The organism is Nonomuraea marmarensis, from assembly GCF_043197025.1.
Classification (GTDB): Bacteria; Actinomycetota; Actinomycetes; order Streptosporangiales; family Streptosporangiaceae; genus Nonomuraea; species Nonomuraea marmarensis.
The window spans coordinates 112252-167468 of the sequence record NZ_JBICRM010000017.1 but is presented as its reverse complement, the minus strand read 5'-3'; the positions used below and the strand labels follow the sequence as shown (position 1 = coordinate 167468).

At 70.8% G+C, this 55217-nt stretch carries 57 protein-coding genes and 1 riboswitch (2 of these 58 only partly in view); of the genes, 39 read left to right on the top strand and 18 right to left on the bottom strand.

Features of this window, described 5'->3' with window-relative positions; all coding sequences use genetic code 11:
* The 6 genes from ACFLIM_RS27045 to ACFLIM_RS27020 all read left to right on the top strand — a co-directional run.
* Nucleotides 1-324, top strand: the end of a protein-coding gene (locus tag ACFLIM_RS27045) for a uracil-xanthine permease family protein (RefSeq protein ID WP_393170075.1). Its footprint begins 1113 nt before the window's first position; only the last 324 of its 1437 coding nucleotides appear in the window; the start codon falls outside the window, past its left edge; it ends in the stop codon at nucleotides 322-324.
* Nucleotides 321-1181: an FAD binding domain-containing protein gene (locus ACFLIM_RS27040; protein ID WP_393170073.1), complete on the top strand. Its 861-nt coding sequence runs from the start codon at nucleotides 321-323 to the stop codon at nucleotides 1179-1181. The genes ACFLIM_RS27045 and ACFLIM_RS27040 overlap by 4 nt, the downstream gene beginning before the upstream one ends.
* Complete coding sequence (locus ACFLIM_RS27035; RefSeq protein WP_393170071.1) at nucleotides 1171-1647, top strand: (2Fe-2S)-binding protein; 477 nt, start codon at nucleotides 1171-1173, stop codon at nucleotides 1645-1647. The genes ACFLIM_RS27040 and ACFLIM_RS27035 overlap by 11 nt, the downstream gene beginning before the upstream one ends.
* Nucleotides 1644-4001 (top strand): aerobic carbon-monoxide dehydrogenase large subunit, encoded by a 2358-nt coding sequence (gene cutA, locus ACFLIM_RS27030; protein WP_393170069.1) that lies wholly within the window; start codon nucleotides 1644-1646, stop codon nucleotides 3999-4001. Before ACFLIM_RS27035 ends, cutA begins: the two co-directional genes overlap by 4 nt.
* A 112-nt stretch (nucleotides 4002-4113) precedes the next feature.
* A complete protein-coding gene (locus ACFLIM_RS27025) occupies nucleotides 4114-4527 on the top strand; it encodes a hypothetical protein (protein WP_393170067.1) in 414 nt (137 codons plus the stop codon).
* 46 nt (nucleotides 4528-4573) lie between these two features.
* Nucleotides 4574-4990: a hypothetical protein gene (locus tag ACFLIM_RS27020; RefSeq protein ID WP_393170066.1), complete on the top strand. Its 417-nt coding sequence runs from the start codon at nucleotides 4574-4576 to the stop codon at nucleotides 4988-4990.
* On the opposite strand, the gene ACFLIM_RS27015 is transcribed toward ACFLIM_RS27020, so the two are convergent.
* A complete protein-coding gene (locus tag ACFLIM_RS27015; RefSeq protein WP_393170065.1) occupies nucleotides 4987-7272 on the bottom strand; it encodes a PQQ-dependent sugar dehydrogenase in 2286 nt (761 codons plus the stop codon). The genes ACFLIM_RS27020 and ACFLIM_RS27015 overlap by 4 nt on opposite strands.
* Nucleotides 7273-7366: 94 nt before the next feature.
* Nucleotides 7367-8398: a LacI family DNA-binding transcriptional regulator gene (locus tag ACFLIM_RS27010; RefSeq protein ID WP_393170063.1), complete on the bottom strand. Its 1032-nt coding sequence runs from the start codon at nucleotides 8396-8398 to the stop codon at nucleotides 7367-7369.
* 102 nt (nucleotides 8399-8500) lie between these two features.
* On the opposite strand from ACFLIM_RS27010, the gene ACFLIM_RS27005 reads away from it, so the two are divergent.
* The 5 genes from ACFLIM_RS27005 to ACFLIM_RS26985 are packed head-to-tail and all read left to right on the top strand — an operon-like array spanning nucleotide 8501 to nucleotide 13030.
* The gene (locus ACFLIM_RS27005; protein ID WP_393170061.1) at nucleotides 8501-9730 is read left to right on the top strand and encodes an amino acid ABC transporter substrate-binding protein; all 1230 of its coding nucleotides are present in this window, start codon (nucleotides 8501-8503) and stop codon (nucleotides 9728-9730) included.
* The gene (locus ACFLIM_RS27000; protein WP_393170059.1) at nucleotides 9724-10605 is read left to right on the top strand and encodes a branched-chain amino acid ABC transporter permease; all 882 of its coding nucleotides are present in this window, start codon (nucleotides 9724-9726) and stop codon (nucleotides 10603-10605) included. The genes ACFLIM_RS27005 and ACFLIM_RS27000 overlap by 7 nt, the downstream gene beginning before the upstream one ends.
* Nucleotides 10589-11578 carry a branched-chain amino acid ABC transporter permease gene (locus tag ACFLIM_RS26995; RefSeq protein WP_393170057.1) on the top strand — a complete coding sequence of 330 codons (990 nt, stop codon included), beginning with the start codon at nucleotides 10589-10591 and terminating at the stop codon, nucleotides 11576-11578. The genes ACFLIM_RS27000 and ACFLIM_RS26995 overlap by 17 nt, the downstream gene beginning before the upstream one ends.
* Nucleotides 11575-12306: an ABC transporter ATP-binding protein gene (locus ACFLIM_RS26990; RefSeq protein WP_393170055.1), complete on the top strand. Its 732-nt coding sequence runs from the start codon at nucleotides 11575-11577 to the stop codon at nucleotides 12304-12306. The genes ACFLIM_RS26995 and ACFLIM_RS26990 overlap by 4 nt, the downstream gene beginning before the upstream one ends.
* Nucleotides 12299-13030, top strand: a complete 732-nt coding sequence (locus ACFLIM_RS26985; RefSeq protein WP_393170053.1) for an ABC transporter ATP-binding protein — start codon at nucleotides 12299-12301, stop codon at nucleotides 13028-13030. Before ACFLIM_RS26990 ends, ACFLIM_RS26985 begins: the two co-directional genes overlap by 8 nt.
* A gap of 27 nt (nucleotides 13031-13057) precedes the next feature.
* Here ACFLIM_RS26985 and cydB read toward each other — a convergent pair whose 3' ends face one another.
* Both cydB and ACFLIM_RS26975 read right to left on the bottom strand, forming a co-directional pair.
* Nucleotides 13058-13963 carry a cytochrome d ubiquinol oxidase subunit II gene (gene cydB / locus ACFLIM_RS26980; protein WP_393170051.1) on the bottom strand — a complete coding sequence of 302 codons (906 nt, stop codon included), beginning with the start codon at nucleotides 13961-13963 and terminating at the stop codon, nucleotides 13058-13060.
* Nucleotides 13964-13975: 12 nt separating this feature from the next.
* Nucleotides 13976-15322 (bottom strand): cytochrome ubiquinol oxidase subunit I, encoded by a 1347-nt coding sequence (locus ACFLIM_RS26975; protein WP_393170049.1) that lies wholly within the window; start codon nucleotides 15320-15322, stop codon nucleotides 13976-13978.
* Between the two features lie 277 nt (nucleotides 15323-15599).
* Here ACFLIM_RS26975 and ACFLIM_RS26970 point away from each other — a divergent pair, with 277 nt between their 5' ends.
* The 4 genes from ACFLIM_RS26970 (at nucleotide 15600) to ACFLIM_RS26955 (ending at nucleotide 18411) form a co-directional block, all read left to right on the top strand.
* Nucleotides 15600-16289, top strand: a complete 690-nt coding sequence (locus ACFLIM_RS26970) for an SRPBCC family protein (protein ID WP_393170048.1) — start codon at nucleotides 15600-15602, stop codon at nucleotides 16287-16289.
* Nucleotides 16290-16367: 78 nt separating this feature from the next.
* Entirely contained in the window at nucleotides 16368-17264 is an 897-nt protein-coding gene (locus ACFLIM_RS26965) for a hypothetical protein (protein WP_393170046.1), read from the top strand.
* Between the two features lie 49 nt (nucleotides 17265-17313).
* Nucleotides 17314-17985, top strand: coding sequence for a DsbA family oxidoreductase (locus ACFLIM_RS26960; RefSeq protein WP_393170044.1), 672 nt, complete (start codon nucleotides 17314-17316; stop codon nucleotides 17983-17985).
* Nucleotides 17986-18006: 21 nt separating this feature from the next.
* Entirely contained in the window at nucleotides 18007-18411 is a 405-nt protein-coding gene (locus ACFLIM_RS26955) for a MarR family winged helix-turn-helix transcriptional regulator (RefSeq protein WP_393170042.1), read from the top strand.
* On the opposite strand, the gene ACFLIM_RS26950 is transcribed toward ACFLIM_RS26955, so the two are convergent.
* Nucleotides 18394-19086, bottom strand: coding sequence for a thymidine kinase (locus tag ACFLIM_RS26950; RefSeq protein ID WP_393170124.1), 693 nt, complete (start codon nucleotides 19084-19086; stop codon nucleotides 18394-18396). The two genes, ACFLIM_RS26955 and ACFLIM_RS26950, sit on opposite strands and share 18 nt — an antisense overlap.
* A 43-nt stretch (nucleotides 19087-19129) precedes the next feature.
* Between ACFLIM_RS26950 and ACFLIM_RS26945 the strand changes: the two genes are divergently transcribed.
* From ACFLIM_RS26945 to ACFLIM_RS26935, 3 genes are read left to right on the top strand one after another with little or no spacing between them, the layout of a single operon-like run.
* The gene (locus ACFLIM_RS26945) at nucleotides 19130-19510 is read left to right on the top strand and encodes a hypothetical protein (protein WP_393170040.1); all 381 of its coding nucleotides are present in this window, start codon (nucleotides 19130-19132) and stop codon (nucleotides 19508-19510) included.
* A 6-nt stretch (nucleotides 19511-19516) separates the two neighbouring features.
* Entirely contained in the window at nucleotides 19517-21517 is a 2001-nt protein-coding gene (locus ACFLIM_RS26940) for a hydantoinase/oxoprolinase family protein (protein ID WP_393170038.1), read from the top strand.
* On the top strand, nucleotides 21510-23318 hold the full coding sequence (locus ACFLIM_RS26935; RefSeq protein WP_393170036.1) for a hydantoinase B/oxoprolinase family protein: 1809 nt from the start codon (nucleotides 21510-21512) through the stop codon (nucleotides 23316-23318). The genes ACFLIM_RS26940 and ACFLIM_RS26935 overlap by 8 nt, the downstream gene beginning before the upstream one ends.
* Before the next feature lie 8 nt (nucleotides 23319-23326).
* Here the strand turns inward: ACFLIM_RS26935 and ACFLIM_RS26930 are convergent, their stop codons facing one another.
* Entirely contained in the window at nucleotides 23327-24196 is an 870-nt protein-coding gene (locus tag ACFLIM_RS26930; RefSeq protein WP_393170034.1) for an NAD(P)-dependent oxidoreductase, read from the bottom strand.
* 119 nt (nucleotides 24197-24315) lie between these two features.
* Nucleotides 24316-24419, top strand: a riboswitch (guanidine-I (ykkC/yxkD leader).
* 51 nt (nucleotides 24420-24470) lie between these two features.
* Between ACFLIM_RS26930 and ACFLIM_RS26925 the strand changes: the two genes are divergently transcribed.
* Genes ACFLIM_RS26925 through ACFLIM_RS26905 form a run of 5 tightly spaced genes read left to right on the top strand, consistent with a single transcriptional unit; the run spans nucleotide 24471 to nucleotide 28983 of the window.
* Nucleotides 24471-25610 carry an agmatinase family protein gene (locus ACFLIM_RS26925; RefSeq protein ID WP_393170032.1) on the top strand — a complete coding sequence of 380 codons (1140 nt, stop codon included), beginning with the start codon at nucleotides 24471-24473 and terminating at the stop codon, nucleotides 25608-25610.
* Entirely contained in the window at nucleotides 25607-26587 is a 981-nt protein-coding gene (locus ACFLIM_RS26920) for an ABC transporter substrate-binding protein (protein ID WP_393170030.1), read from the top strand. The genes ACFLIM_RS26925 and ACFLIM_RS26920 overlap by 4 nt, the downstream gene beginning before the upstream one ends.
* Nucleotides 26584-27540: an ABC transporter permease gene (locus tag ACFLIM_RS26915; protein WP_393170028.1), complete on the top strand. Its 957-nt coding sequence runs from the start codon at nucleotides 26584-26586 to the stop codon at nucleotides 27538-27540. The genes ACFLIM_RS26920 and ACFLIM_RS26915 overlap by 4 nt, the downstream gene beginning before the upstream one ends.
* Complete coding sequence (locus ACFLIM_RS26910) at nucleotides 27537-28292, top strand: ABC transporter ATP-binding protein (RefSeq protein WP_393170026.1); 756 nt, start codon at nucleotides 27537-27539, stop codon at nucleotides 28290-28292. The genes ACFLIM_RS26915 and ACFLIM_RS26910 overlap by 4 nt, the downstream gene beginning before the upstream one ends.
* A 10-nt stretch (nucleotides 28293-28302) precedes the next feature.
* A complete protein-coding gene (locus ACFLIM_RS26905; RefSeq protein ID WP_393170024.1) occupies nucleotides 28303-28983 on the top strand; it encodes a histidine phosphatase family protein in 681 nt (226 codons plus the stop codon).
* On the opposite strand, the gene ACFLIM_RS26900 is transcribed toward ACFLIM_RS26905, so the two are convergent.
* On the bottom strand, nucleotides 28952-29500 hold the full coding sequence (locus ACFLIM_RS26900; protein WP_393170023.1) for a uridine kinase family protein: 549 nt from the start codon (nucleotides 29498-29500) through the stop codon (nucleotides 28952-28954). The two genes, ACFLIM_RS26905 and ACFLIM_RS26900, sit on opposite strands and share 32 nt — an antisense overlap.
* Nucleotides 29501-29558: 58 nt before the next feature.
* On the opposite strand from ACFLIM_RS26900, the gene ACFLIM_RS26895 reads away from it, so the two are divergent.
* Together ACFLIM_RS26895 and ACFLIM_RS26890 are read left to right on the top strand one after the other, a co-directional pair.
* Nucleotides 29559-30737 carry a CaiB/BaiF CoA transferase family protein gene (locus tag ACFLIM_RS26895; RefSeq protein WP_393170021.1) on the top strand — a complete coding sequence of 393 codons (1179 nt, stop codon included), beginning with the start codon at nucleotides 29559-29561 and terminating at the stop codon, nucleotides 30735-30737.
* A 74-nt stretch (nucleotides 30738-30811) separates the two neighbouring features.
* On the top strand, nucleotides 30812-32299 hold the full coding sequence (locus ACFLIM_RS26890; protein WP_393170019.1) for a carboxyl transferase domain-containing protein: 1488 nt from the start codon (nucleotides 30812-30814) through the stop codon (nucleotides 32297-32299).
* An 11-nt stretch (nucleotides 32300-32310) separates the two neighbouring features.
* On the opposite strand, the gene ACFLIM_RS26885 is transcribed toward ACFLIM_RS26890, so the two are convergent.
* The 5 genes from ACFLIM_RS26885 to ACFLIM_RS26865 are packed head-to-tail and all read right to left on the bottom strand — an operon-like array spanning nucleotide 32311 to nucleotide 36532.
* A complete protein-coding gene (locus ACFLIM_RS26885; RefSeq protein ID WP_393170018.1) occupies nucleotides 32311-32706 on the bottom strand; it encodes a hypothetical protein in 396 nt (131 codons plus the stop codon).
* Nucleotides 32703-33149, bottom strand: a complete 447-nt coding sequence (locus tag ACFLIM_RS26880) for a hypothetical protein (RefSeq protein WP_393170016.1) — start codon at nucleotides 33147-33149, stop codon at nucleotides 32703-32705. The genes ACFLIM_RS26885 and ACFLIM_RS26880 overlap by 4 nt, the downstream gene beginning before the upstream one ends.
* A 26-nt stretch (nucleotides 33150-33175) precedes the next feature.
* Nucleotides 33176-33952 (bottom strand): carbon-nitrogen hydrolase family protein, encoded by a 777-nt coding sequence (locus tag ACFLIM_RS26875; protein WP_393170014.1) that lies wholly within the window; start codon nucleotides 33950-33952, stop codon nucleotides 33176-33178.
* On the bottom strand, nucleotides 33912-34838 hold the full coding sequence (locus ACFLIM_RS26870; protein WP_393170012.1) for a DUF418 domain-containing protein: 927 nt from the start codon (nucleotides 34836-34838) through the stop codon (nucleotides 33912-33914). Before ACFLIM_RS26870 ends, ACFLIM_RS26875 begins: the two co-directional genes overlap by 41 nt.
* The gene (locus ACFLIM_RS26865; protein ID WP_393170010.1) at nucleotides 34835-36532 is read right to left on the bottom strand and encodes an alpha/beta hydrolase; all 1698 of its coding nucleotides are present in this window, start codon (nucleotides 36530-36532) and stop codon (nucleotides 34835-34837) included. Before ACFLIM_RS26865 ends, ACFLIM_RS26870 begins: the two co-directional genes overlap by 4 nt.
* A gap of 25 nt (nucleotides 36533-36557) precedes the next feature.
* On the opposite strand from ACFLIM_RS26865, the gene ACFLIM_RS26860 reads away from it, so the two are divergent.
* Entirely contained in the window at nucleotides 36558-37724 is a 1167-nt protein-coding gene (locus ACFLIM_RS26860) for a pyridoxal phosphate-dependent aminotransferase (RefSeq protein WP_393170008.1), read from the top strand.
* An 85-nt stretch (nucleotides 37725-37809) separates the two neighbouring features.
* On the opposite strand, the gene ACFLIM_RS26855 is transcribed toward ACFLIM_RS26860, so the two are convergent.
* Entirely contained in the window at nucleotides 37810-38361 is a 552-nt protein-coding gene (locus ACFLIM_RS26855) for a TetR/AcrR family transcriptional regulator (protein ID WP_393170006.1), read from the bottom strand.
* Nucleotides 38362-38447: 86 nt separating this feature from the next.
* Between ACFLIM_RS26855 and ACFLIM_RS26850 the strand changes: the two genes are divergently transcribed.
* From ACFLIM_RS26850 to ACFLIM_RS26840, 3 genes are all read left to right on the top strand, one after another.
* Nucleotides 38448-39464: an aldo/keto reductase gene (locus tag ACFLIM_RS26850; protein WP_393170004.1), complete on the top strand. Its 1017-nt coding sequence runs from the start codon at nucleotides 38448-38450 to the stop codon at nucleotides 39462-39464.
* A 107-nt stretch (nucleotides 39465-39571) separates the two neighbouring features.
* Nucleotides 39572-39775, top strand: a complete 204-nt coding sequence (locus ACFLIM_RS26845; RefSeq protein WP_393170002.1) for a CopG family transcriptional regulator — start codon at nucleotides 39572-39574, stop codon at nucleotides 39773-39775.
* Nucleotides 39772-40155, top strand: a complete 384-nt coding sequence (locus ACFLIM_RS26840; protein WP_393170000.1) for a type II toxin-antitoxin system death-on-curing family toxin — start codon at nucleotides 39772-39774, stop codon at nucleotides 40153-40155. Before ACFLIM_RS26845 ends, ACFLIM_RS26840 begins: the two co-directional genes overlap by 4 nt.
* A gap of 7 nt (nucleotides 40156-40162) precedes the next feature.
* Here the strand turns inward: ACFLIM_RS26840 and ACFLIM_RS26835 are convergent, their stop codons facing one another.
* The 3 genes from ACFLIM_RS26835 to ACFLIM_RS26825 form a co-directional block, all read right to left on the bottom strand.
* Nucleotides 40163-41260: an FUSC family protein gene (locus ACFLIM_RS26835; RefSeq protein WP_393169998.1), complete on the bottom strand. Its 1098-nt coding sequence runs from the start codon at nucleotides 41258-41260 to the stop codon at nucleotides 40163-40165.
* Between the two features lie 20 nt (nucleotides 41261-41280).
* Nucleotides 41281-42438, bottom strand: a complete 1158-nt coding sequence (locus ACFLIM_RS26830) for an FUSC family protein (protein ID WP_393169996.1) — start codon at nucleotides 42436-42438, stop codon at nucleotides 41281-41283.
* A gap of 116 nt (nucleotides 42439-42554) precedes the next feature.
* Entirely contained in the window at nucleotides 42555-43223 is a 669-nt protein-coding gene (locus ACFLIM_RS26825; RefSeq protein ID WP_393169995.1) for an alpha/beta fold hydrolase, read from the bottom strand.
* Nucleotides 43224-43355: 132 nt separating this feature from the next.
* Here ACFLIM_RS26825 and ACFLIM_RS26820 point away from each other — a divergent pair, with 132 nt between their 5' ends.
* The 8 genes from ACFLIM_RS26820 to ACFLIM_RS26785 are packed head-to-tail and all read left to right on the top strand — an operon-like array spanning nucleotide 43356 to nucleotide 49697.
* Nucleotides 43356-44462, top strand: coding sequence for a barbiturase (locus ACFLIM_RS26820; protein WP_393169994.1), 1107 nt, complete (start codon nucleotides 43356-43358; stop codon nucleotides 44460-44462).
* A gap of 11 nt (nucleotides 44463-44473) precedes the next feature.
* Nucleotides 44474-45007: an SseB family protein gene (locus ACFLIM_RS26815; RefSeq protein WP_393169992.1), complete on the top strand. Its 534-nt coding sequence runs from the start codon at nucleotides 44474-44476 to the stop codon at nucleotides 45005-45007.
* A 43-nt stretch (nucleotides 45008-45050) separates the two neighbouring features.
* On the top strand, nucleotides 45051-45680 hold the full coding sequence (locus ACFLIM_RS26810; RefSeq protein ID WP_393169990.1) for a prepilin peptidase: 630 nt from the start codon (nucleotides 45051-45053) through the stop codon (nucleotides 45678-45680).
* Between the two features lie 43 nt (nucleotides 45681-45723).
* Nucleotides 45724-46905 (top strand): chorismate synthase, encoded by a 1182-nt coding sequence (gene aroC / locus ACFLIM_RS26805; RefSeq protein ID WP_393169989.1) that lies wholly within the window; start codon nucleotides 45724-45726, stop codon nucleotides 46903-46905.
* A gap of 41 nt (nucleotides 46906-46946) precedes the next feature.
* The gene (locus ACFLIM_RS26800) at nucleotides 46947-47447 is read left to right on the top strand and encodes a shikimate kinase (RefSeq protein WP_393169988.1); all 501 of its coding nucleotides are present in this window, start codon (nucleotides 46947-46949) and stop codon (nucleotides 47445-47447) included.
* Complete coding sequence (gene aroB / locus ACFLIM_RS26795) at nucleotides 47444-48514, top strand: 3-dehydroquinate synthase (protein ID WP_393169986.1); 1071 nt, start codon at nucleotides 47444-47446, stop codon at nucleotides 48512-48514. Before ACFLIM_RS26800 ends, aroB begins: the two co-directional genes overlap by 4 nt.
* Complete coding sequence (aroQ, locus tag ACFLIM_RS26790; protein ID WP_393169984.1) at nucleotides 48511-48945, top strand: type II 3-dehydroquinate dehydratase; 435 nt, start codon at nucleotides 48511-48513, stop codon at nucleotides 48943-48945. Before aroB ends, aroQ begins: the two co-directional genes overlap by 4 nt.
* Entirely contained in the window at nucleotides 48942-49697 is a 756-nt protein-coding gene (locus ACFLIM_RS26785) for an SGNH/GDSL hydrolase family protein (protein ID WP_393169982.1), read from the top strand. The genes aroQ and ACFLIM_RS26785 overlap by 4 nt, the downstream gene beginning before the upstream one ends.
* Nucleotides 49698-49879: 182 nt before the next feature.
* On the opposite strand, the gene ACFLIM_RS26780 is transcribed toward ACFLIM_RS26785, so the two are convergent.
* Nucleotides 49880-51874, bottom strand: a complete 1995-nt coding sequence (locus ACFLIM_RS26780; RefSeq protein ID WP_393169980.1) for an ATP-dependent DNA helicase — start codon at nucleotides 51872-51874, stop codon at nucleotides 49880-49882.
* A 299-nt stretch (nucleotides 51875-52173) separates the two neighbouring features.
* On the opposite strand from ACFLIM_RS26780, the gene ACFLIM_RS26775 reads away from it, so the two are divergent.
* Both ACFLIM_RS26775 and ACFLIM_RS26770 read left to right on the top strand, forming a co-directional pair.
* Nucleotides 52174-53310, top strand: coding sequence for a hypothetical protein (locus ACFLIM_RS26775; RefSeq protein ID WP_393169978.1), 1137 nt, complete (start codon nucleotides 52174-52176; stop codon nucleotides 53308-53310).
* Nucleotides 53311-53380: 70 nt separating this feature from the next.
* A complete protein-coding gene (locus ACFLIM_RS26770; protein ID WP_393169977.1) occupies nucleotides 53381-54988 on the top strand; it encodes a cation:proton antiporter in 1608 nt (535 codons plus the stop codon).
* Here the strand turns inward: ACFLIM_RS26770 and ACFLIM_RS26765 are convergent, their stop codons facing one another.
* Nucleotides 54989-55217 carry the 3' portion of a UBP-type zinc finger domain-containing protein gene (locus tag ACFLIM_RS26765; RefSeq protein WP_393169975.1) on the bottom strand. 29 nt of this gene lie beyond the right edge of the window, so 229 of the gene's 258 nt are visible here — the last part of the coding sequence; its start codon lies beyond the right edge, outside the window — the gene reads right to left on this strand; it ends in the stop codon at nucleotides 54989-54991.

Genomic DNA, 55217 nt, shown 5'->3' with positions numbered 1-55217 from the left:
CTGGTCGCCGCCACGCCGGGTGGCGTGCTCGGGGGTGTCACCGTGATCCTGTACGGCATGATCGGACTGCTGGGCGCCAAGATCTGGATCGAGAACCGGGTGAACTTCGCCGACCCGGTCAACATGGTTCCGATCGGCGCGGGCATCATTCTGGCCATCGGACCAGTGCGGCACTTCATCGGCGGTGACTTCACCCTCGAAGGCATCGCGCTCGGCACCATCGTGGTGCTGGGCGGATACCACCTGCTGCGGGCCATCGCCGGGCGCACCCCCGAGCCCGCCCCCGAGGCGGCCCCCGAGGCGGCCAGGAGCGACGCCGGGTGAAGCCGCCGCCGTTCGAGTACCACGCGCCCCGCGACCTCGGCGAGGCGCTGCGAACCCTCGCGGAGGTGGGAGCGCACGGGAAGGTGCTGGCCGGTGGGCAGAGCCTGATCCCGATGCTGAACATGCGGCTGGTGGCGCCCGCGCATCTCGTCGACATCAACCGGGTCCGGTCCCTGGGCGAGATGGAGGTGACCGAGGCGGGCGTCAGGGTAGGGGCGCTGGTCAGGCACTCGAAGGCGGAGCGGGCCGGGGTTCATCCGCTGCTCACTCGGGCGCTGCGGCTGGTCGCCCATCCGGTGATCCGCAATCGGGGCACGGTGGTGGGGAGCCTCGTGCACGCCGATCCGGCCGCCGAGCTGCCTGCCGTGCTGGCCGTGCTCGACGGTTCCGTACGGGTCGCTCGCTTGGACGGGGAGCGGGACGTGGGAGCGAGGGAGTTCTTCGTGGGGCCCATGGAGTCGGCGGTTCAGCCGGGGGAGATGGCCGTGTCGGCATATTTCCCGGCATTGGGGGCGCGGACCGGGGCCGCGTTCGAGGAGGTGGCCCGGCGGCACGGCGACTACGCGCTGGCCGGGGTCTGCGCCGTGGTCACGGTGGATGAGGATGGGCTTATATCGGCGGCCAAAGTGGCCTGCGTCGGTGTCGGCCCGGTGCCGGTGGTCGTGGACCTGAGCGAGGCCTGCGGCGGCCGGGCGCCCGACGATGTCGCCGGGGTGGCGCGGGGCGTACAGGACGAGATCGACCCCGAAAGCGACATCCACGCGTCGGCCGCCTACCGGCGGCACCTGGTGGGCGTGCTGGCCGAGCGGGCGCTGCGGAACGCGGCGCGGGAGGGGGCGGCGGCCCGTGGAGCATGAGATCACGCTCGTCGTGAACGGGACGGCCAGGCGGGTGACCGTGCCCGCGCGGCGGCTGCTGTCGGACTGCCTGCGCCACGATCTGGGCCTGACCGGCACCCACGTGGGCTGCGAGCACGGCGTCTGCGGGTGCTGCACGGTGCTGCTCGACGGGGAGCCGGTGCGGTCGTGCCTGACGTTCGCGGTGACCGTGGACGGAAGCGAGATCACCACCGTCGAGGGGCTCGCTCCCGAGGGCGGGCTGTCGCCGGTGCAGCGGGCGTTCGCGGAGTGCCACGGGTTGCAGTGCGGATTCTGTACGCCGGGATTCCTGTGCACGGTGACCGCGATGCTGAAGGAGAATCCGGCGCCGACGGAGGAGGAGGTGCTCGAAGGCATCTCGGGCAACCTGTGCCGGTGCACCGGCTACCAGAACATCGTCAAGGCCGTCCACCGGGCCGCCGAGCTGCTGGCGGAGGAAGCATGACGACGAGGTTGTTCGGGGAGCCCGTACAGCGGCGGGAGGACCCGAGGCTGCTCACCGGCCAGGGGCGTTACCTCGACGACCTGGGACAGGAGGCGCTCGCGGCTGCTTTCGTGCGGTCGCCGCACGCCCACGCCAGGATCCGGGACATCGACGTCACCGGGGCGCTCGACGTCGAAGGGCTGATCGCCATCTACACCTGGGAGGACCTCCCGGAGCGGGTGGGGCGGGCGCTGCCGCTGCTGATCCCGCACCCTGCGCTCACGCACGGGCGCACGGCCTATCCGCTGGCCAGGGAGATCGTCAGGCACGTCGGCGAGCCGGTGGTGATGGTGGTGGCCGCCGACAGGTACGCGGCCGAGGACGCCTGCGGGCTCATCGAGGTCGACTACGAGCCGCTCAAGCCGGTCGTCGGCCTGGAGGAGGCCGTCCAGGGGGCCCAGCTCGTGCACGAGGACGTGCCGGGGAACGTCGGGGCGCACCTCGTACAGGAAGTGCGGACGGCCGACGGGCGCGGCGCCAGGGAAGCGATCGAGACCTCGCCGCACACGCTCGCCTTCCGGCTCGACATCGAGCGCAGCGCCAGCACGCCGCTGGAGGGGCGCGGCGTGTACGCCCGATGGGACGGCAGGGACCTGCGCGTCTACTCCAGCACCCAGACCTCCACCAGCGTGCGCATGGCCGTTGCCGCGGCGCTCGAACTGCCGCTGACGCAGGTCGAGGTGATCGCGCCCGACGTGGGCGGCGGGTTCGGCGTGAAGATCGTGCACCCGTGGCCCGAGGAGGTGCTGGTGCCGTGGGCGGCCATGGTGCTGGGGCGCGAGATCAAGTGGACCGAGGACCGCCGGGAGCACTTCGTGTCGTCGTCGCACGAGCGGGGGCAGGTGCAGTATGTCCGGGTGGGGTTCGACGACGACGGCCGGGTCCTGGGGCTGGATGTCACGATATTGCATGACCACGGGGCTTATACGCCCTACGGCATCATCGTCCCCATCGTCACCTCCACCCAGCTCCTCGGCCCGTACAAGATCGGGTCGTACCGGGTCGACTTCTCCGCCGTGTACACGAACACCGTGCAGGTCACGCCCTATCGGGGGGCCGGGAGGCCGCAGGGGGTGTTCTGCATGGAGCGGACCATGGACAAGATCGCGCGCTACCTGGGCAAGGACCGGACCCAGGTGCGTGAGGTCAACTTCATCGGGCCGGACGAGTTCCCGTACGACCAGCAGATGACGTTTCAGGACGGGCGGCCGCTGATCTACGACAGCGGGAACTACCCGGAGCTGCTCCGCATGATCAAGGAGCTGATCGGCTGGGATTCCTTCGAAAGGCGGCCGGGCAGAGGCATCGGCATCGGCTGCTACGTCGAGGGCACCGGGGTCGGGCCCTACGAGGGCGGGCACGTGCAGATCACCTCCGATGGGCGGGTGCACGTCTCCACCGGGCTCACCTCGCAGGGGCAGGGGCACCAGACGGTGTTCGCCCAGATCGCGGCCACCGAGCTGGGCGTGCCCATCGAGCGCGTCAGCGTGGTCACCGGCGACACCCGCAGATTCGGGTACGCGGTGGGCACGTTCGCCTCCAGGGCGGCCGTCATGAGCGGCAACGCCATCGCGCTGGCCTGCCGGAAAGTACGCGAGAAGGCGCTGCGCATCGCGGCCGACGCGCTGGAGGCCGACCCGGCGGACCTGGACATCGCCGACGGGATGGTGCACGTGGCCGGCACGCCGAGCGCCTCCATCCCGCTGTCCACGGTGGCGGTGCTGGCCAACCCCCTCCGGTACGCCTTCGACGAGGAGACGGCCAAGGCGACCCAGTTCTCCGGCGCCGCCGACCTCGACCGGCCGCCCGTCGCCGAGGGCCAGGAGCCGGGGCTGGAGGGGCGGGACTACTACTCGCCGATCAGGTCCACGTTCGCGTCGGGGATGCACGCGGCGATCGTCGAGACCGACCCGGACACCGCCGAGATCAAGGTGGTTCGTTATGCCGTCGTGCACGACTGCGGGCGGCTGATAAACCCCATGATCGTCGAGGGGCAGATCCACGGGGGAGTGGCGCAGGGCATCGGCGGGGCGCTCTACGAGCGGATGGTGTACGACTCGCACGGCCAGCTCGTGAACGCCTCCTTCATGGACTTCCTCATGCCGTACGCCACCGAGATCCCGCCGATCGAGACCGCCCACCTGGAGACGCCCTCGCCGCTCAACCCGCTCGGCATCAAGGGCGCGGGCGAGGCCGGCGTGATCCCCGTCTCGGCGGTCATCGCCTCGGCCATCGAGGACGCCGAGGGGATCGAGATCGACCGCATGCCCATCTCCCCGTCCGAGCTCTTCGACCTGCGCGCCGCCAGGGGATGATCGGTGCCGGTCTGACCTCCTTCCCCGTACGGGAACGCCCTCAAGACGTTGCCCGGCCCGGCTGCGTCGCCCGGCGCTGAACCGGGGTGATCTGGGCTGCGTACCTCCGCACATGACGACATTTCCACGTCTGGCCGCTTTCGCGCTGCTGGCCGGGCTGGTCGCCGGATGCTCCTCAGGGGGCTGGGGCGACTACGTCGCAGCAGGCGAGAACCAGCAGCCCGCGAAACCGCTGACTGTCGAGCAGCTCTCCGCCAAGGTCGGCTGCAAGCCGAAGATGCAGGTCGAGGCCACCGAGCTGCGCACCGGGTACTGCAAGACCGAGGACGGCGAGTTCTTCGTCAACACGTTCGCCAACGAGAAGCTCAAGGACGAGTGGATGGACCGGGCACCCGAGTACAACCCGCACCTGGTCGGCCCTCGTTGGACCGTTCTGGGGCCGCTCAAGGTGCTGGAGGCGGTGAAGGAGCGGCTCAACGGCGACCTGCACCTGATGGACCACCGGGTCTCGCCGACTCCTAAGTAGTTGGTATGGCCTGAACCGCGGCCGGTGGGCCTGCGTACCTCCGCACATGACGACATTTCCACGTCTGGCCGCTCTCGCGCTGCTGGCCGGGCTGGTCGCCGCCTGCTCCTCAGGGAGCGGGGGCGACTATGTCGCAGCAGCCGGACAGGTCAACGCCGCCCCCCTCACCGTCGAACAGCTCTCCGCCAAGGTCGGCTGCGAGCCGCGCATGCAGGTCGACGCCGCCGACATCCGCACCGGGTACTGCAAGACCCCGGACGGCGAGTTCTTCGTCAGCACGTTCACCACACAGTCCGGCAAGGACGCCTGGATGGACGCCGCCCCCGAGTACAACCCACACCTGGTCGGCAAGCTGTGGACGGTCCTGTCCAGCAGGAAGGTGCTCGACCTGCTCAAGGAGCGGCTCGGCGGCGACCTCCACCTGACGGACCACCGTACGAAGAAGATGCAGACGGTCGGTTAGCGCACCAGCTCGTACTGGGCTCTGATCTCGCCCGGGGCCGCGACCCGGTCCAGGAACATCAGGCCGTCCATGCGGCAGTCGCACGGATTCTGCTCCCTGGTGTTCTGCGGGTAGCTGCCGCCGATCTTGATGCCTCTCGGGTCGGTCTCCGTGGTGACGTCGGGCTCGGGGTCGCCTTCGACGCCCCACGGGTCGCCGGAGACCGTGTACGAGCCGTCGAGCGGCCTGCCGTCCTTGTACAGGCGCATCGTGGCGGTGTCGAAGTCGTACGTCGCGGCGAGGAACACCCACTGGTTCCGCGGCAGGATCCGCTGCCAGGGCAGGGTGGCGGCGAAGGTCTGGGAGCTGCCGCCGTCCACCCGCCTGGCCAGCGCCACCACGCGCAGCTCGCCGTTCACCGTGATGAGCTCGAGCAGCGCCCTGACGTCGTGGCCCTGGGAGTCGCCGCTGAGCACCCCGGCCAGGCCGATCGCGTTGTAGAGGTCGGCCGGGTCGGCGGTGTTGGAGTTGGGTGCGGGGCCCTGGCCGAGCAGCTTGAACCAGCCCATGATGGTGACGCCCTGGACGCCGTTGAACGCCCGCAGGGTCGGCACGCCTTCCTGTCCGTACGTCCCGGCCTTCCAGTCGTCGTTGCCCGCCGTGCCGGGATCGACCTGGCGGGTCTGGAGCGCGTACGTGCTGCCCCGGTACGCCCGGTCGGCCACGCGCATCCCGGCGCCGCCGTTGACGAGCGTGATGTTCGTGCCCGACAGGCCCTGGTCCCGCTCCTGAGCCGGGTCGCCGGGCAGCGGGTGCTCGAAGTCGTACGCGGCGACCAGGCCGGCACGCAGGCTCGGCAGCACGTCCGGCAACGTCCAGTCGGCCTTCGTGACCTTCCAGATCCTGCCGTTGGCCTTGGACAGCAGGTAGAGCTCGCCCGCGCCGTCCCGGCCGAAGCGCAGGTCCACGCGGCTGCTCCCGGCGAGGTCCGGCATGGTGACCTGCTTGCCTGCCTTGTCCACGAGTTTCGGCTGGTAGATCGTGGCCCGGCGGCCGGTCCGCTCGTTCATGTGGGCGGCGACGGTGAAGAACACCTGGCCGTCCACGATGTCGCCGAACAGGTATTTGCCGTGCAGCAGCGGCAGCCTGGTCCCGCGGTAGACGAAGCCGCCGACGATGGCGTGGCCGCTGTCGGCGTTGCACGGGTGCCCCGGCGGCGGGTCGTGGTCGTAGGCGGCCACCGGGTAGGTGTAGCCCGCGTCGTCGTCCGGGAGCGTGTAGAGGTGGCAGCGGTCGGCCTTGTCGAACAGGAACGGGCCTTCGCGCTCGCTCCACCCCAGGTTGTCCCCGGCGCCGACGTCGTAGACGGCCTCGATGGCGTGCTCGCCGATGTGGCCCAGGAACAGCCGGTCGCCGTCCCAGCTGAAGCGGTGCGGGTCGCGCATGCCGTACGAGTAGATCTCGCCGAGCTTGCCCGGCTCCCCTGCGAACGGGTTGGCGGCGGGGACGCCGTACCTGCCGTTGGCGCTGTTCGTGCCGGAGGGGTCGATGCGCAGGATCTTGCCGTGCGGGATCGCCAGGTTCTGCGGGTCGTCGGTGGAGGCGCCGCGGCCGCCGTCGCCGGCGGCGATGTAGAGCAGGCCGTAGTCCTGGTCGCCGCGGCGGGCGCTCGGGCGGAAGTCGATCTGCTGGATGCCGTGGATCTGGCCGTTGAAGCCGAGCCTGAGGATCTCCTTGCGGGTGCCGGAGAAGACGTCGGCCCTGGGGTCGGTGGCCGTCCACTCGGTGATCACGCCGTGGAACCGGGTGTCCGGCTGCGGCGTCAGGTCAGGGGTCTTCGTGGTGAGCGCCGCGCCCCACTCGGTGTGTACGGTGTAGAGCTTGCCGTTCCTGGCGAAACCGGGGTGGAAGGCGGCGAAGCCGAACCCGCTGCCGAGGCCGCGCCCCGAGACGAAGTCGGGCGCGAAGGCGGCGCCGACGTCCAGATACTCCTTCGGCCGGCCCTGGTCGAGCAGGTAGAGCTTGCCGTTGAGGTCGTTGGCGAACAGGCGGCCGTCGGGCATCGCGCCCAGGTAGTTGATCCTGGCCCAGCGGACCAGGCGCGAATCGGTCGGCTCCGGGATCGTCTCGGTCTTCGGGAACGAGGCGAACTCCTCCAGCGTCAGGGTGAGTCCCGACGGTGTGGGCTTCTCGGGGATCGGGTCGTCGACGGGGGCCGGCTCCGCGCGGGCGACCGCCGGCGGCGCGTACAGGCCGGTCAGAACGAGGACGGCTGCGACGGTGAAGCTGCGAAAGGCTGACATCGGGGAACCCCTCTCGCCCGGCTCGAAAGCGCTTGCGAAAGCGCTTTCGCTCCAGCGGATCGTAACCCGGGGGAGAGCTCTGTCAAGAGCGCTGTCAGGAGGACGGCGGGGCCGTGGAGGCCCGGACCACCAGTTCGTGCGGGGTGCGGCGGCGGCGCGGGCGGGAGGCGGGCGGCTTGAGCGCGAGCTCGAGTGCCTGCTTGCCCATGCCGACCATGGGCAGCCTGATCGTGGTCAGCTCGGGATAGACGTCGCGCGCCACCGGCACGTCGTCGAACCCGGCCACCGAGATCTCCTCGGGCACCCTGCGCCCGTTGTTCAGCAGCCAGGACAGCGCCCCCACCGCCATCGGGTCGTTCAGCGCGACCACCGCCGTCAGCCCCGGATGCGCGCGCATCAGCCGGGCGGTCGCCGCCGCGCCGCCCTCCCTGGTGAAATCCCCGTGTACGACCGGGACCGAGCGCCAGTCCAGCCCCGCCGCGCCGAACGCCGTGCGCAGCCCGGCCAGCCGATCCTCCACCGTGGTCAGGTTGGCGGGCCCGCCGAGCACGCCCAGGCGGCGGTGGCCCAGGCCGAGCAGGTGCCGCATGAGCGTGACGCCACCGCCGGCGTTGTCGGGCAGCACCGCGTCCACCGGCAGGTGGTGCCGGCCGATCACGGCCACCCGCCCGCCCGCCGCGGTGAACGAGCGCACCTCGGTGGCGATGTCGGCCTCCGTGCTCGCCTCGATGTAGCCGGAGCCCGCCAGCACGATGCGGTTGACCCGGTGGGCGCGCAACGCCCGGATCCTGGCCAGCTCGGCGCTCGGGTCGCGCGAGGTCTGGCTGATCAGCGCCAGGTAGCCGCGGCTCTCCGTCTCGCGCAGCACGCCCCTGGCGATCTCGCCGAAGTAGGGGTCGCCGACGTCGTGCACGATCAGCCCGACCATGGACGCCTGCCCGCCGGCCAGCGCCCGCGCGTGGCTGTTGGGCACGTAGCCGACCTGGGAGGCGATCGCCTGCACGTGGGCCGCGACCTCGGCGCTCACCCCCGTGCTGCCCGTGATGGCCCGGGAGGCCGTCGCCAGCGAGACCCCGGCGGCCTTGGCCACGTCGACCAGGCGCGGCGGCGACGATCGCTCTGCCATGCGAGGCGAACCCCCTTGTCCGGGGCTGGATCCCGTGTAATCGTAACCGAAAGCGCTTACGAAAGCGCTTTCGCTCCGCCTCTTCTGACGGGGGTCCCCTCGATGGCAAGAGTTCGCAAGAGCCTGGCGGTCATCTCGATCTGCGGTTTGGCGATGACCGCCTGCGCGAAGACCGACGAACCCGGCGCCGCGCAGTCGCCGGGACAGCAGCAGGGGCCGGTGCGGATCGGCATCTCGCTCCCGCTCACGGGCGACTTCTCGGAGCCCGGCAAGGGCATCCAGGAGGGCTACCAGGTCTGGGCCGACCGGGTGAACGCCAAGGGCGGCCTGCTCGGCAGGAAGGTCGAGCTGATCTTCCGCGACGACGCCTCCGACCCCAACCGGGTCAGCTCCGACTACGAGTCGCTGATCACGCAGGACAAGGTCAACCTGGTCTTCGGCCCGTTCTCTTCGCGGCTGGTGATCCCCGCGGCGAAGGTGGCCGAGTCGTACGGGATGTTGTTCGTGGAGCCGGCCGGGGCCGCCAAGGAGGTCTTCGAGCAGGGCTTCCGGCGGTTGTTCTACGCCGCCCCCGCGATCGCCGACGACCACTACAACTACCTGGCCGACTACCTCGTCAAGCTGCCCGCCGACCGGCGGCCGAAGACGGCGGCGTACGCGAGCCTGGACGACCCGTTCGCGCAGGGCACCGCGTACGGGCTGCGCGACAAGCTGGCCGCGGCCGGGATCAAGACCGTCGTGGACGAGGTGTACCCGCCGGAGACCACCGACTTCGCGCCCATCGCCGCCAAGATCGCCGCGGCCAAGCCGGACCTGGTCGTGGGCGGCACCCAGTTCGAGGACTCGGTCGGCCTGGTGCGCGCGCTGCAGGAGCTGAAGGTGCAACCCAAGCTGGCGGCGTTCTCGACGGGGCCGACGTTGTCGGAGTTCCCCGCCGCGGTGAAGGGGGCCGCCGAGCACATCGTCTCGCCGGTCGGCTGGTCGGCCACCTCGGCGTTCACCGGCAACGAGGAGCTGGTCAAACGGTACGAGGAGATGTTCGACGGCGAGGCCAACGAGGACGCGGCCAACGGCTACACCGTCGGCCAGGTCGTCGAGGCGGCCGTGACCGCGGCCAAGTGCGTCGACCCGGCCAAGGAGTGCCAGGACAAGCTGGCCGAGCACATCAGGCAGGGGACGTTCCAGACGGTCGTGGGGCCGCTGTCCTTCGACGACCAGGGGCGCCCCGAGCAGGCGCACATGATCCAGCAGTACGTCAACGGCAAGATCGAGATCGTGCTGCCCGAGCAGGCCAAGACGGCCGGCATCGTCTACCCGAAGCAGGAATGGTGAGCCTGCTCCTGCAGGGGGTGGCCCTGGGCGTGCTGACCGGCGGGCTCTACGCGCTGCTGGCCTCGGGGTTGTCGTTGTACTTCGGGGTGATGCGGGTGGTCATGGTGGCGCATCCGGCGTTCCTGTTCCTGGCCGCGTACCTGACGTACACGGTGCACACGACGCTCGGGGTGGACCCGTTCCTGGCGTTGCCGGTGACCGTGCCGCTGTTCTTCGTGCTGGGGGTGGCGGTGCAGCGGCTGCTCGTCGCGCGGCTGGCGCCGGAGAGCCTGGCGATGATGTCGGTGCTGTTGACGTTCGGGATCGCGCTGACGATCGAGGGCTTGCTGGGGACGTTCTACACGGGGTCCTACAAGTCGGTCAGCATGGAGTACGCGACCAGGTCCCTGACGATCGGCGGCGTGCATCTCCCGTACGACAAGATCATCGCCTTTGGGGTGGCCGCGGTCACGCTCGCGATCTTGTTCGCGGTGCTGGTCAAGAGCCGGTTCGGGCAGTCGTTGCGGGCCACGATCCAGCACCGGGAGGCGGCCAGGCTGGTCGGGATCCAGACCGAGCGCGTCGCCGGGTACGGCTTCGGCGTGGGCCTGGCCACGGCGGCCGTGGGCGGGGCGGTGCTGGCGCTGATCACGCCGTTCTTCCCCGCCTCGCACTGGGTGTGGATCGGCAAGCTGATGGCGATCATCGTGGTCGGCGGCCTGGGCAGCGTGGTCGGCGCGGCGCTGGCGGCGGTCCTGCTCGGCCTGGTCGAGGGCGTCGTGCTGGTCACCGTGGACGCCACCTGGGCGACGATGATGTTCTACGTCTTCCTCTTCCTGACCCTGCTCGCGCGTCCCCAGGGGTTGTTCGGAGGCCGGCTTGCGCATCGCTTCTAGAGGGCTCCCGCCGCTGGTCGCCTGCCTGGCGATCGCCTATCCATGGCTGGTCCCGAACTACTACCTGGTGTATGCGGCCACGCTCACCGTCATGTACGCCGCCATGGCCACCTCGTGGAACCTCCTGGGCGGTTTCACCGGCTACGTCTCCCTCGGCCACTCCGCCTTCTTCGGCCTCGGCGCGTACGGGACCGGGCTGCTGGTCGTGCGCCTGGGCGTGCCGTGGGTCGTGGCGCTGCTGGTGTCGGCGCTGCTGGTCACGGTGTTCGCCGTGGGCGTCGGCATCGCGGCGGTCAGGGTGCGCGGCGCGTCCTTCGTGATCGTGTCGATCGCGCTCGTGTCGATGATGAACCTCATCGTCCAGGGCTGGCGCTCGCTGACCGGCGGCTCCACCGGCCTCCAGGTGCCTTCCCCCTTCCCGGACCTGCACCGGGGGCAGACGCACATCGTGTTCTTCTACCTGTTCCTGGCGCTGCTCGGGCTCGCGCTGCTGTCCTGGTGGTACGTCTCCCGCTCCCGCTTCGGCGCGGGCCTGCGGGCCATCAGGGAGGACGAGGACAAGGCCGAGTCGCTGGGCGTGCCCACCAGCGCGTACAAGGTGACCGCCTTCGCCCTGTCCGCCCTGTTCGTGGCGCTGGCGGGCGGCCTCTACGCCCTCTGGTTCGGCAGTCTCGACCCGATCTTCGTCTTCTCCATCCTGATCAGCTCGTACATGGTGCTGATGAGCCTGCTCGGCGGGGTCAGGCACTTGTACGGCCCGCTGCTCGGCGCGCTCATCGTGGCCCCGGCGGGCGAGTACTTCCTGATCGTGCTAGGGGAGACGCAGATCCACCTGACCGCGACGGGTGTGTTGCTGGTGCTGGTCGTGTTGTTCATGCCGGACGGCATCATCGCCAGGCTCACCAGGAAACGCGCCGGGCCGTCCATCCCGGACGAGACGGCCGAGCAGCGGCTGCAGGGGGTCTCTCCATGAGCTCGTTGCGCACCGAGGGGTTGACCAGGTCGTTCGGCGGCGTGCTCGCCGTGGACGGCGCCACTGTCGAGCTGCGGGACGGGAAGATCAACGGCCTGATCGGGCCGAACGGGTCCGGCAAGACCACGTTCTTCAACCTCGTCACCGGCCTGATCAAGCCGGACTCCGGCCGGGTGCTCTACCGCGACCGCGACCTCACCCGCCTGTCGCCGCACCGGATCGCGCACGCGGGCCTCGGCCGTACCTTCCAGCTCTGCCGGGTCTTCCAGCGCCTGACCGTGCTGGAGAACCTGCTGGTGGCCGTCCGCCGGACGCGGCTGCGTGAGCTGCTGGCCGGGCTGCACGACAAGGGCGAGGTCGAGCGGGCCCGGCACTGGTTGCGCCGGATGGGCATCGAGCACCTGGAGGCCGCTGAGGCCCGCCACCTGTCCTACGGCCAGCAGAAACTGCTCGAACTGGCCGCCGTGCTCATGGCCGAGCCCGAGCTGGTGCTGCTCGACGAGCCCGCGGGGGGCGTCAACCCGGCGCTGATCGACCGGATCGTCGCTCTCGTCCGCGACCTCAACGCCGAGGGCCGCACGTTCCTCGTCGTCGAGCACAACATGGACATGGTGATGGGCATGTGCGACCACGTGATCGTCTTCGACCGGGGGGCGCCCATCGCGGAGGGGCCGCCGGCTGCGATCCGGGACGATCCGCGCGTTCTGGAGGCGTATCTCGGTGTCTGATCCCCTGCTGTCGCTGGAGGAGGTCGAGGCCGGTTATGGCAGGACCGCGCCGGTGCTGCGCGGCCTGACCATCACCGTGCGCGCCGGCGAGGTCGTCTGCCTCGTCGGCCCGAACGGCGCCGGCAAGTCCACCGCGCTCAAGGTCGCCAGCGGCCTGCTCGTGCCCAGGTCGGGACGCGTGCTGCTGGCCGGGCGGGACGTGACGGGCCTGACGCCGCAGCGGTTGCTCGGTCTGGGGCTCGCCCACGTGCTGCAGGGGCACAGCGTGTTCCGCGAGATGACGGTGGCCGAGAACGTGCGGCTCGGCGGGTTCACCGTCCGCGACCAGGCCAAGCTGAATGCGCGGATCGAGGCGGTCAAGGAGCTCTTCCCCGTCGTGGCCGAGCGGTGGGGGAGCCTGGCGGGGCTGTTGTCGGGCGGGCAGCAGAAGCAGGTCGAGTTCGCCCGGGCGCTCATGCTGGAGCCCGCCGTCGTGCTGCTCGACGAGCCGTCGATGGGGCTCGACCCGCGTAACACCCAGATCGTGTTCGACCGGATCGACCTGATGCGCAGGACCGGCGTCGCGGTGCTGCTGGTGGAGCAGAACGCGCGCAGGGCGCTGGAGATGGCCGACGTCGGCTGCGTGCTCGACCTCGGCCGGGTGCACCTCTCGGGGCCCGCGCGCGAACTGGCCGCGGACCCCCGGCTCGGCCGCCTGTACCTGGGCGGCGCCCCCGCTACGTAGCCGGGGCTGTGCTCGATGGCACGCCCGCTACGCGGACGCGGCCGCTTGCACGTCAGATGGGGCCACCCGGACCCGCTTCCTGAACACCCAGTACGTCCACCCCTGGTAGACCAGCACGAACGGCAGCGTGATCAGCCCGATCCAGCTCAACATCGTCAGCGTGTAGGCGCCGGAGGCGGCCTCGGCCAGCGTGAGCCCCGGCAGCGGCTGCTGCCGCAGCTCCATGAACACCGCCAGCGCCGCCAGCACGATGGCCCCCGCCGTGGCCGCGAACGCCCAGCCCTCCCTGCGCCGCCAGATCAGCGCCGTGGCCGCGGCCAGCGCCGCCATGGCGGCCAGCGCGGGGAACGTGCCCAGGTTGGACAGGGCGAACACGGCCACCGGGATGGCCACACCGCTCGCGGCCATGGCGGCGACGCGGGCGCGGCGGCGTACCGGGCCGGTGGTCTTGAGCGCCAGGAAGACGGCGCCGTGCAGCGCGCAGACCGCCAGCGTGAACGCGCCGCCGAGCAGGGCCGCGGGCGCGCTGTCGTAGACCAGGTCGGCGAAGACCGCGCCCCACAGGAACGCCGGGAGCCCGCTGCCCACCATGATGCCCAGGTCGCACCAGCGCGGGTCGGCGACCTTGCCGCGCCACTCCAGGCCGACGCCGCGCACGATCAATCCCACCAGGACGAGCGTGACGGGCAGGTAGAACGCGCTGAACACGCCCGCGTACCAGGCCGGAAAGGCGGCGAACATGGCGCCGACCGCGGTGATCAGCCACACCTCGTTGCCGTCCCACACCGGGCCGATGGTCTCCAGGCTCTGCCGCTGCTCCGCGGGGCTCCTGCTGACGACCGGGGCCAGCATGCCGACGCCGAAGTCGAAGCCCTCGAGGACGAAGTAGCCGGTCCAGAGAAAGGCGATGATGACGAACCACAGATCGATCATGGTCTGCTCCTCTCAGTACATCAGCGACGGTTCGAGCTGCTCGGTCGCGGGGACGGCCGGGTCCCGCTCCTCGACGCCCTTGCGGACGTGCCTGGACAGCAGCACGGCCTCGGCCACCGCGAGCCCGCCGTACAGGAGCGTGAAGATCGTCAGTGAGGTGGCCACCTCGGCCAGGCTCACGCCGGGCGACACGCTGGAGGCGGTCAGCAGCTCGCCCGCGACCGTCCACGGCTGGCGGCCGATCTCGCTCAGCAGCCAGCCCGCGATCACCGCGAGCAGTGGCAGCGGCAGAGCCAGCAGCAGCGCCCGCGACAGCAGCGTCGGGAACACCCGCCGGCGTCTGGTCAGCCAGAGGCCGAGGACCGACAGGCCCACCGTGGCCAGCCCGAACCCGATCATCAGCCGGAACGACCAGAACACCACCGTCTGGTCCGGCCGGTAGTCGCCGGGGCCGAACTGCTGCTCGAAGCGCCGTTGCAGGTCCTCGGTGCCCTGGACGGTGGCGTTGAGGTCGTTGGTGGCCAGGAAGCTGAGGACGCCCGGGATCTCGATGCCGGGGGCCAGCGTGAGCGGGGCGCCCGCGGTGTCGCGTTCCAGGCCCTCGGCGGAGGCCAGCTTCATGGGCTGCTGCTCGTACATCAGCTTGGCGGACATGTCGCCGGTGCCCGCGACGACGGCCCCCGCGATCGCCGTCATGACCAGCGCGGCGCGCGCGGCACTGCGCCACATCCCGGCGCGCGTCCTGAGCATCCAGTAGCCGCACACCGCCAGCACGAAGCCGCCCGCCACGATGAACGCGGCCCCGATCACGTGCGGAACCTGGGCGATCGCCGTCGAGTTGGTCAGCACCGCCCACAGATCGGTCATCCTGGCCTTGCCGTCCACGACCTCGTAGCCCACCGGGTGCTTCATCCAGGCGTTGGCCGCGAGGATGAAATAGGCCGACAGGTTGGACCCGATCGCGGCCGCCCAGATGCACGCCAGGTGCACCTTCTTCGGCAGCCGGTCCCAGCCGAAGATCCACAACCCCAGGAACGTGGACTCCATGAAGAAGGCCAGCAACGCCTCCATGGCCAGCGGAGCGCCGAAGACGTCGCCGACGAAGATGGAGTATTCGCTCCAGTTCATCCCGAACTGGAACTCCTGCACGATGCCGGTGACCACGCCCATGGCGAAGTTGATCAGGAACAGCTTCCCGAAGAACTTCGTGAGCTTCAGGTAGTGCTCTTTCCCGGTGCGGTGCCAGGCCGTCTGGAGGCCCGCCACGAAGATGCCCAGACCGATGGTCAAGGGCACGAACAGAAAGTGGTAGACGGTGGTCACCCCGAACTGCCACCGCGCAAGGTCAAGTGCGTCCATCTCTCCCCGTCGTCTCCCTCAGCTCTACAGCCTGTAGTACATCTACTTGCAGTAGTACTACAAGCTGTAGAGCAACGCGATGCGACCTTGGTCACATCCCCCTGGCTCTGGTTGCTGGTGCGTACTCGAGGATGCCGTTCGGGGCCGGTCCGGCGCGTCAGCCGCCGGGTTGATTCGCTCGTACGTCCCGGGGTGGACCTTCAACCAGGGCGAACCGGTGGGATGTTTCCGCCGGCAAACCCTTATCCACCTGGTCCCGGCTGCCTAGAGTGGCGACATGAGAGTGGCGGGCAGTGCCGTGATCGGCGTTCAGAGGGATCGGGTGTGGGCGGCGCTCCAGGACCCGGCGGTGCTGGTGCGCACCATTCCGGGGTGCGAGCGGCTGGAGGAGTCGGGGCCGGACACGTACCGGATGACCGTCAACGCGGGGGTCGCGTCCATCAAGGGCGTCTATCAGGGGGAGGTCGCGCTGGCCGACCCGCTGGCGCCCGAGAGCTTCACGCTCAAGGCCCGCGGTCAGGGCGCGCCCGGGACGGTGGACGCCACCGTCCTGGTACGGCTGAGCGAGATCGACGGCGGGACCCGGGTGGACTACGACGCCGACGCGGTGATCGGCGGGATGATCGGCGGCGTCGGGCAGCGCATGCTCGGCTCGGTGGCCAAGCGGACGGCGGGCGAGTTCTTCTCGGCCGTCGAGGAGCACCTGCGGGCGCCGGCCGTCGTTGAGCCTGTGCCCGCTGATGGTCACCCGCGCGCCGTGCGGGACGGCTCGGCAGAGGTGGCCGCGGCGGACATCGGCGAGGCGGGCCGGGTAGGTGGTGCCGTCTATGAGCGGCCCCCCAAGCGGCACGCCGAGGCACGTCCGTGGGTGATGCTGGCGTCGTTCGGCATGGGGGCGGGGATCGCGCTCGCCGGGGTCGCGGTGGGCTGGTTGCTCGGACGCGGCTCCCGCCGTCGCCGCTCCTGAGACGCCGTGGCGGCGGGGCAGCTCGGGGTGGCGGTCGGGGCTCTCGCGGAAAAGGATCTCCAGGCGTAGCGTGGCGGTATGCGGCAGGCACATGCTGAAGACGCCCGGACCGAAGCCAGGCGAGTCGTACGCAACCTGCTCGGCGAGGAGCGGCCGACCGCCGAGACGCTGATCGGTGACGTGCGTCCGGTGCTCGGCGACGAGCGCACCGACCGCGGTCTCGGGCTCGCCCTCGGCGCCTCGCTCACCAGGCGGTCGGCCGAGCTGGCCGCCATCGCGGCGCTGCTGGTCGGCACCCGTGAGCTGGGTGAGGAGTGGTGGACGCGGTCCAGGGGCGGCAAGTTGCCGCCTCCCGACGAGGTCGTGCGCACGGCCGTCGCCATCGAGCCGTGGACCGATCTCACCGCGCTCGAGATGCTGGCCGCCTGGATCGCCGACGACGCCGCCGACCAGCTGTGGGGGCAGCCCGTCGCCCAGGTCGACCTGAACTCCTGGCAGGCCGAGGACCGCTTCGAGCTGCCGCCGGGGGTGAAGCCGGGGCAGCGGCTCGTGGTGCACTTCGACGCCGGTGGGCGGCTCGACGCGGTGGTCACCCGGCGGCCGGACGAGGATCTCGGGTCCAATCTCGACTTCCACTCGTTGCGCTACTCACGGCCCGCCGAGGCGCAGTGGAGCTGGGGCGTGGCGGCCGGGCTGGGGCCGCATCGGCTGCCGGGTGAGGATCCCGATCCGTACGCGCGCCAGGTGCCTTCCACTGCCGCCGGGATCCTGCGGGCCTGGGCGCTCCGTCACGGTGCCACCCGGGAGCAACTCGGCGAGCGGTGGGAGACCGTCGGGGACGTCGTGGCCGCCATCGAGCGGGTGGACTGGATGTGGCGCAGCGGGGAGTGGTTCGGGTGGTGGCGTGGTGCGTCTGCCCTGGTGGACGACTCGGCCTACCTGCCTTATCGGCTGGAGGAGCTCGCCGCCGGTTGAAATCCGCCGGACAGGAATCAGCCTGGACGGCGGGCGGTTGACTGCAGGCGTGAAGGTCGAGATTTTTTCGGATGTCGTGTGCCCCTGGTGTTACATCGGGCACGTCAGGTTCGCGCGGGCGGCCGAGGGGTTCCGCGCCAAGGGCGGCACGATCGAGGTGACGATGCGGCCGTACCAGCTCGATCCCGACGCCCCCGACGAGGGAGAGCCGCTGATCCCCGCCCTGGAGCGGAAGTTCGGGCCGAACGCCCGCCAGATGACCGACCGGGTGATCGGCACGGCCGCCACCGAAGGTCTGGAGCTGGACTACGACCACGCCGTGAGCTCCAACACGTTCGAGGCGCACCGGCTGATCGAGGTCGCCGCCCGGCAGGGGCTCGGCAGGGAGATGGCCGAGCGGCTGTTCAGGGCGTACTTCAGCGAAGGGCGGAACGTGGGTGACACCGGCGTGCTGCACGAGCTCGCAGGAGAGGTCGGCGTCGAGGACTCGGGCGAAGGCGCCGAGGAGGTACGCGGGCAGCTCGGCAGGGCACGGGCGCTCGGGATCACCGGGGTGCCGCTGTTCCTGTTCGAGGAGAAGTTCGCGGTGTCCGGGGCCCAGCCGGTGGAGGCGTTCGCAGCGGCCATCGACGAGGTGGCGGCCCGGACCGGACAGACGCCGATCACGCAGCTCGCCGCCCCGGCCGACGGGTGCGATGACGACGGATACTGCGCCGTCTGAGCGGGTGCGAGAATCGTTGATGTGTCGACACGTCGCCTTGGTTACCTGCTCAAGCACGCCAACCTGCGCCTGACGGAGTTGACGGGTCCGGCGCTGGCGCCGTACGGGATCGATGGGCGCGAGTTCGCGGTGCTGTCGGTGCTGGGCACGCCCGAGCCGCTGTCGCAGCTGGAGGCCGCGCAGCGGCTGGGGATCGACCGGACGACGATGGTGGCCATGGTGGACGCGCTGGAGCGGAAGAAGCTGGTGGGACGCCGGCCGCATCCCGACGACCGGCGCAAGAACATGGTCGAGCTGACCCCGCACGGCCGGGAGACCCTGGACGGAGCCACGCGGGCCGTGGACGGGGCCGAGCGGGCGTTCCTGGCCGCGCTGCCGGGTGACGACGCGCGGCTGCTGCGGGATTTCCTAGAGCGGCTGGTGTGAGCCGGGCTGGGGCGTGCCCTCGCCGAGCTCGCCCGAGCGGTGGTGGCGGCGGCACAGGACCTGATAGCGCACCGGCGAGGCGTCCGTGTCGCCGATGACCACCTGCTCGCCCGTGCGCGCCAGCACCCCGCCCACCACCCTGGCGTTGAGCTGCCCCGGCCGCCCGCACCAGCACAACACCTCGACCTGCAGCCGGCACACCTCGTCGGCCAGCTCGAACAGCCGCTGCGCCGCGGGGAACATCACCGACCTGAAGTCGGAGGCCAGCCCGAACGCGTAGACGTCGATCCCGTACTCGTCCACCAGGTCGGCGAGCTGCTCGATCTGCTCGACTGTGTAGAAACAGGCCTCGTCGCAGATGAGGTAGTCGATCCGGTCGTGCGCGGTCACCAGCCGTACGAGATCGAGGGAGTCCTCCACCTCGATCGCCTCCAGCCCGAGCCCGATCCGGCTGGTGATCTTGGGCCCGCCCGAGCGGTCGTGCTTGGTGAACATCAAGCCGCGCCGGCCCTGACGCCCATGGTTGTAGTTCATCTGGAGCGCCAACGTGGACTTCCCGCAATCCATCGGGCCGAAGTAGAACTTCAGAACGGCATCCCGGGCGCCAGACGGCACAGCAGACAAGGCAGACGATTCGGTCACGGGCCCCCAGCTTAGCGGCTTGGCTTGTTCCATGACCTCGTGGGACATTTCTCCCCTGGAGTTTCAGGAGGAACTTGTGGTCACCGACAAACCGCCAAATCCGCCCTCGCTCGACGCGATGATGACACCGGACGACCTCACGGCCGCCCAGGCCGACGCCACCCGCTGGCGGTACGGTTTCCTCGTCGTCGTGGTCGGCATCGTCGCGGTCCTGGTCGCCTTCGGCGCGGCCGTGTTCGCCACCCAGGAGTTCGCCGCGCTGTTCGCCGGCGTGGCCGGGGTGATCGGCACCATCATCGGGGCCTACTTCGGCGTGCAGGCGGGCCAGTCGGGGAAGGCCAGGGTGGAGGCCGAGCTGGCCAGGTCGCAGGAGATGGTGGTGCGCCTGGCGGCCTACGTCGGCACAGAGAACGCGCCCCGTGTCATCGACGAAGTGCTCGGCCGGCGCCGAAGCTGAGGAGCCATGCGTAGCGTCCGTATCGGAGTGGACACCGGAGGCACCTTCACCGACGTCGTCGCGGTGGATGAGCAGACCGGTGAGATCCTCACCACCAAGACCCCCTCGACCCCCGCGAACCCGGCGAACGGGTTCATCGCGAGCATCGAGAAACTGGGCGAGCTCGACGTCAGCTCGATCGTCCACGGCACCACCGTCGCCACGAACCAACTGCTCGAAGACCGGATCGCGAACCTCGGGTTCATCACGACCGAGGGCTTCGAGTACGTCCTGGAGATCGCCAGGCAGAGCGTGCCCGACGGCTACGGCAACTCCTACTTCTGGGTCAAGCCGCCCAGGATCGTTCCCGTGCACCTGGTGAAGACCGTCGGCGGGCGGCTCGACCACCTGGGCGCGGAGGTGCGGCCGTTCTCGGAGGAGCAGGCCACCGAGGTGGCCCGCTGGTTCAAGTCCAAGGGCGTCACCGCGATCGGGGTCTGCTTCCTGCACTCCTACGCCAATCCCGAGCACGAACGCCGCATGCGCGAGGTGTTGTGGCGCGAGCACCCGGAGGCGGTGATCTCGTTGTCGAGCGACGTGCTGCGCGAATACCGCGAGTACGAGCGCTCGGTCACCACCCTCGTCGACGCCGCCGTCAAGCCCGCCATGCGCGGCTACATCGCGAACCTGTCCAACCGGCTCGGCATGCCGTTCTCCGTCATGAAGTCGAACGGCGGCGTCCTGTCCGCCCGCGAGGTCGTCAACCAGCCGATCACCACCGTCCTGTCGGGCCCGGCGGCCGGGGCGCTCGGGGCCGCGCTCATCGCGTCCACGGCCGGGCACAAGTCGGTGATCACCCTGGACGGCGGCGGCACCTCGACCGACGTGGCCGTGGTGATCGACGGCGAGCCCTCCATCACCACGGAGGGGTCCATCGGGCGGTACCCGTGCAAGATCCCGATGATCGACATCATCACCGTGGGCGCGGGCGGCGGCTCGATCGCGTGGATCTCGCCGGAGGGCACGCTCAAGGTGGGACCCAGGTCCGCCGGGGCCGATCCAGGGCCGCTCTGCTACGGCAGGGGCGGGACGGAGGTGACGGTGACGGACGCGCACGTGTTCCTCGGCCGGATACCGCCGCACCTGCTCGGCGGGGAGATCCCGCTGGACGCCGACGCCACGCGTACCGGCATCCAGGCGCTGGCGGACAAGCTCGGCCTCACGCCCGAGCGCACGGCGACCGGGATCCTGGAGATCAGCGCGTTCAACCAGAGCAACGCGATCAGGCAGCTCACCGTCAAGCGCGGGCTGGACGTGCGGGACTTCCCGCTGGTGACTTTTGGCGGCTCTGGGCCGCTGCTGGCGTGCCGGCTGATCGACATCCTCGGCCTGCCGGCCGTCGTCGTTCCGCGCGATCCCGGGAACGTTTCAGCGTTCGGGTTGCTCACGGTGGACGTCAAGAACGACTACGTCCGTACGTACGTCACCCGCGACCTCTCCCTGGGCAAGGCGGCCGAGATCTTCCACGACCTGGAACATCAGGCGGGCGAGGCGCTGGACCGCGAGGGGTTCGACGACCCCATCTACCTGCGCAGCGCCGACCTGCGCTACTACGGCCAGGCGTACGAGGTCCGCGTCACCGCCCCCGCCGGCGAGATCGACGCCGCCTGGCAGGCCGACGTGATCGAGCGTTTCCACGAGGCCCACCAGAAGTTGTACGGGTACGCCTACCGGGACGACCCACGCCACGGCGTCGAATGGGTGAACCTGCGCGTGTCCGGCATCGGCCCCATCACCCGCCCGGGCATCCGGCGGCTGGAGAAAGCCGGCGAAGGCGCCACGTCGGTCCGGCCGGTGCACTTCGACGAGACCCGCGACACCCCGATCCACCAGCGCGCCGCGCTCGGCCCCGGGGCTGCGATCAAGGGGCCTGCGGTGATCGAGGAGTATGGCTCGACGATCCCCGTCCACCCCGGCTTCACCGCGAAGGTCGACGAATACGGAAATGTGGAGATAAGGCGTGATTGATCCCATCCTCGTCGAGATCGTCGAAGGGACGCTGGCCTCCGTCGAGAAGGAGGTCGAGACCGCCATCGCGCGTACGGCCCGCTCGCCGATGATCCGCGACGCGCACGACTTCCGCGCGGGCATCCACGACGTGCGGCTGCGCAAGCTGACCGGCCGCTCCTACAGCGCGCTCGTCCAGCCGGTCGTGCGCGACTTCCCGGTCGAGACGATGCAGCCAGGGGACGTGTACTTCCACAACGACGTCTACCTGTCGGAAGGCGGCATCGGGCACCTGCCGGACCTGTGCGTCACCGTGCCCGTCTTCCACGAGGGCTCGGTGGTGGCCTTCGTGCAGGCGTTCGGCCACCACGACGACATCGGCGGCGCCGTGCCGGGGTCCATGCCCTCGCACGCCCGATCCGTCTTCGAAGAGGGCCTGATGGTGCCGCCGATCAAGTTGTGGGACCAGGGCGTGCCGAACGAGGCCGCGTTGCGCATCATGACCCGTAACTCCCGCATGCCCGACTCGCTGGCCGGTGACCTGGACGCCGAGTGCTCGGCCTGCCTGATGGGCGCGCGGCGGCTGGGGGAGCTGTTCGAGCGGTACGGCAAGGAGGCCGTCGAGGAGTGCTTCGACGCGATCATCTCCAAGACCACCGAGACCTTCCGCAGGGAACTGCTGGCGAAGCTCCCCGAGGGGACGTACGTGTGGGAGGACTACGCCGAGCACGACGGCGTGGACGAGCCCCGGCTGCACGCTCAGCGCATCACGCTCAGCGTCGACCACGCGGCCGACGCTCCGCTGACGATCGACTTCACCGGTACGTCACCGCAGGCCAAGGGGCCGATCAACCACGCGGGCGACTATGCCGACGGGGTGTTCCTGAAGAAGTGGCTGGCTCCGGTGCTGCGCAACCTGGCCAACACGCCGGAGCGGATGGCGGAGCTGGACGTCAACGAGGGGGTCGTACCCCTCATTAAGATGATTTTTCCGGAAAAAGGCACATTGCTGACCCCGGTCTTCCCCGCCCCCACGAACGCCCGCACATTCGTCATCCTGCGCCTCCTGGGCGTGCTCGCCGGTGTCCTGGCCAAGGCCACGGGCGGTCGCATGCCCGCCGACCAGGAGACCATCCGCTACACCGGCGTCTACGGCACGGACGCGGACGGGGTGCCGTACCTGATGCGCGAGGTCCTGGGCGGCGGCTCGGGCGGGCGCTGGTACGCCGACGGGGAGGACACCATCCACGTGGTGCCGGACTCGCGCAACATCCCGGTGGAGTTCGCCGAGGCCCGCTGGCCGTTCCGGGTGGAGCGGCTGGCGCTGGCCTGCGACTCGGGCGGGCCCGGGATGTACAGGGGCGGACTGGGTTACGACAAGCACATCAGGATGCTCAGGGACGCCTCGTACATGTCCATCGCCGACCGCTCGATCCTGTCCTGCTGGGGTGTGAACGGCGGGCTCGCGGGGCGGCCGTTCCGGGTGGAGATCGCGGGCAAGGAGATGGAGGGGCTGGTGGACGACCACTCGGTGCAGGCCGGGGAGCTGATCAGGATCCGCACCACGGGGGGCGGCGGCTGGGGCTCGCCCTACGACCGGGACCCTCGGGCGGTGGCGGCCGATGTGCGGGACGGCAAGGTGTCGATCGCGGGGGCGCTGGGGGACTACGGGGTGGTCCTGGACGGGGACCGCATCGACGAACAGGGCACCGCCGAACTCCGCGCCCGCCTCCGCCCTCCGACCGACCGCTTCTTCGACCGGGGACCTGGTTACGCGAAGCTTTCCGGCGGGCGCGCGTTCGCGGAGGTGGACGAATTGTAAGGGTGCGGTCAGCCCTTGTCGAAGCTGGCGAAATACGTGGCGGCCATGTCCTCGTCGCCGTGGCCCTGCGATTCGGCGCGGCGGAAACGCTCGCCCGCCGCCGCCACCAGGTCGAGCCGGACGCCCGCCGACTCCCCGGCCTCGGTGATCAGCCTGGTGTCCTTCTCCGCGTTGCCGACCGTGAAGCTGGGCGTGAAGTCGCCTTCCATGATGGCCTTGGACTTGGTCTGGAAGTAGGCGTTGTCCAGCGGTCCGCCCGTGATCACCTGACGGACCAGATCGGGGTCGAGGCCCAGCCCCTTGGCCAGGGCGAGGGACTCGGCCACCACGGCGGTGAGCGAGATGGCGTAGCTCACCGCGGCCAGCTTGAGCTTGGACGCGGTGCCGTCCGCGCCGTCGTCGCCGAGCCAGAGCGTGTGCTGGCCGACCGCGTCGAAGACCGGTTCGAGCGTTTCCCTGGCCGCTTGCGGGCCTGCGGCGAGGATGATCAGCTTGCCCTGTTCGGCCGGTTGGCGGGTGCCCTGGACGGGGGCGTCCACGAAGGTCAGCCCGTGCTCGGCCGCCAGCGCCGCCAGCCGTTCGATCGCCACCACCCCGACCGTGCTCATCTGCGCCCACACCTGCCCCGCCCTGAGCGCGGGAACGGCGGCGGACAACGCCGCGTGCACCGCGTCGCCGTCGCTCAGCATCGTGATGATCACGTCCGCGCCCTCGACCGCCTCGGCCGGGGAACCCGCGACCACCGCGCCGTCCGCCTCCAGCGGCTGGGCCTTCTCCTTCGTCCGGTTCCAGACCCTGACCCGCAGGCCGGACCTGGCCAGGTTGCGGGCCATGGGAGCGCCCATGAGCCCGGTTCCGAGGACTGCGACTGTGCTCATGAGATCACCATACGATCCACCGCCCGGCGGCTCCGCGCGGGGTCGGTAAGCCGACTGGAACAAGGACTTAACGGCGCGGAAACACCGCAGGAGTGCACTGAGGGTGACTCACCGAGAGCGTGAGGCGCACCTAGGGTTCCGCCGGGACGCCGGGCCTGGTCCGAGAGGTGCAGGCGGCCTGCCTCATGAGGCCGCTCCACGGCGGGACAAAAGCCCGGGAGGTCAGCCACAGCCTGGCTGCCTTCCGGCCGGGCGTCGATCATTCGGAGCTCGAATGCACTGGCACCCCCGTAAACTCCACGAGAACTACGGACCCGAGGCCCGCTTCGCCGTCGAACGCGAGGCCGAACTGCCCACCACCGCCTGGGACCGCGAGGTGGCCAGGGGGCTGGAGCTGGGCCTGCAGGGCGCCGACTCCATCGTGGACCGGCGCATCCCGACGTTCTCGCGCGGCGAGCTGCCGCACTTCGCGGGCATCAACACCTTCCTCAAGGCCCCGTACGTCGAGGACGTGCGCACCTGCGGCGACTACGACGTGGCCGTGCTCGGCGCCCCGTTCGACGGCGGGACGACGTACCGACCGGGCACCCGGTTCGGGCCGCAGGGCATCCGCCGGATCTCCGCGCTGTACGGGCCCTACAGCTTCGAGCTGGGCGTGGACCTGCGCGAGTCGATCTCGATCGCCGACCTCGGCGACGTGTTCACGATCCCGGGGAACATCGAGAAGACGTTCGACCAGATCTCCAAGGCCGTCTCGCACGTGTACGCGAGCGGCGCCTTCCCCGTCGTCCTCGGCGGCGACCACTCGATCGGCTACCCGACGGTACGCGGCGTCGCCGAGCACCTGTCCGGAAATCTGGGCATCATCCACTTCGACCGGCATGTCGACACCCAGGAAACCGACCTGGACGAACGCATGCACACCACCCCGTGGTTCCACGCCACGGACATCCCGAACGTACCCCCGCAAAATCTGGTGCAGATCGGCATCGGCGGCTGGCAGGCGCCCAGGCCGGGCGTGAAGGTCGGGCGCGAGCGCGGCACCACGATCATGACGGTCAACGACTGCGTCGAGATGGGCATCGAGGCCGCCGCCGAGCGGGCGCTGGAGGTGGCCTGGCGCGACGCGGAGGCCGTGTGGTTGTCGTTCGACGTGGACTGCCTGGACGCCGCGTTCGTGCCGGGCACCGGATGGCCGGAGCCCGGCGGGTTCCTGCCGCGCGAGGTGCTGAAGTTCATCCAGATCATCGCCGACGCCAAGCCGCTGGCCGGGATCGAGGTGGTCGAGTGCAGCCCGCCGTACGACAACGCCGACATCACCTCCCTGATAGCCACCCGTGTCATCTGCGACACGCTCGGTTGCCTGGTCCGCTCGGGTCACCTGCCGACGAAGAGGAAGGAGGCCGCGTCGTGACACGCCGGCTCCTGCTCGCCGCTCTGTTAGTAGTCGTCTGTACGGCCTGCGGCGGCGCGCCGTCCACGCCCACCGGCGCCCCCAGCAAGGCCGTCACCCTGGGCTTCTCCGCCTGGCCCGGCTGGTTCCCCTGGCAGGTCGCCCAGGAGAAGGGGCTGTTCGCGAAGAACGGGGTCGAGGTCGAGCTGAAATACTTCGACAGCTACACCGACAGCCTCACCGCCCTGGCCACCGGGAACATCGACGCCAACAGCCAGACCCTGAACGACACGCTGGCCTCCATCTCCGGCGGCGCCAAGCAGACGGTCGTGCTGGTCAACGACAACTCCACCGGAAACGACCAGATCATCGCCAGGTCCGGCATCTCGTCCGTGGCCGGGCTGAAGGGCAAGACCGTCGCCGCCGAGCAGGGCACCGTGGACCACTACCTGCTGCTGCTCGCCCTCCGCAAGGCGGGTCTTACGCAGGCCGACATCACGTTCAAGCCGCTGCCGACGGATGCGGCGGCGGCCGCGTTCAAGGCGGGGCAGGTGGACGCGGTGGGGGCGTTCGCGCCCTTCACGACCACTGCTCTGGAACTGCCCGGGTCCGCGGCGGTCGCCACGTCCAAGGACTTCCCCGGGGCGATTCCAGACCATCTGGTGGTGTCCCGCACGCTCGCCTCCTCGCGGCCCGAGGTGGTGCAGGGGCTGGTCAAGACCTGGTTCGACACGCTGGCCTGGATCGGGGCCAACAAGGCGGAAGCTCGTACGATCATGGCGAAGCGGGCCGGGGTGAGCGAGCAGGCCTACGCCGAATACGACGCGGGGACCACGATCTTCTCGCTGGCCGACAACCGGGAGGCGTTCAGCTCGGGCAGCCTGGAACGGCAGGCCAAGGAGATCGCCGCCTTCCTCACAGAATCGGGCCTGGCCGATGCGGCACCGCCCCTGGACGGCCTGCTCGACCCACGCTTCGTCCAGGGGGTCTCATCGTGACAGGCCCCCCGGCCCACACCGCTGCGCGGGCCGCCGAAGCGACGGCCGGGCGGCGGTCGGGCGACCGCGAGAGCTGGCCGCCGCTGCCCAAGCGGTCCGCGCGCGGAGGGCGGGCCGAGGGCGGCTCGGCCGGGGGGCCTTGGCCGGCCGGATCGCCATCGGGGCGGAGCGGGCGCCGGCGGAGGTGGAACGGCCGGGCGTTGCCCGGCCGGGTCCGGTGGGCGTTGCGAGTCGTGGCGGTCGTCGTGCCGCTGGCGCTCTGGGCGGTCGTCAGCTCGCTGGGTGTCGTCGATCCGACGTTCCTGCCCTCGCCCGTCGCCGTCGCGCAGGCGTTCGCGGAGATGGCCGCAAGCGGGCAGCTGCTGTCCGACGCGGCCGCCAGCCTGGGCAGGGTGAGCGCCGGGTTCGGGCTGGCGGTGGCGATATCGGTGCCGCTCGGCCTGGCGATGGGCACGTCCCAGGTGGCCCTGGCGCTGCTGGAGCCGGTGATCGGGCTGCTGAGGTACCTGCCCGCGTCCGCGTTCATCCCGCTGCTGATCATCTGGCTCGGCCTGGGCGAGCCGTCCAAGATCGCGATCCTGGTCATCGGCGTGGTGTTCTTCAACACGCTCATGACCGCCGACGCGGTCCGCGCCGTGCCCGGCGAGCTGCGCAGGGCCGCCGCCACGCTCGGCGCCACCCCCGGCGAGGTGCTGCGCAAGGTCGTCTGGCCGTACGCGCTGCCGGGCATGCTCGACGCGATGCGCGTCAACGCCGCCGCCGCGTGGAACTTCGTGGTCGTCGCCGAGCTCATCGCCGCCGAGTCCGGGCTGGGCTACCGGATCGTCCGCGCCCAGCGGTTCCTGCAGACCGACCGCATCTTCGCGGTGCTCGTCGTGATCGGCGTCATCGGCCTGGCCATCGACGTCGGCCTGCGCCTGGCCAGGGCGCGGGTGGGGAGGTGGGCGGCATGACGCTCGTACTGCGGGACGTCGTCAAGGAGTTCGGCGGCAAGCGGGTGCTCGACGGCGTCGGGCTGGAGGTGGGGCGCGGCGACTTCCTGTGCATCGTGGGCGCGAGCGGCTCGGGAAAGTCCACGCTGCTCGGCATGATCGCCGGGCTGGAGCCGATCACCGGCGGCACGATCGAACTCGACGGCCACCCCGTCAGCGGCCCAGGACCGGAACGGGGGCTGGTGTTCCAGTCAGGGGCGTTGTTCCCGTTCCTCACGGTCGCCGAGAACGTCGGGTTCGGCCTGCGCCTGCTGCCCCTGCCGGCCGCCGAACGCCGCCGCCGCGTCGACTGGTACCTGTCCGAGGTGGGCCTGCTGCCGCTCGCCAACGCCCTGCCCAAGGAGCTGTCCGGCGGCCAGCGGCAGCGGGTGGCGATCGCCCGGGCGCTGGCCTGCGAGCCGTCCGTACTGCTGCTCGACGAGCCCTTCGGCGCCCTGGACGTGCAGACCAAGGAGGACATGCAGGTCTTCCTGCACCAGGTCTGGCAGGACACCGGCGCCACCGTGCTCATGGTCACCCACGACGTGGAGGAGGCCGTGCTGCTCGGGCGGCGGGTGATCGTGCTGACCTCCGACCCGGGCCGGGTTGCGGCCGAGCTGCCGGTGCCACTCGCTGACCACCGGCAGCTCGGCCTCAAGCGGACCCCCGAGTTCCTCGCCCTCCGCAACCAGGTCGAGGACCTCGTCAGGGGGCACGCGCAGAGCCGCGTGTGAGGATGTCGGCATGGGACCATCGCGGATCACCGCCGTACGACACGGAGAGAGCGAGGCGAACCTCGCCCACCAGCAGGCCGGCACGACGCCGCTGATCTACCAGCGGGGCGACCACGAGGTGACGCTGACGGAGCTGGGCAGGACGCAGGCGGCGGCGCTCGGGCGGCTGCTGGCGGCACTGCCCGCCGGCGAGGTGCCCGAGCTGGTGTGGTGCTCGCCCTACCTGCGCGCGCTCGACACGTGGCGGCTCGCGCAGGACGCCTGGGGGATCGGCCCGCTGCCCGTCACCGTGGACGATCGGCTCAGGGATCAGGAGGCCGGGGAGTTCGCGCCTTACAACCTGGCCGCGATCAGGGAGCGGTTCCCCGGGGAGCTGGCGCGCCGGGAGGCCGAGGGCGCCTACGCCTTCAGGCCGCCCGGCGGCGAGTCCCTGGGCGACGTCGCGGCCAGGCTCAGGGACTTCCTGGCGGCCCTGAGCGGACGGGTGGACGGGCGGCGGGTGCTGATCGTCGCCCACGACTCGGTGGTGCTGGCGCTGCGGCACGTCATCGCCGGCAGCGATGACGCGGACCTGGCGGCCGTGCTGGAGTTCGCGCCGGTGCTGAACGGGTCCGTGTCCATGTGGCGGACCGACGGCGGCCCGTTCGAGCTCGTACGGTTCAACGACACGGCCCATCTCGGCCCACGATGACCAGGTCGGCCCGGCCCCTGGTGCGGTCCTCGGCGAACCACGCCCGCTCGGCCGCGAACCACGCCCGCCACCTGGGCGCGAGCTCGGGGCCGTCGCGTTCCAGAACCCGTTGGAGGCGCAGCGGCTCAGGGGCCTCCACCCAGACGGTGAACGCCAGCAGCTCGGCCACCGAGGCGCGCGCCGTGCCGACGCCCTCGATGATGAGGACCTGCTCGGGCGGCACGGTCACGTGGTCGGCGTATTCGCCGCGTACCCAGTCGTACCTGCGGAAACTCCCGGGCAGGCCGCGCTGGAGGGGGCGCAGCACCTGCGATTCGAGCGCGTGGAACCAGCCGCCGGGACCCTCGTCCCACGGCACGGGGAAGTCGTCGCTGTGGATCACCTGGCAGGCCAGAAGCCCCGCCAGCCGCCCCGCGAACGTCGTCTTGCCCGCCCCCGCCGGCCCGTCCACCGCCACCACCCGGACGGGGCCGCACGAAGGCCGGAGGCTCCTGATGCGGGCGGCCAGCGAATTCATGTGGACCCAGGGTAGATGACGGAGGGTGGGCAACTGAGAGAATGTTCTTTCGCCCCGAATGCAAGTAGGAGGTTGGATCTTGCTCGGACCCCTCAAGGACATCGTTGTGCTCGACCTGTCCAGGGCCCTGGCCGGGCCGCACGCCGCGCAGCTGCTCGGCGACCTGGGTGCACGGGTGATCAAGGTGGAACATCCGGACGGGGGTGACGAGTCGCGCGGCTGGGGACCGCCGTTCGTCGGGCCGGATCACGACATTTCCACATATTTCCTGGCGGCCAACCGCAACAAGCAGTCCATCGCCGTCGATCTGAAGTCCACCGAGGGCAAACAGCTCATCGAGCGCTTCGTACGCCAGAGCGACGTCCTCATCGAGAACTTCCGCACCGGCGTGCTCGACCGCCTCGGCTTCCCCGTCGAGCGCCTGCACGAGCTCAACCCGCGTCTCGTCATCCTGTCCATCACCGGCTTCGGCCACGACGGCCCGGAGGGGGGACGCCCCGGCTACGACCAGATCGCGCAGGGCGAGGCGGGCCTGATGTCGCTGACCGGTCCCTCGCCCGACGAGCCCTACCGCGTCGGCGCGTCCATCGCCGACCTGCTGGCCGGCATCCACGGCGCCTACGGTGTTGCGAGCGCACTCTACGAGCGCGAGCGGACCGGCAAGGGCCGGGTCGTACGCACGTCACTGCTCGCCGCCATCACCGGCGTGCACTCCTACCACGGCACCGCCTGGACGGTCGGCGGCAAGGTGCCCGTCGCGAACGGCAACCACCACGCCTCCATCGCCCCCTACGGCGCCTTCCGCTGCGCCGACGGCATGCTGCAGATCGCCGCGGCGAACGAGGGCCAGTGGCGGAAGGTCGCCGTGTTGCTCGACATCGACCCCAGTGAGGCGAAATATGCGACGAACAGGGATCGGTTCGCGCACCGCGACGAGCTGATCGCCGACATGGAGAAGGCCCTGGCCGCCCACGACCGCGCCCACTGGCTGGCCAGGCTGGCTGAGGCCGGCGTGCCCGCGGGCGCGATCAGGACGCTCGACGAGGTCTACACCTGGGACCAGACCCGGTCGCAGGGGCTGGTGATCGAGGTGGAGCACCCGGTGCTCGGGAAGATCGAGCTGCCGGGGCCGCCGCTGCGCTTCGATGGGCTGACCGGGGTGGAGCACACCGCGCCGCCCATGCTCGGCCAGGACGGCGACGCCGTGCTCGCCTGGCTCGAAGAGCGCGAGAGATGATCCGCATTTCGTGGCACCGGGCGCGGCGTTCGTGCGTCAACATTGCAACGTCGGCCGACATCTAGGGAGCGATAGTGAGCCGTCCGGACGCGCGCACACTGATCGAAACGGTCCTCGACAGGGGGTCGTGGAAATCGTGGGACGCGCCGCCCGCCGACCCGGCGCGGCCAGGCTCCTCCTACGCGGACGAGCTGGCCGCGGCCCGCGTCAAGTCCGGCTACGACGAGGCGCTCATCACCGGCGAAGGGCTGCTCGGCGGCCGCAGGGTGGCCATCGTGGCGACCGAGTTCTCGTTCATGGCGGGCTCGATCGGGGTGGCGGCGGCCGAGCGGTTCGTGGCCGCGGTCGAGCGGGCGACCCGTGAGCGGCTGCCGCTGCTGGCCGCGCCCGCCTCGGGCGGCACGCGGATGCAGGAGGGCGCGCTGGCGTTCGTCCAGATGGTGAAGATCACCGCCGCGATCCAGGCGCACCGGGCCGTCGGCCTGCCCTACCTGGTCTACCTGCGGCATCCGACGACGGGCGGGGTGTTCGCGTCGTGGGGGTCGCTGGGGCACGTCACGGCGGCCGAACCGGGGGCGCTGATCGGGTTCCTGGGGCCGCGGGTGTTCGAGTCGTTGCACGGTTACCGGTTCCCGGAGGGCGTGCAGGTGTCGGAGAACCTGCACCGCAAGGGCCTGCTCGACGCCGTGGTGCCGGCCGAGGAGCTGCGGGAGGTCGCCGTCAGGGCGCTGACCGTGCTCGCCGCCGACAGGTCCGGCATCGTCGCGGGCACGCCGCCCGAGGAGGATCTGCGGCCCGTGGAGGCGTGGGAGGCGATCACCCGCTCGCGCCGCGACGACCGGCCGGGCGTACGTACGCTGCTCAAGCTCGCCGCCACCGACGTGACCCCGCTCAGCGGCACCGGGGAGGGCGAGAACGAGCCGGGGCTGCTGCTCGCGCTGGCCACGTTCGGCACCGCGCCCGCGGTCGTGCTCGGCCAGGACCGGCGGCTCCAGCGCGCCAACTCGCCGCTCGGCCCGGCCGGGCTCAGGGTGGCCAGGCGCGGCATGCGGCTGGCCGCCGAGCTCGGCCTGCCCCTGATCACCGTGATCGACACGGCCGGGGCGGATCTGTCGAAGGCGGCCGAGGAGGGCGGGCTGGCCGCCGAGATCGCGCGTTGCCTGGCCGAGCTGGTCATGCTCGACGCGCCGACCGTCTGCCTGCTGCTCGGCGAGGGCGCCGGTGGCGCCGCGCTGGCGCTGCTGCCCGCCGACCGGGTGTTGTGCGCGCAGCACGCCTGGTTGTCGCCGCTGCCGCCGGAGGGCGCCTCCGCCATCCTGTACAGGTCGGTCGACTTCGCTCCCGAGATCGCCCAGGCGCAGCACATCCGGGCCACCGACCTGCGCCACGACGGCATCGTGGACCGGGTGATCCCGGAGCTGCCCGACGCCGCCTACGAGCCCAGGCAGTTCTGCGAGCGGGTGGGGCGGGCGCTGGAATACGAGATCGCGGGGCTGCTGGAGGTGAGCCCGGCGGACCGGTTCGCGGCCCGCCAGGCCCGCTTTCGAAACCTCGGCGTCTAAGGCGGGTGACTCTAGGGGACCGGGATGCGTTCGACGCGGATCGAGAAGACCTCCTCGCGGGGCACCACGACCTCGTAGGCGCCGTGGTCCACCATCCAGTAGCCCAGCGCCTCCGCCTTCATCCCGCTGTGCCCCGTGTACGCGATGTGCAGCCCGTCGTCGTCCTCGTCGAGCACGATGCACGGCTCGCCCCCGAACGCCCCCACCGTGCGGATCAGCACCAGCCACTCCACCTCCGACCTGGGCACCACCCGCCGCCAGTAGCCCGCGGCCGCCTCGAACCCCGCCAGCTCCACCTCGCTGAACAGCACCACCTGGTCGTTGTCGGGCCCGAGCGCGGCGGGAAGGGTACGTTCGCCGAAGCGGGCCACGAAGCCGGAGGCGACCGGCGCGATCTCCTCGCTCATGCGGAGGGCCGCCAGGTCAGCCCGTCGTAGTCGGCGAAGGCCCGCTCCCCGTCGTCGGTGAGGTGCACGATCTTCGCCCCGGCCGGGATCGGCATCGGAACGGTGTGGAACTGCGGCACCACGTGGTCCGACGAGGTCGTGAACCCGTTGCCGGCGAACGGCGGCGCGTCGCTCCAGTCACCCCCCATGTGCGGCCCGTACGGCACCGCGTAGGTGTCGACGTCGCGGGCATGCCAGCGCATGACGTACAGCTCGGGCACCTCCGCGAACAGCTCGGACCCCTCGAACGACAGGTCGAGCCCGTAGTAGAGGGACTCCGGCGTGGTCAGCCTGACGCAGTCCTGCGCGCGGTAGACGTAGCCGGAGATGACCGTGCGCTTGCCCGACAGGTATGGCACGAGCAGCCGCGGCGGGACGACCTTCTGCATCTGCGTTCCGCTCACTGTTCTACTTTACGATCTGTTGACCGCTAGAGGACCCGATGTTCAAGGGACGGCAGGGTGGCCCTGGCCGTGGCGGTCCATTCGTGATCCACTTCCACGACCTGCACGCCCGGCCCGGTGCCGAGGTCGGCGCGCACCACGCCCAGCGGATCGACCAGCATGCTGCGGCCCACGCCGAACCCGTCGGAGGACTCGGCCGGGTTGGGCGCCTGGCCGACGGCCGCGGTCCACATGGTGTTCTCCAGCGCCCGCGCCCTGACCAGGGTGACCCAGTGGTCCTCCTTGAGCGGCCCGGAGCCCCAGGCCGCGATCACCGCGAACAGCTCCGCGCCCCGGTCGACCAGCGCCCGGGTCAGCTCGGGGAAGCGGATGTCGTAGCAGGTGACCAGCCCGACCCTGAGCCCGGCCAGTTCCACGACGGTGGGCTCGGCGCCGGGCGCGACCAGGTCGGATTCCTTCGCGCCGAACGAGTCGAACAGGTGGATCTTCCGGTACGCCGCCTGCACCTCGCCCTGGGCGTCGAGGGCCACGGCCGTGTTGTGCACGCTGCCCTCCCCCGGCTCGAACACCCCGGCGATCACCGACAGCCCGTGCCGCCTGGCGGCCTCGGCCAGGCCGGACACGAACGGCCCGTCCAGCGGCTCGGCCAGGCCCGTGATGCGCCGGCCGTAGCGGGTGAGCGTGGCCTCGGGGAAGATCGCGAGGTCGGCCCCTTCGGCTCTGGCGAGCGCCTCCGTGGCCCTCTTGAGGTTTGTCGAGGGGTCAGGAGACACCGGGATCTGGCAGAGGGCGATTCTGGTCACGGCCCGACTCTAACCGGTTCGGCACCCGTCGAAACCAGGTCAGGCACCGCCAAATCCACTCGAGCGGGCCGTACCTGAACCTGGCCAGCCACCACCTGCTGCCCAGCACCTGCACGACCAGTGTCGCGAGCGCCAGCGCGATCACCGACCAGCGGGTCGGGTCGCGGTCCAGCAGCGGCACGGTCAGGACGATCACCGCGGTGCCGGTGATGTAGTTGGTCAGCGCCATCCTGCCCAGCGGCTCCAGCACCGCCGACAACCACGGCCGCAGGACGAGCAGCAGGCCCAGCGAATATGCCGCCGCGCCCGCCAGCGCGGCCACGCTGTAGACGGTCCAGTCGTTGGTGTCGTCCCAGGCCGCGGTCAGCAGCGCGGTGGCCAGCGCGGCGACCGCGAACGCCGGCCGCAGCAGCCACCGCGGCGGCTGCAGCCGCCACAACCCCATGCCGACCAGGAACAGGCCGGGGATCAGCATCGGCCCCCCGCCCACCTGCGGCAGCAGCGCCCACCCGATCGCCGCCAGCCCCAGGAACAACACCGGCAGGCCGCCGGGCAGGAACGAGGCGGGCAGCAGCACCACCGCCCCGTAGAACGCGTAGTCGGTCAGCACCTCGCCCTCGTAGAACGCGTGCTGGATCAGCCCGAGGCCGAACAACCAGAACAACCTGCTCAGCAATGCCCAGCGGCTGTTGCCGCGCAGGAACAACATGAAGCTGATGCCGAACAGCAGTGAGAAGATCGGGTAGAACCGGCTCTGGAACAGCGCCTCGATCGTCCAGTCGATCCCGGTACGCGAGTCCTTGGTGGTGTGCTGCCAGGTATTGACCAGCATGATGCCGCCCACCGCGAAGCCGCGGAGAGCGTCGAGTTCACGGATGCGCGTCAAAGGAGCCAGGTGCACCACCATATGAGGAATCCGGCGCTGATGACCGTTGCCGTGATTTGCGGCCATCCGCGGTGGCGGAGCAGCGCCGCGGCGGTCAGTACGGCCGAGGCCGCCGCGATCCAGGTGTAGCCGGCGGTCGTGTCCGGGAGGCCGACCGCCAGGGCGGTCTCGTTCGTGCCGGCCAGGGCGTAGACGGACTGGATGATCAGGCCGGCGAACGCCACGCCGGTCAGCCCGCCGAAGGCCGCCGCCACCCTGCCCTTGAGCGCCGCCGTGACGAGCTGGATCAGGGACGCCAGGGCGTACAGGGCGAAGGGGGCGGCCAGCCAGGGGGACTGGGAGATCTGGTACGGCGCCGCGGTCACGTGCAGGTCCGGCGGCTCGGCGATGGCGTCGTCCGGGCAGGGGGAGGTCGATTTCGTGACCGGGTTTGCGATGAAGTCCACGATTTTGCGTCTGGAGCAGGGGTTCGCGAGGAAGACGGCGTGGGCGGTGCGGGCGAACTCCTCGAAGCGGGCGTTCGGCAGTGCTTGCGCCGCGGGCTTGGCGGTCCTGATGGGGGTTGTGGGGTCGTACTGGCCGCCCAGGACGTACACGGGGGCTTGGGTGGTGGAGCTGACGGGTTGGGCCTTGGGGAGTTGCCAGGCGGCACACACCGCTTTATCCCCATTTATGGTGAAAAGTCGGGATTTCGTGGTGGATGACGGGACCTCGTCCTGGCACTGGACCGCGTGATACAGCCCCAGCTCGTGCGTCACCAGGCCCTCGCCCACGGCGTCCACCAGCGGCCGCAGCAGCTCGTCATGCCCCTCCGCCAGCGCGGTGACCATCGCGGGCGCCACCGCGGCCACCTGGGAGTCCTGCAGCGCCTCCGCCATGATCGTGGCCACCGCGTCGCCCGTCAGCCGCGCCGTGAACTGCCTGCCGAGCAGCGGATCGGTCGCGGGCACCCGGGCGGGGGACTTGTTCAGCCGGGCGATCATGTCCTCGAACCGGTCCTTGACGCCGAGGGTCGCCATCGTGCCGGCCAGGTTCGGGTCGAAGTCGTCGTACCAGTTGACGCTCTCGGGCAGGAACGAGTCCAGCACCACCGACCGCACCCCTGTCGGGTCGCTTGCGGCCACGTCCATCATGACCCTGGTGGAGTAGCTGACGCCGAACAGGTTCCACGACGCGTACCCGAGCTCCTGCCGTAACGCGACCACATCGGCCGCGATCTCCTTGGTGTTGTATCCCCGCAGGTCGACGCCCTGCTCCCGCAACCGGTCCCGGCACCGCGCAGCCGCCGCGGCCACGTCGGCGACCGGCTCGCGCAGCTGTCCGAGCAGCGCCTGCGCTGTCTCGGGGCACCCCAGTGCCGGCTGGGAGTACTTGCTGCCGCGCTGCTCGACGGTCACCACGTCACGATCGGGGAACATCTGGCTCAGGAACCCGGTGAGCTGCATCGAAGCCGACCCGGGCCCGCCGCTCATGTAGACGACGGGATCCGGCTTGCGGTCCTTGGCGGTCGAGGCGTGGACGGCGTACCCGACCTTGATCTTCCGCTCGGGGGCGTCCCTGCGCTCGGGGACGACCAGAAAACCGCAGGTCGTACGGGCGGGCATGGCGACCGGGCACGGGCCCGGCCCGGCCGCGGCCGAGGTGGTGAAGGGGGGCACGGTCAGGGCGAGGGCGAGCACGACCCGAGTGATCACGGGACGAGACTAATAGTGTGGAGCCGTGACGGAACCACTTGTTACCAGGATGCGCGACTTCGGGACGACGATTTTCGCGGAGATGAGCGCACTCGCCGTACAGACCGGATCGATCAATCTTGGCCAGGGTTTCCCCGATACCGACGGGCCGGCGGCGATGCTCGACCGCGCGGTCCAGGCGATCGCCGCGGGAGCCAACCAGTACCCGCCGGGACCGGGGGTGCTGGAGCTGCGCCAGGCGGTCTCGGACCATCGGGCGGCGCACTACGGCCTCTCGTACGACCCGGCGGGCGAGATCCTGGTGACGGTGGGGGCCACGGAGGCCGTCGCGGCGGCCATGCTCGCGCTGTGCGAGCCGGGGGACGAGGTGATCGCGTTCGAGCCGTACTACGACTCCTACGCCGCCTCGATCGCCCTGGCCCAGGCCCGGCTGGTGGCCGTGACGATGCGCCCGGTGGAGGGCCGCTTCACCTTCGACCCGGCCGAGCTGCGCGCCGCCATCACCCCCCGCACCCGGATCATCCTGGTCAACTCCCCGCACAACCCCACAGGAACGGTCTTCACCCGGGCCGAGCTGGCCGTCATCGCGGAGCTGTGCCAGGAGCACGGGCTGACGGCTGTGACGGACGAGGTGTACGAGCACCTGACGTTCGACGGGGTCGAGCACATCCCGCTGGCCACGTTCCCCGGCATGCGCGAGCGCACGGTGATGATCTCCTCGGCGGGCAAGACGTTCTCGGTCACGGGCTGGAAGACGGGCTGGGTGTGCGCCCCTCCCGCCCTGGTCGCGGCGGTGCAGACGGTCAAGCAGTTCCTCACGTTCACGGCCGCCGCGCCGTGGCAGCTCGCGGTGGCGTACGGGCTGCGCCAGGAGCTGGAGTGGGTGTCGGCGCTGCGCGCGGGCCTGCAGGACAAACGGGACCGGCTGATGGAGGGGCTGGCGGCGGCCGGCTTCGACGTGCTCAGGCCCTCGGGGACGTACTTCGTGCAGACGGACATCCGCCCGCTGGGCTTCTCGGACGGCCTGGACCTCACCCGCCGCCTCCCGGACCTGGCCGGGGTGGTGGCCATCCCGACCCAGGTCTTCTATGACCACGCGGAACGGGGGAGGCATTTCGTCAGGTTCGCCTTCTGCAAGAAGGACGAGGTCATCGACGAGGCGGTAACCAGACTCAAACGCCTGTCTTCCTAACGGGCGCCCCTCGTCCGCCACCCCCGCGTGGCATGCACGGTGCCCGGCCGGGCGACCTGCGAGCCGCCGGCCCCGTCCAACGCGGTCACCGAGCGCCCGCGGCCCCCGGCCGAAGGCCGTCGAAGACGACGGTGAGGGTGCGCGTGCGAAGGTCGGCGTTCCAGTTGTTGTGCTGCGCCGCCAGACACGTCGCGCTGAGCAGCGCCAGCAGTTCCTCCATCCCCACATCCCCCCGAACCGCCCCCGCCCCCTGCGCCCGCACCAGCAGCCCCTCGATCGGCCCCTTGATGTCGGGAGCCCCCGCCTTGGCGTCGATCCCGGCGGCGGCCAGCGCGTCGACGAGGACCTTCTTCACGGTCGAGTCCTCCACGATCGTGGTGAAGTAGTCGAAGAACGCGACCCCGGGATCGGCGGCCGCGGCCAGTTCGCCGGCCCGTTCGGCCAGCCGTTGCATCCGGTCCACGACGATCGCCTGGTAAAGGGCCTCCTTGGTGGGGAACTGGCGGTAGATCGTACCCACGCCGACCCCGGCCAGCTCGGCGATCTCGCGCATCGACGCGGACAGGCCGTCCCTGGCCAGCACCACCTCGGCGGCCTCCAGCACGCGGGCACGGTTGCGTTGCGCATCGGCACGCATCGAGGTAGCCCCTTCCCATTGACAACCGGAACGAGTGTTCCGTATCGTCCAAGCGGAACACACATTCCGATTCTAGGGGATGCTCCATGGACTACCTGAACCTGGGCCGTTCCGGCCTGCGCGTCTCCCGGGCCTGCCTGGGCACCATGAACTTCGGCACCGAGTACGGCCTGGCCGCCAGCGACGAGGCCGAGGCGGGCCGGATCATCGACGCGTTCCTCGACGCCGGCGGCAACTTCATCGACACCGCCGACCTGTATCACCGGGGCGAGACCGAGGAGATCGTCGGCCGGGCGCTGAAGGGCAGGCGCGAGTGGGTCGTACTGGCCACCAAGGGCGCCATGCCGGTGGGCACCGAGGGGCGCGGCCTGTCGCGGCGGCACCTCACCCGGGCCCTCGACGCCAGCCTGCGCCGGCTCGGCACCGACTACATCGACCTCTACCAGTGCCACCAGTGGGACCCCGCGACGCCGATCGAGGAGGTCATGGCCACGCTCGACGGGTTCGTACGCGCGGGCAAGGTCCGCTACCTCGGCTGCTCCAACTTCACCGCGACGCAGCTCGTCGAGTCGCAGTGGGCGGCGGCGCGCGTGGGCGGCACCCCGTTCGTGAGCCTGCAGCCGCAGTATTCGCTGGTCCAGCGAGTGATCGAGGCGGAGATCCGGCCGACCTGCGAACGGCACGGGATCGGCACGGTCGTGTACGGGACGCTCGGCGGGGGCGTACTGACCGGCCGCTACAAGCACGGCGAGACTCCCGACCCGGACAGCCGGATGGGCAGGCTGCTCGGCCACTCCCTCCCCGGCGCGAACCGGTGGGCCCGATCCCTGCTGAACGACCGCAACCTGGACATCGCCGAGGAACTCGTCAAGGTCGCCGCGGAGCTGGACGCCACGCCGGCCGAGGTGGCGCTGGCGTGGGTGGCGCGACGGCCTGGGGTGACCTCGATCCTGATCGGCCCGCGTTCGGTGGAGCAACTGCGCGAGAACCTGGCGGCGTTCGAGCTCGACCTGCCCGAGGAGGCGATGGCCCGGCTGGACGAGATCTCCCACCTGGACCTCGCCCCGGCGGACGGCTCCTTCTTCCACCTCGTCCCCCGCTGACCGGCCCGGGGCATCGCTTCTCGCGCCCGTGCCGACGCAGCGTAATGAATGGTAAACACAACGTCGTGGTATCGCGGTGATACCGGGCTTTGCCTACGATGAGGGGTATGGCTATGACCCTTCGCTTGAGTGACGAGCAGACCGAGGCCCTCCGCAAGCGCGCCGAGCTCGAAGGACGCAGCATGCAGCAGGTCGCTCTCCATGCGATCGACTACTACATCGAGCACGTCTCCGACGACGAGGTCACCGACGTGCTCGCGGAGAAGGGCGCCCAGCGCTTCGCCGACCTGTTGCGGAGGCTCGGCGAGTGACCCGTTATGTCACCCTTGAGCAGGGGCTACGCATCGCCCGCGCGGCCGTGGGCGGTCCCATCCAAGTGCGCGATCTCGGGCTGCTCGAGGCCGCGCTCCTGCGGCCGCAGACGTCCTTGTTCGGTCAGGACGCCTATCCTGATCTCCTCGTGAAGGCAGCGGCCCTGCTTCACTCGGTCGTCACCAATCACCCTCTTGTCGATGGCAACAAACGGGCGGGCTGGCTGACGACCTATGTCTTTCTGGCGAAGAACGGGATCGAGCTCGATCCGGTCGATGATGATGCCGCCTATGACCTCGTCGTCGCCGTCGCCGCCGGCAAGATCACCGAGGTGAACGAGATCGCCGACGTCCTGCGCACGTTCACATCAAACGCTTGACCTGTGCTCAGGCATGTCTGCTCTCGTCGCTGGGCTCCTCCAGCGGCGTCAGCGCGGCGGTCGCGTCCGAGTTTTCCATCCCGGTGGCCTGGAGGAGATCGACGACCACGGAACGCAACTGCGCGATGATGACGTGCGCTGAGAACCCCAGCCCCTGAGGTCGTTCCCGGGCCGCCACCGCGAGCAGCGCCTGCCGCGCCAGCGTCGGCTCCCGTCCGGCTCCCAGCTCCAGTTGCAGCAGCAGCGCCGCCTCCGAGACCTCTCGCATCGCCTCGGCCAGCGCGGCGGGCGGAGGGGTGGCCTCTCCCAGTGCGGCCAGCGTGCGCCTGCTCAGCACCCGTGCGTTCCGCAGCGCCAGGTCCACCGGCACGGCGGCCGTCTCGTAGCGGGCCAGGCGGGCCCGCCGGTGCCAGTGCAGCGGTGAGATCATGGTGATCTCCCTGCTGGTCTCCAGCGCGGCCTCGAACTCCTCCACGGCCGCCTGAGTCGTACGGGCCTCCTCCAGGGCCTCGGCGGCCAGGTCCACGTCCCGTTTCTCGATGGCCGCGGCCGCCTGCTCCAGCACGGTGGACAGCGCGTCGAGCACCCCGGACAGGTGCTTGGCCGCGATCGCGAACGGGCTGGCGGGCAGTAACGCGACCGCTGCGATCCCGATGACGCCTCCGGTTAGCGCGTCGGCCATCCGGTCCAGGCCCCCGGCGCCTTCGCCCGGCACCAGGGTGGCCACCAGCACGGCCGACGACCCGGCCTGCGCGACGAACAGCGCCCCGCTGTTCAGCAGCACCGCCACGGTCATCGCCAGCGCCACCACGAGCGCGAGTTGCCAGCCGCCCGAGCCGATCCAGGACACCAGCAGGTCGCCGATGCCCAGCCCGAGGCTGACGCCGATCACCAGCTCGCCCACCCTGCGCAGCCGTTGTCCCAGGCCGACGCCCACGCAGATGAGCACGGAGATCGGCGCGAAGAACGGCCGGGGATGGCCGAGCACGTCGATGGCGATGATCCAGGCCAGTGCGGCGCCGACCGCGCACTGCGCGATGGAGGGCGCCATCAGGCCGAACGTGCCCAGCCGTTCCCTTACGTGATCGCTGAGCCTGGTTCGCACCTTTCCACCATGTCGGATCTTTATGACATTGGGGTCACGTTTGCCCCGGCTAAGTGCTTTTCTCCAGGTCGCAGGGCCGCCCCAGTCGAGTCCCCTTCTCCAGAGGGCGCCTTCACGTCCGCTGCGCCCTCCTCGTCCGGAGGCACGTCTGCCGTGGCGGGAAAGTCCAGGGATGGGAGGGCGGCCACGGCTTCCTCGCGTTCGGTGCCGGTGGCCTGGAGGAGGTCCACGATGATCGAACGGAGCTGCGCGATCATCACGTCCGCTGAGAACCCCCATCGCTCCGCACCCTGCCGCGACGCCACCGACAGGATCGCCAGGCTGGACTTCTCAGGAGAGGCGCCCGTGGCCAGCTCCTCACGCAGCAGCAGGGTCGCGTCGGCCAGCTCGCGCAGCGCCCCGGGCAGCCAGGGCGGCAGCGGGCTGGAGCCGTCGAGTGCCACCGTGGCGCGTCTGGCCAGCACCCTGGCGTTTCTGAGCGCGTGATCGAGTGGCACGGCCGCCTTCTCGTACCCCTCCAATCTGGTGCGGCGGTGCCGGTGCAGAGGCGAGATGGTGGCGATCTCCCTGCTGGTCTCCAGCGCCTGCCTGAACTCCTCCACGCTCGTCTGGGTGCCCCGCACGGCCCCCAGCGCCTCGGCCGCCAGGGCCGAGTCGGACTTGTCGATGGCCTCCGCGATCCGCCGCAGCGCGTCGGCCAGCGCGCCGAACATCCCCGTCGCGTGCCTCGTCGCGAGCGCGGACGGGCTGGCGGGCAACAGGGCGACCGCGGCCAGCCCCAAGAGGCCGCCGACCAGGGCGTCGAGCATCCTGTCCAGCCCGCCGGTGCCGGACGGCGGCAGGAGGGTCGCGACGAGCACGGCCGAGGACCCGGCCTGGAGCACGATCAGCGAGCCGCTGTCGAGCAGCACCGCGGCGGCCATCGCCAGCGCGACCACCAGCGCGAGCTGCCAGGCACCCGAGCCGATCCACGAGACCAGCAGGTCGCCGACGCCGATGCCCACGCTGACGCCCACGACCAGCTCGACCACCCGCCGGAACCGCTGGCCGAGCCCCACGCCGATGCAGACCACCACCGCGATGGGCGCGAAGAACGGGCGGCCGTGGCCGAGCAGATCCTTGGCCACGAGCCAGGCGAGCGCGGCCGCGGCCGCGCACTGAACGATCGACGGGGCCATCAGCCTGAGTCTGCTCAGACGCTGCTGTACGTGCATGTCAACCACGCCACCTACCCTGACGTGGGCACGTGACACCGGGGTTACAGCACGATGAGATGCCGCTCAGCCGGCTCCGGTCAGCCGTTCAGGAAAGCGTCGACCGCGCGCAGGAACCGGTCGCGGGCGTTCATGTGGATCAGGTGCCCGACCTCTATCGTGACCAGCTCCGCCCCCGGGATCATGGCGGCCACGTCCCCAGCCTCGAACTGGCTCAGCTCCCCGCCCGCCAGCACCAGCGTCGGCGCCGTGACCTTCGCCAGCCCTTCCTGCCACGCCGGGTCGGGGCGCACGATCTGCCGCTCGGTGTCGTGCATCATCCGCCAGTCGAACCCGGGCGAGCCGTCCTCCATGACAGGCCCACGCCCTTCGATCGGGTAAGGCGGCAGCGGGTCTTCGAGCACGAGCCGCTCGACGCGGTCGGGATGGTTCATGGCCAGGTGATAGGCGACCGCGCCGCCGAGCGAGTGCCCGACCAGCGAGGCCCGTTCGAGGCCCAGGTGGTCGAGCAGCGCGACGACGTCCGCGGCCATCTCGGGCAGCAGGTATTCGCCCGGATAGTCGCTGGCCCCGTGCCCCCGCAGGTCGAGGGCGAACACGTGGTACCGGGCGGCGAAATGCTGGGTGACGCCGTTCCAGTCGTTGTGGTTGGCGGTACGGCCGTGGATCAGCAGGAGCGGGGGAGAGATGGGGTCGCCTTCCTCGCGATATACCAGCTTGATCCCGTTGACGTGCGCTTCGCGAATCACATCCGCGACCCTACCGCCCGCTCCACGACCGCCCCCTACCACCGCCGCACGAACGATCGGGCCCGGAGCTTGAGCTCCGCTGATCGGCTCGGCTAGCGTCGTCAAGGCAGAGGACAGAACGAGGAGGGTCGCATGCCGGATCCGATCGAAGTGCGCAAAGTGCCGATCGAGAGCGTCACCGACGCCTCCGGGCTGTCACGGCTCATCGCCGACGGGGTGATCGAGGCGCACCGGGTGCTCGCCGTCGTCGGCAAGACCGAGGGCAACGGCGGCGTGAACGACTACACGCGCATCCTCGCCGACCGCGCCTTCAGGGAGGTGCTGGCCCAGCACGGGCATCCGGCGCCGGAGAGCGTGCCGCTGGTGTGGTCGGGCGGCACCGACGGGGTGCTCAGCCCGCACGCCACCATCTTCGCCACCACGGCCGACGCCCCCGCCTCGGAGGAGCCGCGGCTGTCGGTGGGCGTGGCGATGAGCGAGGTGATCCTCCCCGAGGACATCGGCCGGCCCGCCATGGTGGAGAAGGTCGCGGCAGGCGTACGGGAGGCCATGAAGATCGCGGGTATCGACGACCCGCGCGACGTCCACTACGTACAGACGAAGACGCCCCTGCTCACCCTGGCCACCATCACCGACGCCAAGAGCCGCGGCCAGGACACCGCCATCGAGGAGACCGGCCCCTCCATGGACCTGTCCAACTCCACCACCGCCCTCGGCATCGCCGTGGCCCTCGGCGAGATCGACATGCCGCGCGCCGACCAGATCCACAAGGACCTGTCGCTGTACTCGTCGGTGGCCTCCTGCTCGTCCGGGGTGGAGCTGGACCGGGCGCAGATCGTGCTGGTGGGGAACGTACGCGGCATCGGCGGCCGCTACCGCATCGGCCACAGCGTCATGAAGGACGCCCTGGACGCCGACGGCATCTGGGAGGCCATCAGGGACGCCGGGCTGCCGTTGCCCGAGCGGCCCCATCCGTCGGACCTCGGGGGGCGGCTGGTGAACGTGTTCATGAAGTGCGAGGCCGACCCGTCGGGGCGGGTTCGCGGGCGGCGCAACATCATGCTGGACGACTCCGACGTGCACTGGCACCGCCAGATCAAGGCCACCGTGGGCGGGGTGGCGGCCTCGGTGACGGGGGATCCGGCGGTGTTCGTCTCGGTGGCCGCCGTTCACCAGGGCCCGTCCGGCGGCGGCCCGGTGGCGGCCATCGCCGACCTGGGCCAGCAGCGCATCCCGTAGTCTCGGAGGTTGTGCCGAGCATTCCGCGACCCCTCGATCCCCACGACGACGGCGGTGCCGCCCCCGCGGTGGCCGCCGCGCTCGCCTCCTACCAGGCGGGCACGGCCGATGCCGCCGAAGTCCTGAACGCCCTGAGTGGCGCCAGGCTGCTGGTGCCGGTCGTCGCGCTGCTGACCGAGTCCGAGATCGGCGAGCACGGGCTGCGGCAGGAGAAGGAGAGCGAGATGGCGCTGCCCAAGCTCGTCGGCGCGGACGGCAGGCAGGCGGTGCTCGCGTTCACCGGCACGGAGGCGCTGGTCCGATGGCGGCCCGACGCCAGGCCGATCCAGGCCACCACGCTCCAGGTCTGCCAGGCCGCCGTGCGGGAGAAGGCGGCGGCGGTCGTGGTGGACGTGGCTGGGCCGGTGCAGTTCGTGATCGAGGGGGAGGTGCTGGAGGCGCTGGCCGCGGTCGAGTCCGGCACCATCGGGCAGCTCACCGGCGTGACCGTCGCCCGGGTGGAGCCGGTCCGCGGCCGACGGTGGTTCTCCAGAAGCAGAAAGTGACGTTACGGGTCGGCGCCGGGGCGGGCCGCATTAGGGTCTGCTCGTGGTCGCACTCATGGCGCTGGTCGGGCTGGTCTGCGGACGCGCCATCCGGGTGCTCGCCGACGCCTACGCCGTCAGGACGCTGGCTGACGCCTGGGACGACCCCGCCGACGCCTACGACGGCGTCACGCCCGCCCCCGCCTGGCCGCCGTGGGTGGAGCTCCTGACAGCGGCCGTGGCCGGGCTCGTCGCGTGGCGGGTGGGGCTGCCGTACGTGTGCTTCGCCGTGATCGGCACGGCCCTGGCCGTCGTCGACTGGCGTACCAGGCTGTTGCCCGACGCCATTACGCTCCCGGCGTACCCGATCGTGGCCCTGGCGCTCGTACCGACTGGAGAGGTGGCCCGGGCGGTGGCCGGCGGGGCGGTGCTGGCGGCTGTCTACGGGGTGTTGTGGCTCGTCAGGCCGCACGCGATGGGGCTGGGGGACGTCAAGCTGGCCGGGCTCATCGGAATGGCCAGCGCGGCGTTGGGGTGGCAGGCGCTGGTGGTCGCGGCGTTCTGCGGTCAGCTGCTCGGCGCGCTCTACGGCCTCGCACTCCTGGTGACCAGGCGCGGGACCAGGCACACGCAGTTCCCTTTCGGGCCGTTCATGCTGCTCGGGGCGCTCAGCGTGCTCGTTCTCGGGTGGTGAACGCGGGACGTCCCACCCGGCCGCACGTGGAAGACTTGGAGGCATGTTGCGCTGGTTGACCGCCGGAGAGTCACACGGGCCCGAACTCGTCGCCATCCTCGAAGGCCTCCCGGCCGGAGTCGAGGTGACCACGGCCGCGATCGACGAGGCCCTGCGCCGTCGCAGGCTCGGTTATGGCCGGGGCGCGCGGATGAAGTTCGAGCAGGACCAGGTGACGGTCGTCGGCGGCGTACGCCATGGGCGCACGATGGGCAGCCCGGTCGCCGTCCGCATCGGCAACACGGAGTGGCCCAAGTGGGAGAAGGTCATGGCGGCCGACCCGGTCGACCCGGCCGAGCTGGAGGGCCTGGCCCGCAACGCGCCCAGGTCCCGCCCCCGCCCCGGGCACGCCGACCTGGCGGGCATGCAGAAATACGGATTCGACGACGCCAGGCAGGTGCTCGACCGGGCCAGCGCCCGCGAGACCGCGGCCCGCGTGGCGCTCGGCGAGGTCGCCAGGCGCTTCCTCAAGCAGGCGCTCGGCGTCGACATCATCAGCCACGTCACCGAGATCGGCGGCGCCAGGACCCCGTCCGAGGCCCTGCCCGGCCCCAACGACCTGGCCAGGATCGACGAGGACCCGGTCAGGTGCTCCGACCCCGAGGGCAGCGCCGCGATGATCGCCGTGATCGACAACGCGCACAAGGACGGCGACACGCTCGGCGGCGTCGTCGAGGTGCTCGCCTACGGCCTGCCGCCCGGCCTGGGCAGCTACACGCACTGGGACCGCAGGCTCGACTCCAGGCTGGCCGGGGCGCTCATGGGCATCCAGGCGATCAAGGGCGTCGCGGTCGGCGACGGCTTCGAGACCGCGCGCAGACCTGGCTCCCGCGCCCACGACGAGATCGAATACACCGCAGAAGACGGCGTCAGGCGCATCACCAACCGCGCGGGCGGCGTCGAGGGCGGCATGACCAACGGCGAGGTCCTGCGCGTCAGCGCCGCCATGAAGCCGATCTCCACGGTGCCGAGGGCGCTGGCCACGATCGACGTCAAGACCGGCGAGGCGGCCAAGGCCCACCATGAGCGCTCCGACGTGTGCGCGGTCCCCGCGGCCGGCATCGTGGCCGAGGCGATGGTCGCGCTGGTGCTGGCCGACACGGCGCTCGAGAAGTTCGGTGGCGACTCCGTCGAGGAAGTCGCCCGCAACCTGTCCGGCTACCTCTCATCCATGGTGATCAAGTGACCACGAGTGGCGCCGGGCGAACGAGGAGTAGTGCGCGAGCGATGACGAAAGTCGTGCTGATCGGCCCTCCTGGGTCCGGTAAGACCACGCTCGGGCGGTTGCTCGCCGAGCGGCTCGGGGTCGGGTTCCGCGACACCGACACCGACGTGGAGGCCGTGGCGGGCAAGCCCGTCGCCGACATCTTCGTCGAGGACGGCGAGGCCCGCTTCCGCGAGCTCGAACACGAGGCCGTGCGCAGGGCGCTGGCCGAGCACGACGGGGTCCTGTCCCTGGGCGGCGGCGCCGTGCTCAACGAGGAGACGCAGGCCCGGCTCGCCGGCCACCACGTCGTCTACCTGCAGGTGGGGTTGGCCGACGCGGTCCAGCGGGTCGGGCTCGCCGCGGCCAGGCCGCTGCTCGTGCTCAATCCGCGCAGCCAGTTGAAGAAGCTGATGGAGGAGCGGCGGCCGGTCTACGAGCGGCTGGCCGTGCTGACCGTGGTGACGGACAAGCGCGAGCCGGAGGAGCTCGCCGACGAGATCATCAAGGGGCTTCCCGCATGACCGCCACGAGGATCACCGTACGCGGTGACAGCCCGTACGACGTGGTGGTCGGCACCGGTGTGCTGGCCGAGCTGGGCACGCTGTTCAAGCCGGGCGTGCGCACGGTCGCGGTCATCCACCCGTCGAGCCTGCCGGAGATCTCCAGCCCGGTGGGCGCGGCGTTGCGGGAGGCCGGTTACGAGGTGGTCGAGCTGCCCGTGCCCGACGGCGAGCAGGCCAAGACCATCGAGGTGGCGGCCGGGCTCTGGTCGGCGCTCGGCCGCCACGGCGTGACCCGTTCCGACGCAGTGGTGGGCGTGGGCGGGGGAGCGACGACCGACCTGGCCGGGTTCGTGGCGGGCACGTGGCTGCGCGGCGTACAGGTCGTGCTCGTGCCCACGACGCTGCTGGCCATGGTCGACGCGGCGGTCGGCGGGAAGAACGGCATCGACACCCCCGAGGGGAAAAACCTCGTGGGCACGTTCCTGCCGCCCGCAGGGGTGTTGTGCGAGCTGTCCACGCTCGCCGGCCTGCCCAAAAGAGACTACGTGGCGGGCCTGGCCGAGATCATCAAGGGCGGTTTCATCGCCGACCCGGAGATCCTCACGCTCATCGAGGAAGACCCGGAAGCGGCGACCCGCCCCGACGGCCCCCACACCCGCGAGCTGATCGAACGCAAGATCCAGGTCAAGGCCGACGTCGTGGGCGCCGACCTGCGCGAGGCCGGACTGCGCGAGATCCTCAACTACGGTCACACGCTCGCCCACGCCATCGAGCGCGACGAGCACTACGGCATCCGCCACGGCGAGGCCGTCGCCATCGGCATGGTCTACGCGGCCGAGTTGTCCAGGCTCTCCGGGCGCGCCGACCTCGTCGAACGCACCCGATCGATCCTCACCAGCGTCGGCCTGCCCACCACCTACCGCGCCGACGCCTGGCCGCGACTGCGCGACCACATGCGCCTGGACAAGAAAACCCGCGGCGCCAAGCAGCGCTTCGTCGTACTCGACGCCCTGGCCAAGCCCGGCCGCCTCGAGGGCCCCGCGGAAGAGCTGCTCGAAGCCGCCTACAAGGAGATCTCCGCATGATCCTCGTCCTGAACGGGCCCAACCTGCGGCGGCTGGGCACCCGCGAGCCCGACGTCTACGGGGCGGAGGCGTTCGACGACCTGGCGGCGCTCTGCCGCGACACCGGCAGGGAGCTCGGCCACCACGTCGAGGTGCGCCAGACCGACGACGAGGCCGAGCTGGTCGGCTGGCTGCACGAGGCCGCCGACGGCCGCATCCCGGTCGTGCTCAACCCGGCCGCGTTCACCCACTACTCCTACGCCCTGCGCGACGCCATCTCCCAGCGCACGGCCCCGCTCGTCGAGGTGCACATCACCAATCCCGCCGCCAGGGAAGAGTTTCGCCATACCTCCGTCGTGGCCGGGGTGGCGACGGGCACCATCGCGGGGTTCGGACTACAGTCATACGTCCTTGCGCTGCACGCTATCGCGGAGATGAACACCACCTCATGAGGCACTACAAGTCCTTCGTCGCCCTCGGCGACAGTTTCACCGAAGGACTGAACGACCCCGGTCCCAACGGGCACTACCGTGGCTGGGCGGACCGGGTGGCCGAACGGCTCGCCGCCGACGACCCGTCCTTCCGCTACGCCAACCTGGCCATTCGCGGCAAGCTGCTCGACCAGATCGTCACCGAGCAGGTGCCGCTGGCCGTCGAGATGGCGCCCGACCTGGTCAGCTTCTGCGCTGGGGGCAACGACCTGCTCAGACCGGGCAGCGATCCCGACGTGATGGCCAAGAAGCTCGCGCGGGCGGTGCGCGACCTGCGGGCCGGGGGCGCGGACGTGCTGCTGTTCACGGGGGTGGACCCGCGCGATACGCCGCTGATGCGGCGGCTGCGCGGCCGCTTCGCCGTCTTCTACCTGCACGTGCGGTCCATCGCCGACCTCTATGGGTGCCGGCTCGTGGACCAGTGGTCGATGCAGGGTTTGCGCGACTGGCGGGCGTGGAGTGCCGACCGGCTGCACATGAACGAGGACGGCCACCGGCTGGTGGCGGCGCGGGTGCTGGACGTGCTGGGGGCGCCGTTCGAGGACTGGCGCAAGGAGTGGCCGGAGCGCACGGTGGATCCCCGGGTTCGCCGGCGCGAGGACGCCCAGTGGATGCGCGAACACCTGATGCCCTGGGTCACCCGCCGCCTCCGCGGCGCCTCCTCCGGCGACGGGATCTCTCCCAAGCGTCCAGAGCTTTCTCCCTGGTCCTAAAACCCAACCCTTTCATTTTGTACGGCGGAGCCAACGGCACGCCACCCGCCGCACATGGCGGGCGGCCTCCAGGGTGACGCCCGCTGACCCGCACGTGGCCGGCCGCCGCAACGGCGCTTGCTTTACCGGCTCCGTGGCCAAAACTGGACCGCTCGCCCGGTGGGCATGAGCGCGGCCCGGCGTCAGCTCTCCGCCGACAGGCGCTTCAGCGCTGCCCGGGGGATGGCCGGGTCCGTCGTGCGCCAGAACGGGGGCAGGGAGCCCAGGAGGAAGCTGCCGTAACGGGCCGTCGCCAGCCGGGGATCCAGGACCGCGATCACGCCCTTGTCGTCCTGGGCCCGCAGCAACCGGCCCGCTCCCTGGGCCAGCAGGAGGGCGGCGTGGTTGGCCGCCACCGCCATGAACCCGTTGCCGCCCTTGGCCACCACATGGCGCTGCCTGGCCGAGGTGAGCGGGTCGTCCGGGCGCGGAAACGGGACCCGGTCGATGATGACCAGCCGCAGTGAGGGCCCGGGCACGTCCACGCCCTGCCACAGCGACAGCGTGCCGAACAGGCACGTCGGCTCGTCCTCCGCGAACTGCTTGACCAGCAACATCGTCGAGTCGTCCCCCTGGCACAGCAGTGGCACGTCCAGCCGCTCGCGCAGCGCCTCCGTGGCCGCCTTGGCCGCGCGCATCGACGAGAACAGCCCCAGCGTGCGCCCCCCGGCCGCCTCGATCAGCTCGGTGATCTCGTCCAGATATTGTTGCGGCAGCCCGTCGCGGCCCGGCTGAGGCAGGTGCTTGGCGACGTACAGGATGCCGGCCTTGGGGTGGTCGAACGGCGAGCCCACGTCGATGCCCTGCCAGCCCTTGCTGTCACTGAGCCCCCACTGCCCCGCGAGCCCGTCGAACGTGCCCCCCAGCGCGAGCGTGGCGGACGTGAGCACCACCGTGCGCTCCCCGAACAGCTTGTCGCGCAGCATGCCGCTCACGCTCAGCGGCGCCACCCGCAACATCGGCGGGCGCCGGTCGGTGGCCGCGTCGAGCCAGACCACCTCCGCCCGGTCGGCCTCCGAGGCGTGGCCGTAGGCCTCCAGCATGCGCACCGCCGTGTCGTGCACCTCGTCCAGCGCCGTGAACGCCGCCTTGCGCTGCCCCGCCTTGTCCGGATCGTCCTTGTCGGCGTTACGCGAGCCCATCGCCGTGATGCACCGCCAGGCGGTGTCGCGCACCAGCGCCAGCGTCAGCCCGAGCACCTGCGGCAGCTCGTCGATGCGCCCGGGAGGTGCGGCGGCCAGCAGTGCCTTGAGGTCCTCTCCGGCCTCCAGGAGCTGGTCGGCGATCGGCTGATCGATCAGCCTGCCGACCCTGCGCACGGCCAGCGTCACCGACTGCTCCGACAACTCGGCGGTCACCACCGACGTCACCCGGTCGACCAGCTCGTGGGCCTCGTCCACGACCACGACCTCGTGCTCGGGCAGCACCGGCAGGTCGCCCATGGCGTCGATGGCCAGCAGCGCGTGGTTGGTCACCACCACGTCCACCTCGCCCGCCCGCGCCCTGGCCAGCTCCGCGAAGCACTCGGCCCCGCTCGGGCAGCGCGTCGCCCCCAGGCACTCCTGGGCGCTCACCGAGAACTGCCGCCATGCCTGCTCGCTCACCCCCGGCACCAGCTCGTCGCGGTCGCCGGTCTCGGTCTCCTCGGCCCACTCCTGGATGCGCTGCACCATGCGCCCGGTCGCGCTCACCTCGCGCGGGTCGAACAGCTGGTCCTGCTCGTCATCCTCGGGCCAGCCGGCCGTCGCCTTGTAACGGCACAGGTAGTTGCGGCGGCCCTTGAGTATCGCGAACGTCGGCTCGTGCGGCAGCTCCTTGCCCAGCGCCTCCGACAACCTCGGCAGGTCGCGGTCGACGAGCTGGCGCTGCAGCGCGATGGTGGCCGTGGAGATCACGACGGGCGCCTCGCTGTCCATCGCGTGCCGGATCGAGGGCACGAGGTACGCCAGCGACTTCCCGGTGCCCGTGCCCGCCTGGACCGCCAGGTGCTCCTCGTCGTCGATGGCCTGCTGAACGGCGTGGACCATGGTGACCTGGCCCTGCCGTTCGCTCCCTCCGAGAGCTGTGACCGCGATGGTGAGCAGTTCGTCGACTGACGGGAGATGGGAGTCCGGCACGGCAGTAAACGCTACCCGCATTCCCCGGCCGCCGCGCCCGCGCGCGGCCACCGGTCCGAATGACCCCGAATCGATCCGTGCGCCGTCTCGCGCCCGGCGGGGGCGGCGCCTGAACGCCGTGTGATCGGCCAGACGCATCCCGGCGTTCCAGGGCCCTCGCGGCGGCCGCCGTGGCACACTGAGCGATCGGGACTCCAACTGGTCAAGATTTCTACCGGGCGTAACCAGAGGGGTTCACGGTGTAGGTGGAAAGACCGGTTCTGTAGGGTTTTCCGGGGTTGAGTGGACGAATAAAGGCTGGTTAAAGCAGTATGTCTGCCATGTCGGAAGTTGTCCCGTTGCCGTCGTTCGGCGAAGTCTTCTTCGATGCACGAGGTCAGGAGCGGTGCCTCCGCGTCACATGGCACGAGGGCACGCTGGTCCTCAGCCTGTGGCGGGGCGAGATGTGCACCGCGAGCTTCCGCATGCCGATGGAGGACGTCGGGCGGCTGCTCGACACCCTCGATGACGGCTACGCCGAGGCCACGGGCGAGCAGCCCGCCGTGCCCGCCCCCGACCCGGGCACCGAGGTCATCCCCGGCACCGGCCAGTACCACCGGCCCGGCCAGCACACCCCGCAACCGTCGCAGCCGGACGAGCGGCCCACGGCCGCCCTGTCGCCCAACGACGTGCTCGTGGCCAGGGGCGCCCCGCCGGCGCACCAGGACAAGCTGGTGGCCTCGTACGGCGAGACCACGGCCCCGAGGGAGTACGGCGAGACCACCGCGCCCAGAGAGACCACCCCGGCCTACGGCGAGCGGACCCCCTTCACCGGCCCCCAATACATCGACACGACCGGCCCCCAGCAGCGCTACACCGGCGACCCCTTCAGCGGCCCCCAGTACACCTCGGACCCGCTCAGCGGCCCCCACCACGCCCAGCAACAGCCCGAGCCCTTCACCGGCCCCCAGTACATCGACAGCCAGTACGTCGACAACGAGCCCGTCTACCAGTTGCCCGGCGACCAGCGCCGCCAGTCGCCGCTGAGCACCGACCCGCTCGGCTTCCCGTCGCAGGCCGCGGATCCGTACCCGCCGAACAACCAGCAGTACCAGTCCGACCCGTACGGCAGGTACCAGCAACCCCAGCCACAGCCCCAGCCACAACCTCAGCCCAGCCAGAGCGCGGCCGGCCTCGGCACCCCCATGCATGGCATCCCGGGGGCGGGCAGGCCCCGCACGATGCCCCAGCGGCGGCAACCGGAGCCCCCCGCCAGGGACGACTACGCGAACTACCAGGCCCCACAGCCCAACCCCGTGGACCCGCTGCTGTCCATGGGCAGGCAGGAGCAGTACCAGCAGCAGCCCGAGGCGAACATGTCGCGCCCCTACGTCGGCGACCCCATGTTCTCCACCGGCGAGCGCCTGCGCCCCGAGCAGCCGGACTACCACGAGCGCAGCGACCGCAGGGAGTGGTGAGGACCCACTCCCGCACGGCATGTACGCTCACGGCGAGGCTGAGGCGATCGGGCTGAGCTAAGGAGCGCCGGTGAATCCGACCATGGGCCTGCAACTGCTGCTGATGGCCGGTGGGGCGATCGCGGTCGCGGCCGTCGCGCGGCGCAAGGGCTGGCCGGCCCCGCTGCTGCTGGTGGCCGCGGGACTGCTGGTCTCGCCGCTGGTGCCCGCGGTGCCGCTGCAGCCGGAGCTGGTGTTGTTCGTGTTCCTGCCGCCGCTGCTCTACTCGGCCGCGCTCGACAGCTCCTACCTGCGCCTGCGTGACGTGAAGAGGGCCGTGGGGCTGCTGTCGGTGGGGCTGGTGCTGTTCACCACGGCCGTGGTCGGGCTGGTCGTCCACCTGCTGCTGCCCGAACTGGCGCTCCCGCTGGCGTTCGCGCTCGGCGCCATCATCGCGCCACCCGACGCGGTGGCCGCCGTCGCGGTCGGCCGGCGGCTGGGCCTGCCGCGCACGTCGCTGACGATCCTGATCGGCGAGAGCCTGTTCAACGACGCCACGGCGCTGACGCTCTACCGGGTGGCCATCGGGGCGGCCGTGGGCGGCGCCGTCGATCTGTGGCAGGGCCTCGGACAGTTCCTCTTCGCCGTGGCGGGCGGCGTGGCGATCGGGCTGGCGCTGGCGATGGTGTTCGCCTGGGTGTTCGAGCGCACCCGCGACTCGCTGGTCGAGAACACGGTGATGTTGCTCATCCCGTTCGCCGCCTACCTCGCGGCGGAGTCCGTGCCCGCCCCCGCCATGATCGCGGGTGAGTCCGTGCACGCCTCGGGTGTGATCGCGGTGGTGATCGTCGGCCTCTACCTGGGCAACCGCATGCACCTGCGCGGGTTCGGCACCCGGCTGGTGTCCGACGCGGTGTGGAAGGTCACCGACTTCTTCCTCGAGGCGATCGTGTTCGCGCTGATCGGGTTGCAGCTCGTGACCGTGATCGAGGGCATCGCCGGCTACGGCCCGTGGGAGGTCGCATGGTACGCCGCCGCGGTGCTCGCGGTGACGATCGTCGCCAGGTTCGGGTGGCTGTTCACCGTCACGTACCTGATCCGCTTGCTGGGCAGGGGACTGCAGCCCACCCGGCAGCAGACGGTGATTCTCAGCTGGGCGGGCATGCGCGGCGTGGTGTCGCTGGCGGCGGCGTTCGCCATCCCGCCGGACATTCCCGCGCGGGACCGCGCGATGTTGTTGTTCCTGACGTTCACGACCGTGATCGGCACGCTGCTCATCCAGGGCACCACGTTCCCCGCGCTGATCAGGCGGCTGCGCGTGTCGAGCGAGCAGGAGCAGTACGAGGACCGCCTGGCCGAGGCGGCGGCCCAGCAGGCGGCGCTGGAGGCGGGCCTGGCGGAGCTGGACCGGCTGGTCAGCGAGTACGGCGAGCCCGACGAGATCCAGAAGCAGGTCATCGACCAGCTCAGGGAGAAGTCGTGGCGGCGCTCGCTGACCGCGTGGGAGCGCCTGGGCGGCGGCACGGGACCGGGCGGCGTGGAGACCCCCAGCTCGCTCTACCGGCGGCTGCGCCGCGACATGCTCCAGGCCGAACGCCAGGTCTTCGTACGGCTGCGCGACGAACGCCGCCTCGAGGACGAGGTGCTGCGCGAGGTGATGGCCCAGCTCGACTTCGAAGAGGCCATCCTGGAGCGCTGATCAGCCCATCTGGTTGTCCACGAAGCACCACCGCCAGTCCTCGCCCCGCTCGAACGACTGGATCACGGGATGGCTCGTGGCGTGGAAGTGCGCGGTGGCGTGCTTGGACGGCGAGGAGTCGCAGCACCCGATGTGGCCGCACTGCAGACAGCGCCGCAGATGCACCCAGCGCCCTCCGGCGGCCAGGCACTCCTCGCAGCCCTCGGGCGTGCTCGCGGCGGGGTCGCCG

What these genes read in the sequence shown, in the direction of transcription:
- ACFLIM_RS26910 (WP_393170026.1), top strand. Translation starts at nt 27,537, where the DNA reads ATGACGCTCGTACTGCGGGACGTCGTCAAGGAGTTCGGCGGCAAGCGG.
- aroB (WP_393169986.1), top strand. Translation starts at nt 47,444, where the DNA reads ATGACCGCCACGAGGATCACCGTACGCGGTGACAGCCCGTACGACGTG.
- aroC (WP_393169989.1), top strand. Translation starts at nt 45,724, where the DNA reads ATGTTGCGCTGGTTGACCGCCGGAGAGTCACACGGGCCCGAACTCGTC.
- ACFLIM_RS26905 (WP_393170024.1), top strand. Translation starts at nt 28,303, where the DNA reads ATGGGACCATCGCGGATCACCGCCGTACGACACGGAGAGAGCGAGGCG.
- ACFLIM_RS26830 (WP_393169996.1), bottom strand. Translation starts at nt 42,438, where the DNA reads ATGGCCCCGTCGATCGTTCAGTGCGCGGCCGCGGCCGCGCTCGCCTGG.
- ACFLIM_RS27010 (WP_393170063.1), bottom strand. Translation starts at nt 8,398, where the DNA reads ATGGCAGAGCGATCGTCGCCGCCGCGCCTGGTCGACGTGGCCAAGGCC.
- ACFLIM_RS26820 (WP_393169994.1), top strand. Translation starts at nt 43,356, where the DNA reads ATGCCGGATCCGATCGAAGTGCGCAAAGTGCCGATCGAGAGCGTCACC.
- ACFLIM_RS26780 (WP_393169980.1), bottom strand. Translation starts at nt 51,874, where the DNA reads ATGCGGGTAGCGTTTACTGCCGTGCCGGACTCCCATCTCCCGTCAGTC.
- ACFLIM_RS27000 (WP_393170059.1), top strand. Translation starts at nt 9,724, where the DNA reads ATGGTGAGCCTGCTCCTGCAGGGGGTGGCCCTGGGCGTGCTGACCGGC.
- ACFLIM_RS26895 (WP_393170021.1), top strand. Translation starts at nt 29,559, where the DNA reads ATGCAAGTAGGAGGTTGGATCTTGCTCGGACCCCTCAAGGACATCGTT.
- ACFLIM_RS26950 (WP_393170124.1), bottom strand. Translation starts at nt 19,086, where the DNA reads ATGGAACAAGCCAAGCCGCTAAGCTGGGGGCCCGTGACCGAATCGTCT.
- ACFLIM_RS27005 (WP_393170061.1), top strand. Translation starts at nt 8,501, where the DNA reads ATGGCAAGAGTTCGCAAGAGCCTGGCGGTCATCTCGATCTGCGGTTTG.
- ACFLIM_RS27015 (WP_393170065.1), bottom strand. Translation starts at nt 7,272, where the DNA reads ATGTCAGCCTTTCGCAGCTTCACCGTCGCAGCCGTCCTCGTTCTGACC.
- ACFLIM_RS26845 (WP_393170002.1), top strand. Translation starts at nt 39,572, where the DNA reads ATGGCTATGACCCTTCGCTTGAGTGACGAGCAGACCGAGGCCCTCCGC.
- ACFLIM_RS26885 (WP_393170018.1), bottom strand. Translation starts at nt 32,706, where the DNA reads ATGAGCGAGGAGATCGCGCCGGTCGCCTCCGGCTTCGTGGCCCGCTTC.
- ACFLIM_RS26990 (WP_393170055.1), top strand. Translation starts at nt 11,575, where the DNA reads ATGAGCTCGTTGCGCACCGAGGGGTTGACCAGGTCGTTCGGCGGCGTG.
- ACFLIM_RS26855 (WP_393170006.1), bottom strand. Translation starts at nt 38,361, where the DNA reads ATGCGTGCCGATGCGCAACGCAACCGTGCCCGCGTGCTGGAGGCCGCC.
- ACFLIM_RS26785 (WP_393169982.1), top strand. Translation starts at nt 48,942, where the DNA reads ATGAGGCACTACAAGTCCTTCGTCGCCCTCGGCGACAGTTTCACCGAA.
- ACFLIM_RS27020 (WP_393170066.1), top strand. Translation starts at nt 4,574, where the DNA reads ATGACGACATTTCCACGTCTGGCCGCTCTCGCGCTGCTGGCCGGGCTG.
- ACFLIM_RS26800 (WP_393169988.1), top strand. Translation starts at nt 46,947, where the DNA reads ATGACGAAAGTCGTGCTGATCGGCCCTCCTGGGTCCGGTAAGACCACG.
- cutA (WP_393170069.1), top strand. Translation starts at nt 1,644, where the DNA reads ATGACGACGAGGTTGTTCGGGGAGCCCGTACAGCGGCGGGAGGACCCG.
- ACFLIM_RS27025 (WP_393170067.1), top strand. Translation starts at nt 4,114, where the DNA reads ATGACGACATTTCCACGTCTGGCCGCTTTCGCGCTGCTGGCCGGGCTG.
- ACFLIM_RS26970 (WP_393170048.1), top strand. Translation starts at nt 15,600, where the DNA reads ATGAGAGTGGCGGGCAGTGCCGTGATCGGCGTTCAGAGGGATCGGGTG.
- ACFLIM_RS26930 (WP_393170034.1), bottom strand. Translation starts at nt 24,196, where the DNA reads ATGAGCACAGTCGCAGTCCTCGGAACCGGGCTCATGGGCGCTCCCATG.
- aroQ (WP_393169984.1), top strand. Translation starts at nt 48,511, where the DNA reads ATGATCCTCGTCCTGAACGGGCCCAACCTGCGGCGGCTGGGCACCCGC.
- ACFLIM_RS26925 (WP_393170032.1), top strand. Translation starts at nt 24,471, where the DNA reads ATGCACTGGCACCCCCGTAAACTCCACGAGAACTACGGACCCGAGGCC.
- cydB (WP_393170051.1), bottom strand. Translation starts at nt 13,963, where the DNA reads ATGATCGATCTGTGGTTCGTCATCATCGCCTTTCTCTGGACCGGCTAC.
- ACFLIM_RS26975 (WP_393170049.1), bottom strand. Translation starts at nt 15,322, where the DNA reads ATGGACGCACTTGACCTTGCGCGGTGGCAGTTCGGGGTGACCACCGTC.
- ACFLIM_RS26775 (WP_393169978.1), top strand. Translation starts at nt 52,174, where the DNA reads ATGTCGGAAGTTGTCCCGTTGCCGTCGTTCGGCGAAGTCTTCTTCGAT.
- ACFLIM_RS26900 (WP_393170023.1), bottom strand. Translation starts at nt 29,500, where the DNA reads ATGAATTCGCTGGCCGCCCGCATCAGGAGCCTCCGGCCTTCGTGCGGC.
- ACFLIM_RS26965 (WP_393170046.1), top strand. Translation starts at nt 16,368, where the DNA reads ATGCGGCAGGCACATGCTGAAGACGCCCGGACCGAAGCCAGGCGAGTC.
- ACFLIM_RS26850 (WP_393170004.1), top strand. Translation starts at nt 38,448, where the DNA reads ATGGACTACCTGAACCTGGGCCGTTCCGGCCTGCGCGTCTCCCGGGCC.
- ACFLIM_RS26940 (WP_393170038.1), top strand. Translation starts at nt 19,517, where the DNA reads ATGCGTAGCGTCCGTATCGGAGTGGACACCGGAGGCACCTTCACCGAC.